This is a genomic window from Actinomadura sp. NPDC000600 (assembly GCF_040492135.1).
Taxonomy (GTDB): Bacteria; Actinomycetota; Actinomycetes; order Streptosporangiales; family Streptosporangiaceae; genus Spirillospora.
The window spans coordinates 57,672-115,202 of record NZ_JBEUPD010000014.1; the positions used below are offsets into that span (position 1 = coordinate 57,672).

Sequence of the window (57,531 nt, forward strand, 5' to 3'; positions counted from 1 at the left end):
CCTTCGGCCGCCCCTGCCCCGACCCGTACCAGTGGTAGAGCGCGCCGATCGTGGCGGGCTGCCCGGCCTTCACCTTCGAGGTGACGTCGACGGTCTTGTAGAAACCGTCGTCGGCGTACTCGAAGGCGGGGCCGTGGTCGACGGTCTCGCCGTTCAGGTGCAGCGCGTACTGCTGCCCGGCCGCGATGTGCACGCGGGCCCGCACGACCTTCGACGCGCCGACCGTGAAGTCCTTGCGGGCGAGGGTGTAGTCGTCGGCCTCCGCGGTGGTGCGCCGGATCCAGGCGGCCTGCCAGTCCGGGTCGGACAGCCCGGTGTCGAACGCGGCGGGCCGCGCCCACGGAGAGCGCTTTCCGGAGATGTCCCAGGTCCGGACCGTCCATGTGTAGGACGTCTCCGGCGCGAGCGCCGGCCCGGCGTACTTCACGTACTCCTGGCTCCCCGACCGGACGCGCCCGCTGTCCCAGACCGCCTTGCCGGAGGCGTCCCGCACGACGATCTCGTACGCGCTCTGCACCTCCCCGGGGTCGCGGTCGCGGGGCGTCCAGCCGAACAGCGGCGCCCCTTCCACGCTCAGGGGGCGGGGCTGGTCCCCCACGGTCAGCCCGGCCGGCGCCTGCGGCGCGTGCCCGGCCCTCAGCGCGGCCTGCGCGGTCCCGGGGAGTGCCACGACGGCGGCCGACAACCCGGCCGCGGCGGCGACGCGGAACGTCTTGGAACGGATCATGAGGCGTAGCCCTCCAGTTCGATGACGCGGCTGTAGTTGTGGTCGTTGGAGTCGTGGACCAGGAGCCGGAGGGCCGACGCCGGGACGGGGGCGAAGGTCTTCTCGACCGTGCCGGCGGCGCTGCCGGCGACGGTCGCGACGGTCGTCCATGCCCCGTCCACCCGCGCCTGGACGTCGAAGTCCCGGATCCCGGACTTGGCGGCCGGGTGCGCGGGGTCGTCGAGCGTGAAGACCTTCACGCGGCCGATGCGCTGCGGCTCGTCCCAGGTGGCGGTGAGGGTGTCGGGGAAGTCGCCTGCGGTGTCGTCGTTCCAGCCGCCGACGCCGTTCAGCCAGACGCCCGAGTCGGTGCCGCCGTCGTTGGTCCACGCGGGCGAGGAGCCGCTGTGGACGCTGGACGCCGACATCTCGGCGAGGCGCACGAGGTTGCCGGTGACGCGGACCGGGGCCTGAACGCTCTCATCGTCGACGGTGAGGGTGACGGTGCCGTCCGCCGCGCCGCCGGAATGCCCGATCTTGACCGGGACGTGGACGGAGCCGCCCGCGGGGATCGTGACCCGGCCCGCGGCCTCGGCGGTGAAGCCGTCCGACGCGGCGGCCTTCACCGGGACCGTGACGGTGTGCCGCTCAAGGTTGGTGACGCGGAACCGGGCGTCGGTGGTCTTCCCGTCGAGCACCGGGATGTCGACGCCGAACGGCGGTTCGACGGCGAGCTGGGTGCGGTCCTGTTGCACGGCCTCGGGGGTGCGGACGTTGAACGTCCAGGAGCCCGATCCGACCTCGTACACGGCCCGCCCGTCCTGGACGCCCAGGGACCGGGCGCCCGCCGGGGCGGTCGCGGCGGCCGCGCCGAGCAGCGGCACCTCGACGCGCGCGGGGGCGCCGGGCGGGACGGTCACGTCCAGGCGGAGGTCGTGCCCGGAGCGGCGCCACTCGCTGGACACCGCGCCGCGCGGCGTCCGGTAGGTGGAGGCGGCGCGGGTCAGGTCGCCGACCACGGCGGGCCGGACGACGAGATTGCCGAAGGCGACCGAGTCGCCGGCCTGGCCGATCCCGGCGAGCCCGGCGCCGAACCACTCGTCGATCGCGCCGAGCATGAAGTGGTTCTGCGAACCGTAGCCGGTGGGGCCGTCCCAGTACTCGGTGAGCGCGGTCGCGCCGTGCACGACCTGGTAGCCGTAGCTGGGGTCGGTGACCTGCTGCGCGACGGCGAGGATGACGTCGTCGCGCCCGGCCGCCGACAGCACGCGGAACAGGGCGGGCAGGGCGATCTCACCGGTGGTGACGTGGTAGCCCTTGCCCTTGACGGACGCGACGAGGTGGTCGAGGACCGCCTGCCGCTGCGCCTCCGGGACGATGCCGAGGTCGAGCGCGAACGCGTCCCCGGCCTGGCTGCCCGACCCGTAGGTGTGCCGCTCCTCGTCCAGGTACTTGGCGTTGAACGCGTCGGCGATGTCGCCGGCGAGCTTGCGGTAGCGCGCGGCGTCGTCGTCCTTGCCGAGCAGCCCCGCCACGGAGGCGAGCGCGGCGGCGCTGCGCTGGTAGCCGTAGGTCGCGGCGATCCCGCGCGGCGTGGTCTTGTCGACGGCGGCCCAGTCGCCGAGGCCGTAGTCGAGCAGGTTCCCCTTCGCCTTGGAGGTCAGGTAGTCCAGGTAGCGCTGCATGTTCGGGTAGAAGTCGCGCAGCGGGCGGGCGTCGCCGTAGGTGCGGTGGTGCTGCCAGGCGGCCATGATGATGGCGCTGCCCCAGTTGGGGTCGTCGCGGACACCGCCGGAGAACTGGACGTACTCGGGCGCGATGTCGGGGACGAGCCCGTCGGCGGTCTGCGCCTCGGCCATGTTGCGCAGCAGCGCCGGGTAGTAGGCCGCGACGTCGTAGTTGCGGGTGACCGACCCCTGGACGAGCTGGGTCTCCTCCAGCCAGCCGAGCTTCTCCCGGTCGGGGCAGTCGGTGAGGATGCTGAACATGTTGCCCTGGATCGACCGGTCGATGATCCGGTGGATGCCGTTCAGCAGCAGGTCGGAGCTCTCGAACGAGCCGGCGGAGGCGTTGCCCGCGCGCAGCACGACGGCGGAGACGGTGTCCGGGTCCGGCGCGGACGGCAGGCCCGTCACCTGGAGGTAGCGGAAGCCGTGGTAGACGAACCGGGGGTGCCAGGTCTCGGTGCCGCCGCCGGCGAGGGTGTAGTGGTCCTCGATCGGCGGGCGCTGCGCGCCGCCCGCGATCATCGTGCCCTGCTCGACGAGGCCGTCCGCGCCGAGCCGCTCCCCCGGCTTGAGCGCCAGTTCCGTGCCGCGCGGGCCGCCGACCCGGATCCGCGGCCAGCCCGCGACGTTCTCGCCGAGGTCGAAGACGTAGGTGCCCTTCTTCGGCTGCGTGACCTTCACGGTCCCGCGGCGGCCGACGGGCACGATCGCGGGCGACATGCGCGCGGTCAACGCGATGCCGGGGTCGGGGGCCTCGGCGGCGGGGCGCCAGGACGCCAGGTCCGCCGACGGCCCGTCCCAGCCCTCGCGCGCGAGCCGGGCGTCCTCGTCCTCGCCGCCGTACCAGTGCGTGAACGTGGTCGGGCCGAGGTCGGTGCGCCAGGACGAGTCGGTCGCGACCCGCGCGGTCGTCCCGTCCGCGAGCGTGACCTCCAGCTGGGCGAGCAGCTTCGGCGATCCCTGCGCCCCGACGTACTTGGTGTAGCGGTCGCTGGTGGAGGTGACGTTGTAGGTGCCGTTGCCGAGCCGCACGCCGATCGCGTTGCCGCCGCGCCGCAGCAGCTTCGTGACGTCGTAGGCTGCGTACTCGGCGCGCTTGCGGTAGTCGGTGTTCGGCGGCTCCAGGACGGCGTCGCTGACCGGGCGGCCGTTGACGGTGGCGTCGTAGATGCCGAGCGCGGTGATGTAGAGCCGCGCCGACCGGACCTCGTCCTTCAGGGAGAACTGCCGGGCGAGCAGGGGCAGCCGGGGCAGGTCCGTCTGGTAGGCGGGCGGCGGCTCCTGGCCGGTGACGGTCTTCACGGTCGCGAACGGGCCGTCCGCCGAGTCGGAGGTCTGCAGGGTGTAGTCGACGGGGAAGTTCGGCGTCTTGCCGGCGCTCGTCATCAGGTCCGTGCGCGGGTACAGCTTGACCGAGGCGAGGTCCTTGGCGGCGCCGAGGTCGAGCTGGAGCCAGATGTGGTGGCCGGGGTCCTGAGTGCCATAGGCGGGGCTCGTGTAGCCGAACGGTGCCTTCTGCGTGGTGAGCGACCCGTCGGTGACGAACTCCGGCATCCACTTGCCGGGGTACTCGCGCACCTCGGAGGCGGTGACCTTCGCGCCCTTCGCGACGTTCGCCCCGGACGGGTCGAGCGCCTCGATCTCGGCGAGCTGGAGCCGGGACAGCAGCGAGCCGCCCTCCTTGACCGGAAGGCCGAGCTTCGTCACGTCCAGCCGCAGGTAGCGGGCCTTGGTCCCGGCGGGCAGCGGGACGGTGGCGGGGGTCGGCGCCCGGTTCAGCCAGCGCTCGTCACTGATCCACTTGGCGGACCAGTCGTCCTTGCCGAGCAGGCCGGTCTCGAACAGGGCGGGCGTGCTCCAGTCCGACGCGCGCCCCGAGCCGTCCCAGACCCGGACCCGCCACCACACCTGGCGGCGGGAGGTGAGCGCCGTGCCCCGGTAGACGGCGCTCGCGGCGGCGGAGGACACCTTGCCGGTGTCCCACAGGTCGGCGCTGCCGAGCCGGTCGCGGGACGTCGCCGCGACGACCTGGTAGGCGGTCTGGAGGGAGCCGCGGCCGGGGGCCTCCAGGCGCCAGCTCAGGGTGGGCGCCGTGTCGTCGATTCCGAGGGGCTCGTCGAGCGCGTCGGTCCGCAGCCCGGTGGCGTGCAGGCCGGGGGCGTCCGCGCGGGCGGGCAGGGCGGTGGCGGTGGTGAGCGCCAGACACAGGGCGACGCCGCACGCGGCACCGCGGGGTGGGGGGATTTTGCGCATGACGAAACATCCTTCGGAGCTGCGCAGGGGGGTGGGGGTGGGGAGCGGCGTCGCGCCCGGGTGTCGTTCCGTCAGGGATTCACTTGGACGAGTTCGATCTCCATGAGGTCGGCGAGGGCCTTCAGGTCGGCGACGCGGTGGCCGGTGCCGAGGGCCCAGTGGTGGGAGATCCCGGTGGCCGACCACGCGTCGGTCCACTCGCCGGGGTCGCAGCCGAAGTCGACTCGGGAGGTGGTGTTGCCGATCTGGAGCAGCGGCCCGTCCACGGTCTCGCCCTCGGACGCGACGAACGCGAACCGGCCGTCGCGGCGCTGGATGACGCCGAACGCGGTGACCGGGCCGTGCTTGACGTCGAACTCGACGGACACGCCGTAGCCGCGCTTGCCGTGGTAGACGCCGAGGCCGCGCAGCAGCGGCCGGCAGGCGCTGATCGCCAGGTGCGCGGGCCCGTCGTGGCCCATCTCGACGTGGCCGCGGTGGAAGTCCAGCGCCTGCAGCTCGGTGAACGAGCCGCCGGCGCCGAGCCGGTCGGCGATCAGCATCGCCAGGGAGGTGCGCAGCTCGTACTCCCCGGCCGCCGGGATCCCCCGCGCGGTGAGCAGCGACGCGCCGAGGATCATCCCGGCGCCGAGCCGCTCGTGGATCTCGCCGTCCAGGCCCCGGTGGTAGTAGGCGAGGCTGTCCAGCTCGAAGTCCTCGACGAGGCGGTCCAGGCCGACCGAGACGCGGGCCGCCCAGGTCAGGTCGTCGTCGTTGACGGAGGCGTCCAGCTCGAAGATCTTCTCGGCCTCGGCCTTCTTGGCGGCCGTCTCGGCCTCGGTGACCTTCTCGACCCTGACCCGCAGGTCGTCGAACTCCAGCACCTCCACGTGCCCGCCGAAGTTGGCGCTGACGAGCGTGAGGTCGGTGGAGACGTCGAGCATGCCCGGGTACAGGTGGCCCATCAGCCCGTGCCTGCCCCGCCGCAGCGCCGCGCGGACCCCGGCGGCGCGCACCCAGCGGCCGATCCTCGCCCAGGCGCGCTCGTCCTCCAGGTACCCCGACACCGAGCGGAACGGGACGCCGCAGCGCGCGAACGCGTTCGCCATCTCCGGCAGCGGGCAGGCGCCGCAGTAGGCGAGCCACTGCCCGGTGTCGAAGGTCGCGTGGTCCATCGACTCGGTCGGCTGCAGGTTGATCAGCAGGACGGGCGCGTCCGCCCGCTGCGCGACCGGGACCAGCATCGTCGCGGTCATGTAGGTGGTGAGGAAGCCGACGATGATGTCGCAGCCCGCGGCGCGCAGGCGCTCGGCCGCGGCCGCGCCCTCCTGCGCGTCGGAGATGAACCCGACGTCGACGACCTCGGCGCCGAGCCCGCGCATCCGCTCCGAGACGCGCTCGGCGGACCGCTCGAGCTGCGGCAGCAGGTCGGGGAACTGCGGCCAGTAGGCGCCGAGGCCCCCGGCGACCAGGCCGACCTTCACCGGCGGCGGCGCTGTCGTGTCTGCCATTGCTTGTCCTCTCCTAGCAGGCGGTGAGGGTGCGGCGCCCGGCGGACGCCCCTTCCATGGGGACATGCCCACCGGCGCGGGACCCGCCGGATGCGGCGTCCCCCGCCGGGGACGTGACGACGGACACAAGGGAGCGTGTGAACTTCCTCGCCGCCGGCACCGTTGTCCCTTCGGGTTCACTTGGTCGAGCGGGCCCGGACAGGACGGCCGGCGGCCCGGGTGGGGACGGCGCGGCCGCGGCGGGGGTGAGCGCCGCGGCCGCGCGGTCCGGGCCGCCGGCCGGCCTTCCTTCCAAGGGGACGGTCCTCCTCAGCGCAGGAACGCGGCGGCGACGCCGGCGTCCACGGGGATGTGCAGTCCGGTGGTGTGGGTCAGGTCCCCGCCGGTGAGGGCGAAGACGGCGGCGGCGACGTGCTCGGGCAGCACCTCGCGCTTGAGCAGCGTCCGCTGGGCGTAGAACTCGCCGAGCCGCTCCTCCTCGACGCCGTACACGGCGGCGCGCTTCGCGCCCCACCCGCCGGCGAAAATCCCGGAGCCGCGGACGACGCCGTCCGGGTTGACCCCGTTGACGCGGATGCCGTGCTCGCCGAGCTCGGCGGCCAGCAGCCGCACCTGGTGCGCCTGGTCGGCCTTGGTCGCGCCGTAGGCGATGTTGTTCGGCCCGGCGAACACCCCGTTCTTGGACGAGATGTAGACGATGTCGCCGCCCATCCCCTGCTCCACCATGACGCGGGCGGTCTCGCGGGAGACCAGGAACGAGCCGCGCGCCATGACGTCGTGCTGGAGGTCCCAGTCGGCGGTGGTCGTGTCCAGGAGCGGCTTGGAGATGGACAGGCCCGCGTTGTTGACGACGAGGTCCACTCCGCCGAACGCCAGGACCGCGACCCGGACGGCCGCGATGATCTCGTCCTCGGACGTCACGTCCGCGCCGGCGGCGACGGCGGCGTCGGCTGCGCGCAGCGCGGTGGCGCCGATCTCGGCGGCGACCTTCTCTGCCGCCGCGAGGTCCCGGTCGGCGACGACGACGCAGGCGCCCTCGGCGGCGAGGCGGCGGGCGGTGGCCGCGCCGATGCCGGAGCCGCCGCCGGTGACGAGCGCGACCCGGGAGGCGAGCGGCTTCGGCGCCGGCATCCGCCGGAGCTTGGCCTCCTCCAGCTCCCAGTACTCGATGCGGAACTTCTCCGCCTCGTCGATCGGCGCGTACGACGACAGGGCCTCCGCGCCGCGCATCACGTTGATCGCGTTGACGTAGAACTCGCCGGCGACCCGCGCGGTCTGCTTGTTCGCCCCGAAGGAGAACATCCCGACGCCCGGGACCAGCACGATCGCCGGGTCCGCGCCGCGCATCGGCGGCGAGTCCGGGCCGGCGTGCCGGTCGTAGTAGGCGGCGTACTCCTCGCGGTAGGCGGCGTGCAGCTCCTTCAGGCGCGCCTTGGCCTCGTCGAGCGGGGCGTCCGGCGGCAGGTCCAGCACCATCGGCGCGACCTTGGTGCGCAGGAAGTGGTCCGGGCAGGACGTGCCGAGCGCGGCGAGCCGGGGGTGCTCGGCGCGCGACACGAAGTCCAGGACCGGCTCGCTGTCGGTGTAGTGCCCCACCTGCGGGCGGTCCGTCGACGCCAGGCCACGGATCAGCGGGAACAGCGCGGCGGCGCGCGCGTGCCGCTGGTCCTCGGGCAGCGCCGGGTGGACGACCTCGCCGAACGGGTCGGCCTTGCCGTGCTCGGCGATGTAGGCCTCCGCGGTGCGGATGATGTCGAGCGAGTTGGCCTTGCACTCCTCGCTCGTCTCGCCCCACGCGGTGATGCCGTGCCCGCCGAGGACCACCCCGATGGCGCCGGGGTTGGCGCGCTTGATCTCGGCGATGTCCAGGCCGAGCTGGAAGCCGGGGCGCCGCCACGGCACCCACGCGACCCGGTCGCCGAAGATTCGCCGCGTCAGCTCCTCGCCGTCGGCGGCCGTCGCGATCGCGATGCCGGAGTCGGGGTGGAGGTGGTCGACGTGCGCGGCCTCCACGAGGCCGTGCATGGCGGTGTCGATGGACGGCGCGGCGCCGCCCTTGCCGTGCAGGCAGTAGTCGAACGCGGCGACCATCTCGTCCTCGCGCTCGACGCCCGGGTAGACGTCCACGAGGGCGCGCATCCGGTCCAGCCGCAGCACGGCCAGGCCCTTCTCGGTGAGGGTGCCGAGGTCGCCGCCCGAGCCCTTCACCCACATCAGCTCGACGTCGCGGGCCGTCACGGGGTCGGTGACGGTGCCCTTCGCGGACGCGTTGCCGCCGGCGTAGTTGGTGTTGCGCGGGTCCGAGCCGAGGGTGTTGGCGCGTTCCAGCAGCTGCTCCACCTCGGGTGGAGTGGCGGTCATCGGATTCTCCTCATGTGGGTGTGCTGCGTCGGGTGCGTGCGGGGCTTCATGTGCGTGCGCGGCTTCATGTGCGTGCGTGGAAGGTGTAGGCGCCGGAGCCGGCCTCCACCCGGACGACGTCGCCGTTGGCGCCCCGCCCGGTGCCGAGGACGCGCACGCCCTCGGCGGCGGTCAGCGGCCTCCCGCTCTCGGTCACCCGGTCCGCGGCCGCGGCGGGCAGCTCGATCTCGGCGGTGGCGCCGACGGGGACGCGCACGCGCAGGTCGAACCCGGCGCCGGACCTCGTCCAGCGGACGGTGACCGGGCCGTGCGGGGTGGGCGTGGAGGCGTCCACCGAGCCCAGGTCGCCGAGCGGCTGCGGCGCGACCCTGATCCGGTCGAACCCGGGCGCGGCGGGCGTGATGCCGGCGAGGTCCTCGGTGAACCACTCGCCGATGGCGCCGCCGAGGAACACGTGGTCGCGGGACCGCGAGTCCAGGTCCCAGCGCTCCCACAGCGTGGTCGCGCCGTTGGCGGTCCAGTACCCCCAGCTCGGGTAGGTGCGCTGGTCGGCGACGCGGTAGGCGAGGTCGCCGTGGCCGCGCTTCGTCAGCTCGGTCAGCAGGTACTTGGTGCCGAGCGCCCCGGTGTCGAGGTGGTCGCCGCGCTCCTCCACGTCCCGGACGAGCCGGTCGGTGACGGCCTTCTGCGCCTCCTCCGGCGCGAGGCCGAGGGCCAGGGCGAGGAGCGCGTTGGTCTGCCGGTAGCCGGGGTCGGAACGGGTGACGTAGGCGTCGCCGCGCAGGAAGGCCTTGTTGAACGCGTCCTTGATGCGGGCGGCGGCGGCCCGGTAGCGGGCGGCGTCGTCGCCGCGGCCGAGGACCTCCGCCACGCCGGCGATGATCAGCGCGTTGGAGTAGGTGTAGGCGGTGCCGTGCAGGCGCCTGTCCTCGGGGGTGTTGCCGTTGTACCCGGGGGCGAGGTAGTCGTTCAGGCTGCTCGGGTAGAGCCCCTCGCCGTCCGCGCGCTTGAGCCACCCGTCCAGGTAGGCCTGCATCGCCGGGTAGTTCGCGGCGAGGACGTCGCGGTCGCCGTACCGCTGGTACATCTGCCAGGGGATCTCGGTGAAGGAGGCGTGCCATGGCGGCGCCTGGCCGTAGGAGCCGAGGCCCCAGCCGTTGTCGGGCACGATCCCCGGGATGACGCCGTCGGAGCCCTGGCTGTCGCGGTGGTCGGTCATCCACTTGGCGAACAGCCGGCGCAGGTCGAACCGGCCCATCTCCATCTCGGCCATGAGCTGGGCGTCGCCGGTCCACCCGTTCTTCTCGTACATCGGGGTGTCGGTCGGGATGCCGTGCCAGTTGTTGACGACGGTCTGCCGGGTGGCGGCCTCCACCGTGTTGAACAGGTCGTTGGAGCTGCGGAACGAGCCGTTGGAGCGCAGGGCGCTGTGCACCTCGCGGCCGTCGAGGTCGTCGACGGTGGGCGGCTCCCCCGGCCAGCCGGTCACCTGGACGTACTGGAAGCCCTTGTAGCTGTAGCGGGCCTCCCACGTCTCGGTCGTCCCGCGCCCGGCCAGGACGTACTCGTCGGTCTGGAAGCGCCCGGTGACCAGGCCGTTGCCGGCCTGGACGGTGCCGTCGGAGTTGAGCCGCTCGCCGTACTTCAGGCTCACGGTCGCGCCCTGCGGCCCGCTGACGCGGATGCGCGCCCACCCGGCGGTGTTGTGGGGCATCTTGAAGACGTGGACGCCGGGCTTGGGGTTGGTGACCGCGACGGGCCGCAGGGTGCGCGCGACCTTGATCGGCTCGTGCTCCTCGGGCACCACGGTGGCGGTCGGGGCCTGCACGGCCGCCGCCTGCCGCCAGGAGGAGGCGTCGAAGCCGGGGCGGTCCCAGCCGGGCTTCTCCTCGCGGGCGTCGTAGGTCTCGCCGCCGTAGAGGGAGTCGTAGCGGACGGGGCCCTCGGCGTAGCGCCACCGCCCGTCGGTCGCGACCGTCTGGGTGCTGCCGTCGTCGTAGGTCACGACGAGCTGGGCCAGCAGCCGCGGCTCGCCGGTCCACGGCGTGGCATGCCAGTTCCAGGTGTTCTTCTGGGTCATCCCGTAGAAGCCGCGGCCGAGGCGCGCCCCGATCACGTTGCCGCCGTGCCGCAGCATGCGGGTCACGTCGCGGGTGACGTACTCGACGCGCTTGTCGTAGCGGACGAACCCGGGCTGGAGCACCTCGTCGCCGACGCGCCTGCCGTTCAGGCTCAGCTCGACGTAGCCGCCGGCCGCCGCGTACAGCCGCGCCTTGGCGATCTTCTTGCCGGCGACGTCGAAGTCGCGGCGCAGGAGCGGCTCGGGGAGGGTGGGCTTCTCGGGGTTCACCTCGCCCCAGGGAGCACCGCCCCAGGGCGCCAGCACCTTCGCCTGCGGCCAGGCCGCGTCGTCGTAGCCGACCGCCTTCCAGTCCCCGGAGGGCTCCTCGTTCGCGGCCCGCCAGGCCGCGCCGGTGTCGAACTGCTTCGGGTCCTGGCCGGGCAGTTCGAGGCGCCCGAGGAGTCCGGCCGGGCTGGCCTTGCCGTTGGTCGCCTTGACGGCGACGACGTTGCGGCCCGTCCGCAGGTGGGCGGTGACGTCGACGACGATCGGGCGCCGCCAGTTCTCGGCCACCGGGTCGGGGTCGCGCCCGCCGACCTCGGCGCCGTTCACCCAGGCGGTGAAGCCGTCGTCGGCCGTCATGACCAGGCGGGCGCCCTCGGGCACCGCGGCCAGGTCGAACGCGCCGCGCAGGTAGCGCGAGCCCGCGGGCGCCTGCGTCTTGGGGTCGCCCTCGGGGTACCAGATCCAGCTGGTGCCCCGCAGGTCCGGGGTGGACGCGGCGTTCTCGGGGGCGCCGATCCAGGCGCCGCGCCAGCCGTCCGCGCCGAGCGCGGTCTCGAACCAGGTGGCCGCGCTCCAGCGCGTCCAGTGCCCGCGGGCGTCGGCGACCTTGACCCGCCAGGTGTAGCGGGTGGCGGGCGCGAGAGCCGGGCCGCCGTAGCGGACGTCGTAGCCGCGGGCCGAGTCGACCGCGCCCGAGTCCCAGACGGTGCGGCCCCCGTCGGCGGTGGCGAGGGAGACGCGGTAGGCGGTCTGGCGCTGGCCGCGCTCGCGGGCGTTCAGCAGCCATCCGAACCTCGGCTTGGCGGCCGAGACGGCGTTCGGGGTCGTGGCGTGCTCGGTCTCCAGGCCGCCGACGCTCAGGGCGGCCTCCTCCAGCGCGTGCGCCGGAACGGCCGCGGCCAGCACGAGGCCGGCGACGGCGGCGATGACGACGGGGCGGCGGGGCGCCGTGCGGGTTCTGCCGGACGGCGCGGCGGGCGCGGCGGCCATGCTCAGGCCCCCCAGCCGGCCGCCTGGCCGTCCTTGCGCTCCTCGGCGATCCGCTCGTAGTAGCCGGACGCCTTGTAGGCGGCGACCGGGTCCGGGTGCAGGCCCATCTCCTCGCGCAGTTCGGCGAGCAGCGGCCGGACGTCGGTGTTGTAGGCGTCCATGAACACGGCGTTCGCCTCCAGGACGTCACCGGACTCCTGCGCCGAGCGCAGGGCGTCGGCGTCCACCAGCAGGGCCTTCGCGGTGGCCTCCTGGACGTTCATCACCGAGCGGATCTGGCCCTGGATCTTCGGCTCGATGTTGTGGCACTGGTCGAGCATGAACGCCACGCCCGTCTCGGCGTCGTAGCCCCCGCCGCGCACCACCTCGTACATGATGCGGAACAGCTGGAACGGGTCGGCCGAGCCCACCATGAGGTCGTCGTCGGCGTAGAAGCGGGAGTTGAAGTCGAACCCGCCGAGCTTCCCCTCGCGCAGCAGGAACGCGACGATGAACTCGATGTTGGTGCCGGGCGCGTGGTGGCCGGTGTCGACCACGACCTGCGCCTTGGGGCCGAGCTTCAGGCAGTGCGCGTAGGAGGTGCCCCAGTCCGGCAGGTCGGTCATGTAGAACGCCGGCTCGAACAGCTTGTACTCCAGCAGGAACCGCTGGTCGTCGCCGAGCCGCTCGTAGACGGTGGCGAGGGCCTCGGCCATCCGGTCCTGCCGGGTGCGGATGTCGTCCTGCCCCGGGTAGTTCGTGCCGTCGGAGAACCACAGCTTCAGGTCGCGGGAGCCGGTCGCGTCCATGATGTCGACCGCCTCGAGCAGGTGGTCGAGGGCCTTGCGGCGGACGGCGGGGTCGGGGTTGGTGACGCTGCCGAGCATGTAGTCGTCGTCCTGGAAGACGTTGGTGTTCACCGCACCGATCCGCACGCCCCGCTCCTTGGCGTGGGCGGCCAGCGCGGCGTAGTCGTCCACCCGGTCCCAGGGGATGTGGACCGCCACGCTGGGCGCGACGCCGGTGAACCGGTGCACCTGCGCGGCGTCGTCGATCTTCTCCTGCGGGGTGCGCGGCACGCCCCGCTGGGCGAAGACCTTGAACCGGGTCCCCGAGTTCCCGTACGCCCACGAGGGAGTCTCGATCTGCTGGCGGCGCAGGGCGTCCTTCACCGCGCTGGTGTCGTTCACGGTTTGCCTCTCTCCTATCCGGTCACCGGCTAGTCCAGGTGGAAGACCTCGGTGAGCGGCCGCATCCCCTCGTCGGGGCGGCCGTCGAGGTCCTCGAAAAACTGCGCCATCTCCGCCTGCCACCGCGCGTTCACCTCGGTGCGGGCCATCGCCTCCTGGGCCGCCTCGAAGTCGTCGGTCTCCAGGTAGCCGACGAGGAGGCCGTCCTCGCGCAGGAACAGCGAGTAGTTGTGCCAGCCGGTGTCGCGCAGGGCGTTGAGCATGTCGGGCCAGACCGCCTGGTGGCGCAGCTTGTACTCCTCCAGGCGGTCCTGCCTGACCTTCAGCAGGAAGCAGACGCGCTTCGTGCGTCCGGACATAGGGGCGTCTCCTTGTGGGGGGCGAAGCCCCCCGCCCCCCGGTTCGCGTCGCTCAGGGTCAGAAGTGGTACTGGTCGATGTTCTTGGCGTCGAACACCGTCGGCGGGCCGAGGATCACCTCGCCGTTGGCGCCGATCGTGCGCTCGCCGAGCTTGCCCGCCTTGAACTTCTCGCCCTCCGCGCCGGTGATCTGGCCGGACGACAGGGCCGCCGCCGCGTACGCGGCGAGGTAGCCGAGGTTCTTCGGGTCCCAGAGCTCGAACCCCTTGACCGTGCCGTCCTTGACGAACTTGCGCATCTGGTCGGGGGTGCCGAGGCCGGTCAGCGCGACCTTGCCCTTGTACTTGGAGCCGGAGATGTAGCGGGCGGCGGCGGCGATGCCGACCGTGGTGGGCGAGATGATGCCCTTCAGGTTCGGGTACGCCTGCAGCAGGCCCTGGGTCTGCTGGAACGACTTCTGGTCGTCGTCGTCGCCGTAGGCCACCTTGACGAGCTTCATCTTCGAGTACTCGGGCTTCTTGAGCTCGTCCTGCATGAACTTGATCCAGGTGTTCTGGTTCGTGGCGTTCGCGGTCGCCGACAGGATCGCGATCTCGCCCTCGCTGCCGATCTGCTCGGCCAGCAGCTTGACCTCGCTGCGGCCGATCTCCTCGGAGCTGGCCTGGTTGATGAACACGTCCCGGCAGTCGGGGTTGGTGTCGGAGTCGTAGGCCACGATCTTGATCTTCTTGGCGCGCGCCTGCTTGAGCGGGCCGCACACCGCGTTCTCGTCGTTGGCGGCGATGAGGATGGCGTCGTGCCGCTGCTGGACCAGGGTGTTGATGTAGGAGACCTGCGAGGACGCGGACGCGTCGGACGGGCCGACCTCCTTGGCCTCGCCGCCGAACTCCTTGGCCGCCGCGATGCCGGCGTTGTCGACGATCGTCTCGTAGGGGTTGTTGACCTGCTTGGGGAGGAAGGCCAGCTTCAGGCCCTTCTTCAGCGGCGCGTTCGGGTTCGCGGACGCGTTGCCCCCGGCCTTGGCGTCCCCCGAGTCGGACGCGGAGTCCTTGGTGGTCCCGCCGCAGGCGGCCAGGCTGAGGGCCAGGGCGCTCGCCGTGGCGGCGGCCAGCAGCCGGCGCGGGGCGCGCAAACGAATGGTCATCAGGGTTGCCTTTCACAGTTCGGGGTCGTGCTTGAGGTGGGTGGGTGTGCGGCGGGGGGCCGGGGGGTGGGTGCGCGATGGTGGTCAGGGCGCGGTGGTGGTCAGGGCGCGGCGGCGGGGACCGCGGGTCTCGCGCCCCGCCGCCGTTCTCGGGCCTCGCGCACCACGGCGATCAGCCGCGGGGTGAGGACGCTGATGATGAGCAGCAGCCCGGTGACGATGGACTGGACCTCGGTGGACACGTCCCTGAGCATCAGCAGGTTGCGGAGCAGGCCGATGAGCAGCACGGCCGCGATGACGCCGCCGAGGGTGCCCTTGCCGCCGTCGAAGTCGATGCCGCCGAGCAGCACCGCCGCGATGACTGCGAGCTCCAGGCCGATGCCGTTGTCGGCGCGGGCGCTGCCGTAGCGGAGCGTGTAGACGATCCCGGCGAACCCGGCGACGAGGCCGGACACCGCGAACAGGATCAGCTTGATGCGCTTGACCCGGATGCCGGCGAAGTACGCCGCGTCCTCCTGGGAGCCGATCGCGAACAGCGACCGCCCGATTCCGGTGGCGTGTAGGACGACGCCGGTGACGGCGGCCAGCACGACGAACAGCGCGACCGGGTACGGGATCGGCGTGCCCGGGATGGAGGACGTCGCGAGATCGGTGTAGGCGGTGGGGAACTCCGAGATCGCCCCGGTGCCGAGCGTCACGTACGCCAGGCCCCGGTAGAGGGTCAGCGTGCCGATGGTGACGGCGAGGGACGGCAGCCCGAGCCTGGTCACGAGCAGGCCGTTCACCAGCCCGCAGACGACGCCGACGACCAGCACCACCGGGATGATCGTCTCGATGGCCATGCCGCCGTCCCACAGCTTGCCGGTGAGGGCGCTGCACAGCCCGAGGATGGAGGCGACCGACAGGTCGACCTGCCCGCACACGACCAGCAGCGTCATCGGCAGCGCGATCAGCGCGATCTCGCTCAGGTCGTCCAGCGCGAACGACAGGTTGTCGTTGTTCGCGAAGTCGGGCGAGAACCCGGCGCCGCCCGCGAAGACCAGGACCAGCAGCGCGGTGACGGCGGTCTCCCACCGCATCAGGCGGCTCATGACCGTCCCTCCTTGCTCTCCGGGGCGGCGGCGCGGTGCGCGGCGGAGGCCAGCGAACGCTGTTTCAGCGCCCGGGTGACGCGCAGGGCCAGCAGCCGGTCGACGCTGATGGCCAGCAGCAGCAGCACGCCGGTGATCGCGTCCTGCCAGAACGAGTTGACCTTGAGCACCACCAGCACGCTGCCGATGGTGGTGAGCAGCAGCGCGCCGAGCGCCGCCCCGTAGACGGTGCCGACGCCGCCGGTGATGGCGACGCCGCCGACGACGACGGCGCTGACGACCTTCAGCTCCCAGCCGTTCGCGGCGTCGGCGACGACGGTGCCGAACCGGGCGAGCCACAGCACCCCGGCGAGCCCGGCGAGGGCGCCGCTGACCAGGTAGGCGGTGAGGACGCGGCGGCGGATCGGCACGCCGGCGAGCATCGCGGCCTCCGGGCTGGACCCGATCGCGTAGTACTCGCGCCCGGAGGAGTAGGAGCGCAGGTAGTAGCCGACCGCCAGCATCACGAGCACGGTGATGATCGGCAGGTAGGGGACGCCGAGGATCCCGTCGTTGCCGAGGCTCAGCAGCGAGGCCGGCAGGTCGGCGGCGCCGATCTGCTGGCCGTGCGCGATGCGGTAGTCCAGCCCCTGGATCACGTACAGGGTGCCGAGGGTGACGACGAGGGCGGGGACGCGGCAGAAGCTGACCAGCAGCCCGTTCACCAGGCCGCACAGCAGGCCGATCCCGACGCCCACCAGCACGACCAGCACGACGTTGCGGTCCCCGCCGGAGGCGTACTTCCCGGCGGTGAAGGCGACGAGCCCGACGACGGACCCGACCGACAGGTCGATGTTGCGGGTGACGACGACCATGCTCTGCCCGACGGCGAGCAGGACGAGGATCGAGGCGTTGAGGAAGATGTCCTTGAGGCCCTGGCCGGACATGAACCGCGGGTTGGCGATCGTCGTGCCGAGGACGAGCAGGACCAGCGCACCGAGGATGCTCAGCTCGCGGGCGCGCAGCACCATCTCGACGAGGCGCCGCCCGCCGCCCGGCGGGCCGCCCGACTCCGGCCTGGCCGGTGACTGGGTGAGGACGGTCATGGGGTCAGGCCGCCTTTCCGGTGCCGGGGCGGCCGGTCGCGGCGGCCATCACGCTCTCTTCGGTCGCGTCGGCGCGGGCGATCTCGGCGGTCAGCCGGCCCTCGTGCATGACGAGGATGCGGTCGGCCATGCCGAGCACCTCCGGCAGGTCGGAGGAGATCATCAGCACCGCGAGGTCCTGCGCGGCGAGCTCCGACAGCAGCCGGTGCACCTCGGCCTTGGTACCGACGTCGATGCCGCGGGTCGGCTCGTCCACGATCAGCACGTCGGGCTCGGTGGCCAGCCACTTGGCGAGCACGACCTTCTGCTGGTTGCCGCCCGACAGGACGCCGACGACGTCGGTGAGCTTGGAGTACTTCAGCTGGAGGCGCAGGCCCCAGTCGGCTGCGCGGCTGCGCTCCACCTTCCGGGAGATCAGGCCTCCGCGCCCGGTCTCGCGGCGCAGCGTCCTCAACTGGGTGAGGCCCATGTTCCGCTCGATCGACATGTCCATGACCAGTCCCTGCTGGCGGCGGTCCTCGGGGACGAGCGCCAGCCCGGCCGACATCGCGGCGGTGGGGCTGCCCGGGGGGAGCTCGCGGCCGCCGACCTCGACGGACCCGGCGTCCCAGCGGTCCACGCCGAAGACGGCGCGGGCGACCTCGCTGCGGCCGGCGCCGACCAGCCCGGCCAGCGCGACGATCTCGCCGCGGCGGACCTCGAAGGAGACGTCGGTGAAGGCGCCCTCGCGGGTCAGCCGGTGCACCTTCAGCGCGACCTCGCCGGGCGCCACGTCCTGCTTGGGGTAGAGCGCGTCGAGGTCGCGGCCGACCATCCGGCGGACGAGGTCGTCGGGCGTGAGGTCGGCGACCATGTCGGTGCCGACGTAGGCGCCGTCGCGCAGCGTCGTCACCCGCCGGCAGATCTCGAAGATCTCCTCCAGCCGGTGCGAGATGAACAGCACCGCGCAGCCGTGCTCCTGCAGGCTGCGGGTGACCGCGAACAGGCGGGCGACCTCCTGGCCGGTGAGCGCCGCGGTCGGCTCGTCCATGATGAGCACCCGCGCGTCCCGGGAGATGGCCTTGGCGATCTCGACGACCTGCTGGTCGGCGATCGACAGGCCGCGGGCGGGCTGCTGCGGGTCCAGCGCGACGCCGAGCCGCTCGAACAGCCGCGCCGTCTCGGCGTGCATGGCGCGGCGGTCGATGCGGCCGAGCGCGCCGCGCGGCTGGCGGCCCATGAAGATGTTCTCGGCGACCGACAGGTCGGGGAACAGCGTGGGCTCCTGGTAGATGACCGCGACGCCGGCGGCCTGCGCGTCGGCGGGGCTGTTGAAGGCCACCGGCTCGCCGTCCACCCGCACCTCGCCCGCGTCGGGGCGGTGCACGCCTGCGAACGTTTTTACGACCGTGGACTTGCCGGCCCCGTTCTCTCCCGCCAGCGCGTGCACCTCGCCCGCGTGCAGCTCCAGGGTGACGCCCTGCAGGGCGCGTACCGCACCGAACGACTTACTCACGTTGACCAGTGCCAATGTCGGCGGCGCCGACCGGCCCGGTGCACCCATCGCGGCCCTCCTCGCGGGGGACGTCTGTGACGTACAGATGAAAAACGTTTTAACGAGATGTTGCGGAGGACGCTAGATGTGACCCGGAGCACCCGTCAAGGGGTGAAATCCCGGCCGCCTCCGCCCGACGTGCCGAGAAGCCCGTACTCGCAAGGGCAGGGCGAGTTTTCGAAGTCGCTCCGGCCGGGACCGGCCGACCGGGTTCGGCGGCCCCGGTTCCCGGTTTCGGGTTGACACGTTTTAATCAGATGATTCACAGTGAGCGGCGACACACCAGCGGACGACTCGGGGGCACACAGATTGGGCGCAGACCAGACCGGCCGCTCCGCGCCGCCGGGCCGGACGGTCGGGATCAAGCAGGTCGCGGCGCACGCCGGGGTGTCTCCGGGCACCGTGTCCAACGTGCTCAACCGGCCCGAGCGGGTCGCCGAGGCGACCCGGATCCGCGTCGAGGAGGCGATCCGCGCCCTCGGCTTCGTGCGCAACGGCTCGGCGTCCACGCTGCGCGCCGGGCACAGCAGCACGATCGGGCTGATGGTCCTCGACCTCGCCAACCCGTTCTTCACCGACGTGGCGCGCGGCGTGGAGGACATCGCCAGCGAGCGCGGCTACGCGGTGATCCTGTCCTCCTCCAGCGAGTCGGAGGAGCGGGAGCTGCGCAACCTGCGGGTGTTCGCCGAGCAGCGGGTCCGGGGCGTCCTGCTGACCCCGGTCGGCGACGACGGCGAGGCGGCCGACCAGCTGCGCGAGCGCGGCGTCCCCGTCGTGCTGCTCGACCATCCGACGCCGCGCGCCAACCAGTGCTCGGTCGCCGTGGACGACGTCGCGGGCGGCGAGCTCGCGGTCGCCGAACTGCTGGACGCGGGCGCCCGGACGCTGGCGTTCGTCACCGGCCCGACGGTGCTGCGCCAGTGCGCCGACCGGCGCACCGGCGCCCAGCGGGCGCTGCGCGCCGCCGGGCTCGGCCGCGACGCCATGCGCGAGGTCGCCGTCGGGGCGATGAACGCGCGGTCCGGGCAGGAGGCGGCCCGGCGGCTGCTGGAGGCCGGTCCCCCGCTGCCCGACGCGATCTTCTGCGCGAACGACCTGCTCGCGCTCGGCGTGCTGCGCGTCCTGCTGCAGGCCGGGGTCAAGGTGCCGGGTGACGTCGCGCTGATCGGGTACGACGACATCGAGTTCTCGGCCGCGGCCGCCGTCCCGCTCAGCTCGGTGCGGCAGCCCACCTACCAGCTCGGCCGGATCGCGACCGAGCTGCTGCTGGAGGAGTGCGACGGGTCGGCCGGGCACGCCCACCAGCAGGTCATGTTCCAGCCCGAACTCGTCGTCCGCGAGTCGAGCCGGTCGGTCCTGGGAGACCTCAAATGAGCGGAGCGAGCCGGGGGGCGTTGGGGGTCGCCCCCCGAAAAGGCGAACGTATGAAAGTCGCGCTGTTCCTCACCTGCGTCAACGACACGATGTTCCCGGGGACGGGCAAGGCGGTGGTGAAGCTGCTGCGGCGCCTCGGCCACGACGTCGAGTTCCCCGAATCGCAGACCTGCTGCGGGCAGATGCACCTCAACACCGGCTACCGCCGGCAGGCGCTGCCGATGGTGAAGGGGTTCGCGGAGACGTTCGAGCCCTACGACGCGGTGGTGACGCCGTCCGCGTCCTGCGCGGCGATGATCCGCGACTGGCACCCGAGGCTCGCGCCGCGCACCGCCGGGGTCGCCTCCCGCGTGTACGAGCTGTCGGAGTTCCTGGTGGACGTCCTCGGCGTCACCGACGTCGGCGCCTACTTCCCGCACCGCGTCACCTACCACCCGACGTGCCACTCGCTGCGGATGCTGCACGTCGGCGACCGCCCGCTGCGGCTGCTGCGCGAGGTCCGCGGCATCGACCTGGTCGAGCTCCCGGACGCGGCGGAGTGCTGCGGGTTCGGCGGGACGTTCGCGCTGAAGAACTCCGAGGTGTCGGCCGCGATGTGCGCCGACAAGGTCACCGCCGTCCGCGCGACCGGGGCCGAGGCGCTGTGCGCGGCGGACAACTCCTGCCTGATGCACATCGGCGGCGCGCTCACCCGCACCCGCGCCGGGGTGCGCACCGTCCACCTGGCCGAGATCCTCGCTTCCACAGAGGAGGACCCCGTATGACCTCCCCGGCGATGCCGACCTATCTAGGTATGCCGTCGTTCCCGGAGGCGGCGCGGCGCGCGGTGGGGGACGCGCGGCTGCGCGGCAACCTGGCGCACGCCACCACCACGATCCGGGGGCGGCGCGCCGCCGCGGTGGCGGAGCTGGACGACTGGGACGCGCTCCGCGAGGCCGGCAAGCAGATCAAGGACCACGTCCTGGCGAACCTCGGCCACTACCTGCCGCTGCTGGAGGAGAAGGTCACCGAGGCCGGTGGGACGGTGCACTGGGCGCGCGACGCGGCGGAGGCCAACCGGATCGTCGCCGACCTGGTGAAGGCCACCGGCGAGACCGAGGTCGTCAAGGTCAAGTCGATGGCGACGCAGGAGATCGGCCTCAACGAGTTCCTCGCCGAGGAGGGCATCACCGCCTACGAGACCGACCTGGCGGAGCTGATCGTCCAGCTCGGCGACGACCGGCCGTCGCACATCCTCGTCCCGGCCATCCACCGCAACCGGTCCGACATCCGCGACATCTTCCTGCGCACGATGGACGACGCGCCCGAGGGGCTGACGGACGCGCCCGCCGAGCTGGCCGAGGCGGCCCGGCGGCACCTGCGCGCCAAGTTCCTGTCGGCGAAGGTCGGGGTGTCGGGGGTGAACTTCGCGGTCGCCGACACCGGCACGCTCGTCGTGCTGGAGTCGGAGGGCAACGGCCGGATGTGCCTGACGCTCCCGGAGACGCTCATCTCGGTGATGGGCGTGGAGAAGATCGTGCCGAGCTGGCGGGACCTGGAGGTGTTCCTGCAGCTGCTGCCCCGCTCGTCCACCGCCGAGCGGATGAACCCCTACACCTCCACCTGGACGGGCGTCTCCCCCGGCGACGGCCCGCGCGACTTCCACCTCGTCCTCCTGGACAACGGCCGCACCGACACCCTGGCCGACGAGGTGGGCCGGCAGGCGCTGCGCTGCATCCGCTGCTCGGCGTGCCTGAACGTGTGCCCGGTCTACCAGCGCGCGGGCGGCCACGCCTACGGGTCGCCCTACCCCGGGCCGATCGGCGCGATCCTGTCCCCGCAGATCAGAGGGATCGGGTCGGAGGTGGACGCGTCGCTGCCGTACGCGTCGTCGCTGTGCGGGGCCTGCTTCGAGGCGTGCCCGGTCGCCATCGACATCCCGGAGGTGCTCGTGCACCTGCGGGCCCGCGCCGTCGAGAAGGGGCCGCGCCACCCGCTGGAGCGGGTGGCGATGACGGCGGCCGGGTGGACGCTGCGCTCCCCCACCCGGCTCGCGCTCGCGCAGCGCGCCGCGTCCGCGAGCCGCCGCGTCGTGGCGCGCGGCGGCCGGATCCGGCGGCTGCCCGGGCCGCTGGGCGCGTGGACCGAGACGCGGGACGCGCCCGCGCCGCCGCCCGAGTCGTTCCGCGCCTGGTGGGCCCGGACCGGCGGCGGACGCGAGGAGGGGGACCGGTGAACGCGCGCGAGGAGATCCTGCGCCGGATCGAGAAGGCGGCGCCGACCCGGTCCGCCGCCGAGGTCGCGGCCTCCTATAACCGGATCGACCGCGGTTATCTGCGCCGCCACCACGAGGACGGGATCCTCGACCTGTTCGCCGAGCGGGTCGCCGACTACCGCGCGAACGTCCTGCGCGTCGCCGCGTCCGAGGTCGCCGCGGCCGTCGCCGAACGGCTCGCGGCCCGTCCCGGCGCGTACGGGGTCCCGTCCGACCTGCCGCCGGAGTGGACGTCCACGACCGGCGCGGCGCTCGTGCACGACCCGTCGGTCGCTTCGCTCGACGGCCTCGCCGGAGCGGTCACCGGCTGCGCGGCCGCGGTCGCCGAGACGGGGACCATCGTGCTGGACCACGGCGCCGCCCAGGGGCCGCGCGCCCTGTCGCTCGTGCCCGACTACCACCTGATCGTCGTCCTCGCCGACCAGGTCGCCGCCGACGTGCCGGAGGCGCTCGAACGGCTCGACCCGGGCCGTCCGCTCACGTTCGTGTCGGGCCCGTCCGCGACGAGCGACATCGAGTTGTCCCGTGTGGAGGGCGTGCACGGGCCCCGGACTCTGGAGGTATTGGTCGTCCAATGAGTGAAGCGATGAGCGCCGCGACGTTCGCGGCCGTCGATCTCGGGGCGTCCAGCGGGCGGGTCATGGCCGGGCGCGTCGGCGCGGGCACCCTCGCCCTGGAGGAGATCCGCCGTTTCCCGAACCGCCCCGTCCGGGTCAGCGGGACCCTGTACTGGGACATCCTCGGCCTCTACGGCAACGTCCTGGACGGCCTGCGCGCCGCGCCGTGCGGGCTCGCGTCGATCGGCATCGACTCGTGGGCGGTCGACTACGGGCTCCTCGACGCGGAGGGCAGGCTGCTCGGCAACCCCGTCCACTACCGCGACGCACGCACCGACGGCGTGATGGAGCGGGTCCGCACCGAGCTGGGCGACGACCTCCTCTACCGGACGTCGGGGTTGCAGTTCCTGCCGTTCAACACGATCTACCAGCTCGCGGCGGACGACCTGTCCCGGGCCGCCACGCTGCTGCTCGTCCCGGACCTGCTGGCCTACTGGCTGACGGGCGAGGCCGGCGCCGAGCGCACCAACGCCTCCACGACCGGTCTGCTGGACGTCCGCGACGGCACCTGGTCGCGGGACCTCCTGGACAGGCTGGACCTCCCCGCGAAGATCCTCCCGCCGCTCCGCGAGCCGGGCTCGGCCATCGGGACCCTCCGCCCGGACGTGATGGCCGAGACCGGCCATGGCGCCCTCCAGGTCACGGCGGTCGGCTCGCACGACACCGCGTCCGCGGTCGCCGCCGTGCCCGCCGCCACCGAGCGGTTCGGCTACATCTCGTGCGGCACCTGGTCGCTGGTCGGCGTGGAACTGGACGCCCCCGTGCTGACCGAGGAAAGCCGCAAGGCCAACTTCACCAACGAGGGCGGCATCGACGGGACCGTCCGCTACCTGCGCAACGTGATGGGCCTGTGGCTGCTCCAGGAGTCCCTGCGGACCTGGGGGAACCCCGACCTGCCCGCGCTGCTCGCCGAGGCCGCGCGGCTCCCGGGGCTGCGCTCGCTCATCGACCCCGACGACCCGGAGTTCCTGCCGCCCGGCGACATGCCCGCCCGCATCGCCGCGCACTGCCGCCGCCGCGGGTTCCCCGAGCCGGCCACGCGCGCCGAGACCGTCCGCTGCGTCGTGGACAGCCTCGCCCTCGCGCACCGCGTCACGCTCCGCCAGGCGTCCCGGCTGTCCGGGCGCGAGATCGAGGTCGTCCACCTGGTGGGCGGCGGCAGCCGCAACGACCTGCTGTGCCGGCTGACCGCCGACGCCAGCGGCCTCCCGGTCGTGGCCGGTCCGGTCGAGGCGACGGCGCTCGGCAACGTCCTGACCCAGGCGCGTGCGCACGGGGTCGTCGCCGGCCTGGCCGAGGCCCGCGCCCTGGTCGCCGCCACCCAGGACCTCTGCCGGTACGAGCCGTCCGGCGACGAGGCCCGCTGGCGGGAGGCCGCCGTCCGCCTCGGCCTGGAGTCCTGACCCGGCGGGTCGTCCGGGCGGCGGGATGTCACGGTCGCGGGACGGTTTACCCTCCCGAGGTTGACATGGGGCGGGCGAGGGCCGTTCATGGCTATGTACATACGGTCAGGAGGACGCCGCCGCGAGTGGACCAGACGCAGGCAGGGTGTGTTGTCCTGCCTTATTGACGTTCCACCCGATAGGGTGAATCCCGCTCGTTCAGAGGAACCACAACAAGAAGCATGGTCACGGCGTCTCGGCCGCCTGTCGCTGTTGGGGTGTGGACATGGAGGGTCGTGCGGCCCGCGCCGCCGGAGGTTCCGGCAATGCTCCGCTGGTGGGGCGACGGGACGCGCTGCGGCGGATCGACCGGGCTCTCGACGCGGTCGAGGACGGCTACGGCTTCGTCGCGCTGGTCGGCGAGCCCGGCGCCGGCAAGACGCGGCTGCTGAACGAGCTCGCCGACGGCGCGAGCGCCCGCAAGCTGCCGTACGTCGCCGGGCGCGCGGCCGAGTTCGAGCAGGAGATGCCGTTCGGCGCCGTGGTCGACGCGCTCGACGACCGCCTCGAGGAGCACGCCCTCGACCTGCCGCCGGGCGCGCTGCGGCTGCTCGGCACCGTGTTCCCCGCGCTCGCCGACCTGTCCGGCGACCCGCCCGCCGCCTCGCCGGAGTCGCGGGTGGCGCGCTACCAGCTGCACCGCACCGTCCGGCACCTGCTGGAGGCGCTGGCCGAGCCGTCCGGGCTGGTGCTGATCCTCGACGACCTGCACTGGGCCGACGACGCGACGATCGAGCTGCTGGACCACCTGGTCCGGCATCCGCCCCGGGCCCGGGTGCTGCTGGCGGTCGCCTACCGGCCGGCGCAGGCGTCGCCGCGGCTGGCGGCGCTGGTGGACGCGGCGGGCCAGCAGGGCGTGCGGGTGACGGTCGACCCGCTCTCCCAGAGCGAGGTCCGCGAGTTCCTCGGCCCGGACGTCGGCCACGCGCGGTGCGAGGCGCTGTTCAAGGCCAGCGGCGGCAACCCCTTCTACCTCGAAGCGCTGGCCAAGATGGCGGGCGGGGCCGCGCCCCAGGCCGGCCCCGGCCTGGACCGGCAGTGGGAGAAGGGCGTCGCGAACCTGACCGAGGTGCCCCCCGCGGTGCGGGCGGCGCTGCAGGTCGAGCTGAGCGCGCTGCCCCCGCGGGCGCTGCTGATGGCGCAGGGCGCCGCGGTGGCCGCGGACGTGTTCGAGCCCGCGCTCGCGTCGGTCGCGGCGGAGATGGAGCGGGACGCCGCGCTCACCGCCCTGGACGTGCTGACCGGCCACGACGTGGTGCGTCCCGCGCCGGGCGGCCGGTTCCGGTTCCGGCATCCCCTGGTGCGGCACGTCGCCTACGCCTCGACGGCGGCGGGCTGGCGGATCGCCGCGCACTCGCGGGTGTCGGAGCGGCTGGCCGACCTCGGCGCCCCGGCGGCCGTGCGCGCCCACCACGTGGTGCGGTCGGCGCGGTTCGGCGACGCCGAGGCCATCCGGACGCTGGTGGAGGCCGCCCGCGCCGTCGCGCAGCAGGCGCCCGCCACCGCGGCGTACTGGCTGCAGGCCGCGCTGGAGCTGATGCCCGGCACCGCCGACGACGCCTACCCCGACCGGGTGGAGCTGCTGGTCGAGCTGGCCCAGGTGCAGGCGTTCAGCGGCCACGCCGAGGAGGGCCGCGAGACCGCCCGCACGCTGCTGCGGCTGCTGCCCGCCGACGACACCGTCCGCCGCGCCCGCACCGTGCACATGTGCGCGATCATGGAGCGGCAGCTCGGCCGGATCCACGAGGCCCGCGCCCTCGTCCTGGACGAGCTGCGCCGCATCACCGACCGGCAGACCCCCGAGGCGGTGCTGCTGCGGATCCGGCTCGTCGCCGACCGGATCCAGCGGATCGACACCCGCGGCTCGCACGCCATCCTGGAGACCATCCCCGACAGCGCCCCCGGGTGGACCCCGGGGCTGACGGCGGCGGTCGCGGCGATGCGCCCGATGGTCGCCTACGGGCGCGGCGAGGTCGCGGAGGCGATCGAGCGCGCCCAGACCGCCGACCGGCTGTTCTCCGCGGCGTCCGACAACGACTTCGCCGACTGCCTGGACTGCTTCGCCTGGCTGGTGTTCGCCGAGTCGTTCCTCGGCATGTACGACGAGGCGCTGCGGCACGCCGAGCGGCTGGTGTCGATCACCCGCACGACCGGGCAGACGTTCATCCTCGGCTACATGCTGTCCGGGCTGTCGCGCGTCCTGACGCAACTGGGGCGGCTGGAGGAGGCCGCCGCCGTCGCCGACGAGGCCACCGCGGTCGGCCGCGACCTGCGCTCGCAGGAGGTGCTGGCCTACGGGCTGATCCAGCAGTGCCTGACCGCCTCCCTGATGGGCGACCACGAGCGGGCGCTGCGCGCCGGGGACGAGGCCGTCGCCAACGACACCGGATCGGGCGAGTGGTGGACGCACATGGCGCACGTCGCCCGCGCCATCGCGGTGGTCAACGAGGGAAGGCTGGAGGAGGGCGCCGCCGCGCTGGTCGCCGCCTGCGGCGACGGCACCCTCGGCCTGGACTTCAGCACCCTGGTGGTCTGCGCGGAGGCGCTGGCGTCGGTCCGCGCCGCGCAGGAGGACGCCGCCGACGCCGCGAACTGGGCCGACATCGCCGACGCGATCGCCGACCCGCTGCTGACCGGCGACGCCGGCCTGGCCAGGCTGACCCGCGCGCACGCGCTCCGCGCCGCCGACCCCGCGAGGTCCGCGGCGCTGGCGGCGGAGGCCGCCGATCTGCTCGCCAAGGCGGGACGGCGGCCCGAGGCGGGGCGGGCCGAACTGGCCGCCGGGCTCGCGCACGCCGCCGCCGGCGACCGCGCCCGGGCCCGGGACCGGCTGCGCGCCGCCGCGGAGGTCTTCGAGGCGTGCGGGATGAGGGGGCTGCTGGCGCAGGTCGTCCGCGAGCAGCGCCGGCTCGGCGTCCGGGTCCCCACCGCCGGGTCGCCCGCCAGGGCCGCCAGGGGCGGGAAGGACCTGCCGTTCGGGCTGTCCCCGCGCGAGCACGAGATCGCGCTGCTGGTCGCGGAGGGCAACAGCAACCAGCAGATCGCCGAGCGGCTGTACCTCAGCGTCCGGACGGTCGAGACCCACCTGTCCCGCGTCTTCGCCAAGATCGGCGTGCCCTCCCGGGTCGGCGTCGCGACGGCGATGAACCGTTCCGAGTAGATCCGACTCTCAGTTCACGTACGTCCCGTACACCCGGCGGGTGACTCGCACCCGTAAGTACGGGTTCTCCACGATGCCGCGCCGATATCCGCGTTTGGCAGGGTTGGACCGTCAGGAAGCGGAGGAGATGGCCATGGATCAGCAGCGGATCGCGCGCTTCACGCACGCGGGCGTCGCCGACGCCGAGGTGTCCGTGCACCCCTTCGCGACCGACGACGGCCTCGGCCTGACCCTGACCCGGTTCCGCCGGGACGACTGCGACGACGTCGTCCTCCTGGTGCACGGGCTGACGACGTCCAGCGACATGTACATCATGCCGGAGCACACCAACATGGTGAACTACCTGCACGACGCCGGGTTCGGCGACGTGTGGGCGGTCGACCTGCGGATCAGCGGCCGGTTCCCCTACAACGCCGAGACCGCGCGCCACGACCTGGACACCATCGCGCTCCTCGACCACCCGGCGGCGCTCGCCGAGCTGCGGCGCCACATCGGCGACCGGCGGGTCCACGTGATCACCCACTGCGTGGGCGCGATCTCGTTCTCGATGGCGCTGTTCGCCGGCACGGTCAGCGACGTCGCCAGCCTGGTCTGCAACAGCGTCTCGGTCACCCCGCGCACCCCGACCTGGTCGAAGATCAAGCTGGGCTACGGCCCGGCCCTGATGGAGTACGTGCTCGGGCCCTGCCACCTCGACCCCCGGTACGGCCACGCCCCGGTGCTGACGCGCGGCTGGATGCTCGCCAAGGCGGTCGCCCCGTTCCACCGCGAGTGCGGCGAGCCCGCCTGCCACATGCTCAGCTTCATGTGGGGCGGCGGGAAACCGATCTTCACGCACGAGAAGATGTCGCCGGTCACGCACGGCCGGCTGCCCGACCTGTTCGGGGCCTGCAACGTCAACTACTACCGGCACCTGCACACGATGGTGAAGGCCGGCCGCGCGGTGAAGCACCGCCCGCGCGATCCGCGCCTCGCCGCGCTGCCGGACGACTACCTGTCGCGCGCCGCCACGGTCACCACGCCGATCCTGTTCCTCACCGGAGACCGCAACCACGTGTTCACCGACTCCAACATCGTCTGCCACCGCACCCTGGAGAAGATCACTCCCGGCCTGCACGAGCTGGCGGTCCTGCCCGGCTACGGCCATCAGGACCCGTTCATGGGCGCCGCCGCCGACGCCGAGGTCTTCCCGCAGGTCGTGGACTTCCTCAAGCGGAAGGCGGGCTGAGCGATGAGCGAAGGCAACGGCGCGGTCGAGCACGTCGGCGCGGTCGTGGTCGGGTCCGGGTTCGGCGGGTCCGTCGCGGCGTACCGGCTGGCGGAGGCCGGGCAGCGGGTCGTCCTGCTGGAGCGCGGGCAGCCGTACCCGCCGGGCAGCTTCCCCCGCTCCCCCGCCGAGATGGGCCGGGCCTTCTGGGACCCTGACGCCGGCCTGTACGGGATGTACGACGTGTGGGGGTTCAAGGGCTGCGACTCGGTCGTGTCGGCCGGTCTCGGCGGCGGTTCCCTGATCTACGCGAACGTCCTGCTGCGCAAGGACGAGCGCTGGTTCGTGCACGACCGGCCGGGCCCCGGCGGCGGGCACGAGCCGTGGCCGATCTCGCGCGCCGACCTCGACCCGCACTACGACGCCGTCGAGCGGATGATGGGCGCGACGCCGTACCCCCTCGACCGGGTCCCCTACGACGACACCCCGAAGACGCACGCGCTGCAGGACGCGGCGGCCGAGCTCGGCCTGCACAGCACGCTGCCGCCGCTCGCGGTGAGCTTCGCCGCCGAACCGGGCGGCACGCCCGGGGTGGGCCTGCCGATCGCCGAACCGGCGTACGGCAACCTGCACCGCACCCGCCGGCTGACGTGCAAGCTGTGCGGCGAGTGCGACATCGGCTGCAACGAGGGCTCCAAGAACAGCCTCGACCACAACTACCTGTCGGCCGCGGCGCACCACGGCGCCGACATCCGCACCTCCCACGAGGTGAAGGCGATCCGGCCGCGGCCGGGCGGCGGGTACGAGGTCGACTACGTCCACCACGCCGACCTCGGCGCCAAGAAGCGCCGTCTGCCGGTCCGGACGATCTCCTGCGACCGGCTGGTCCTGGGCGCCGGCACGTACGGGACCACGTACCTGCTGCTGAAGTCGCGGGACGCGTTCCCCGGCCTCAGCTCCGCGCTCGGCACCCGGTTCTGCGGCAACGGCGACCTGCTGACGTTCCTGCTGCGGGCCAAGGACCGCAACCGGGTCCGCCCGCTGAGCGCCAGCCGCGGGCCGGTGATCACCACGGCGATCCGGCTGCCGGACGAGCTGGACGGCGTGCCGGGCGCGGGCCCCGGCGCCTACATCCAGGACGGCGGCTACCCGGGGTTCACCGACTGGATCGTGAACGGCCTCGACGTCCGCTCGGAGTTCGAGCGCGCGGTGGCCTTCCTGTGGGACCGCTTCACCGAGTTCTTCAAGGACGCGCCGGACACCAACCTGTCCAAGGAGCTGTCGGACCTGATCGGCGACGGGGCGCTGACGGTCAGCTCGCTGCCGCTGCTCGGCATGGGCCGCGAGACCGCCGACGGGCGGCTGCGCCTGAAGGACGGCCGGCTCACCGCCGACTGGACGGCCGAGACCAGCGAGGAGCTGTTCCAGCGCGTCCGCAAGACGATGCGGGGGATCGCGGACGTGCTCGGCGCCGACTACGCCGACAACCCGATGTGGTTCCGCAAGCGCATCATCACCGTCCATCCGCTGGGCGGCGCCCCCATGGGCGGCCACCCGGGCGAAGGCGTCTGCGACGCCTTCGGCGAGGTGTTCGGGTTCCCGGGCCTCTACATCGCCGACGGGGCGGCGATGCCCGGCCCGGTGGGCCCGAACCCCTCGCTCACCATCGCCGCGCACGCCGATCGCCTGGCCACGCGGCTGCTGGAGACGTCCGTCCGCCGGGGGGCGGACGGGACGACCGCCCCGTCTGCCACGGGGGCCGAGCCGGCCGGGGGAGCCGGCTCGCCAGGCGGGGCGGGGAACGGCTCGGCGTACGGTCCGGTCTCGGGGAGCCGCGGTGGGACACGGGGACCTTCCACCGCGGCGGCGGGCCGTACGTCGCTGTCGTTCACCGAGGAGATGAAGGGGTTCGTCACCTACGGGGAGACCGACACGCGGATCGGCGAGCTGGCCGAGGGGCGGCTGCCCCTGTCGTTCCGCCTGACGATCACCGCGGCGGACACCGAGCGGTTCCTCGCCGAGGCGGCCCACGAGGCGACCGCCGCGGGGTGGGTCGACGCGGGCGGGCACGGCGGCCGCCGCCCGGTGGAGCGGGGCACGTTCAACCTGTTCGTCGCGGACGGCTCCGAGGACCGGCGGCTGATGAAGTACCGGCTCTTCTACACCGACGGCGAGGGCCGGCGGCGCACGCTGAGCGGGCACAAGAACGTCCTGCACGGGCCGCCGACGCGGATCTGGCCGGACACCTCCACCCTCTACGTGCGGCTGCTGGACGGCCACGTCGCCGAGGACGAGGAGGACGGCGCGGAGATCGTCGCGGCGGGCGTGCTGCACATCCAGCTGACCGACTTCGCGCGGCAGCTGACGACCTTCCGCACGACGGGACCGGACGGGGCGGGCAGGCTGCTCGACTTCGGCAGGTTCTTCGCCGGGGAGCTGTGGGAGGTCTACGGTCCCGACCCCGCCTGAGGGGGTCCATGGTCGTGCAGGCCGAGGGAACTGCGGGGTGCTCTCGGCCTGCACCTTTTACGCCGGAGGCCGTGCGGGGGGTCGCACGGTCTCCGGCTCGCGCGTCCGGCCGGGTCAGACGCCCTCGGCCCGCCGGGCCGGGCAGTCGGGCGGGCAGTGCTCGACGTGCGCGGGCAGCCACCGGGTGAAGGCCGTCAGCATCCGCCGGAGCGCGAAGCCGACGACCGGGCCGGTGCCGGGGATCAGCGGCTCGAACTCCGCCTCCCAGCGGATGAACGTGCCGGCGTCCCGGCGCTCCAGCCGGACGTCCGAGCGGTAGCTGCGCACGGGCAGGCCCGACACGGCGACGTAGCCGAAGTGCTCGTAGGGCTCGTAGGCGACGGTCCGCTCGCTGGCTGGCCAGATCTTCTTGACGGTGCCGACGCCGTAGGGGGTCGTGTCGCCCCGGCGCGTCTGCTTCGCCGGGATGGGGAACCTGCCCCAGGCGCCCCATGCCTCGGGGACGGCGAGATGCCGGAACAGGTCCTCGGGCGAGGCGGCGGTGGTGGCGGTGGCCTGGATCATCGCCACACGCTACAACGACCCGGAAATGTCGCACCAGCGGCCCGGGGCCCGGTCAGGACGACTGCGCGCGGGCGCGGAACGCGGCGGCCTTGACGCGGTTCTGGCAGGCGGTGGAGCAGAACCGGCGGGTGCCGTTGCGGGAGGTGTCGACGTAGACGCGGTCGCAGTGCGGCGCGGTGCAGACGCCGAGGCGGTCGTGCAGCTCGCTGCCGATGACGATGGCGAGGCCGGTGGCGCACGGTCCGGCCCAGTCGTTCTCGTCGGCGCCGTGGTAGTGGACGTGCCACGGCTGCCCGTCGTGGCGTTCCAGCCGGGGCCGGGCCTCGGTCTTCTCCAGGATCCGGTTGACCTGCTCGGCGGCGCCGTCGACGTCGCCGGCGGCCACGGCGTCGAACACGACGCGCAGCTCGCGCGCGACGGCGGCGAGCACGGGCAGCTCGTCCTCGGTGGCGCGCGATCCGTACCCGACGCCGTGGAGGACGTCGGTGACGGCGGCTGCGAGCGCGGGCGGCGGGGGCGGGGTGTAGGCGCGGCCGCGCCGCTCCCCCGGCGTCAGCTCGTTGACCAGGCCGGCTGCGGCCTGCACCACCGCATCGGTATGACTGTTGAAATCCACTTGACCAGTTACGCCCTTCCGGTTCACACTGTAACCGTCCAAAGGTTATACGACAGTCACAGGAGGGGCCATGACCCTGCTCAGCCACGAGGTCGCGAGCGCGTGGACCGCCCGCTGGGACGTCCAGCAGGAGGGCTACGTCCCGGACCGCGAGGAGCGGTTCACCGCCCTCATCGACGCGCTGGAGGCCGCGACCGGACGCCCCGACCCGCTCGTCCTCGACCTCGGCTGCGGGCCGGGCTCGCTCGCCGGCCGGATCCTGGACCGCCTCCCCCGCGCGACCGTCGTCGCGGTCGACGCCGACCCGCTGCTGCTGTCGCTCGGCCGCGCCGCGCACGCCGGCCGGCCGAACCTGGCCTTCGCCGAGCTGGACCTGCGCGAGCCCGGCTGGGCGGCCCGGCTGCGGCTGGACCGGCAGGCCGACGCCGCGGTCAGCACGACCGCCCTGCACTGGCTCTCGGGCGAGCAGCTCCGCGTCGCCTACGGCGAGCTGGCGCGCGTGCTGCGGCCCCGCGGCCTGTTCCTCAACGGCGACAACCTGGGGGTGGAGGACCGGACTCCGGGCCTCGCGGCCCTCGACGTCGCCCTGCGCGAGCGCGAGCAGGCGCGCCGGTTCGCCGGGGACCGCCCCGAGGGCTGGGACCAGTGGTGGGCCGCGATCGCCGCCGATCCGGACCTCGCCGAGCTGCGGGTGCGGGCCCGGGACGAGACGACCGGCCACCACGGGTCGGAGTCGGAGCTGCTGTCCACCCATGTCGAGGCGCTCCGCGACGCCGGCTTCGCCGAGGCCGGGACGCTCTGGCAGCGCGGCGACAACCGCCTCCTCGCCGCCCTGCTGGGTGACTAGCCCCGACGGTCACTGCCCCGTCACCCCATGGCCATGGCGGGGAAGTCGAGGACGCGGGCGGACCGGGAGTCCGGTCCGCCCCGCCCCTCGCCGTCGCCCTCGCGGGCGGCGCGGCCGGTCAGGATGTGGCCGCGGAACACCGCGCCCTTCGCGACGACCTTGACGGCGTGGAAGCCGCGCGGCGGCAGGGCGCAGAACCCGGTCCGCACGACGTCCTCGAACAGCGAGTCCGACACCACGTAGGCCAGGTCGCGGTCCGGGTCGTCGATCAGCAGGCGGCGCAGCGGCGTCGCGTCCAGCAGCCGCTGGACGACGATGGGCGCGTCGCCGGCGGGACCGAACGGCCCGGCCGTGAGCGTGCCGTGGTGCAGCGAGAGCCGCACGCGGAGCCGGAAGCGCCCGGCGTCCCGGTTGGCCTCGCGCAGCGCCTCGTCGAGGAGGATCACGAAGTCGCCGGCCACCGTCGCCGGGTCGACGCCCTCCGGCAGCGTGGCGAGCTCGCCGTCCCCGCCGACCTGCTTGTCCCAGCCGGCGCGGTCGAGGCCGACGCCGCGGGCGGCGCCGTCGAGCGCCTCCGACAGCAGCCGCTGCGCGTGCAGCTGCTCGCGCGTGTCGCGCTTGCTGTATCCCTGGATGTCCACCGCCAGCAGCAGGCGGTAGCTGAGCTGTACTTCCCCGTTCCCCTTCACCATGCCGATCCCGCCCTCGGTCTCTGTTTGGGCAAATGGGCCTGATGCCCGCATTCGCTCCACTATCCGGAGTGAGGTTGCCCGGCGAAGACCCGCTGCGCGGTTCGGATGCGTCGCCTCCCGTTCGCCCCTTGAGACGCACTCCGGCGGCGGTCGGCGCAGAAGGTAAGTAAAAGCTAGCGAACCAGTAAGTGCCATATCGGAAAATCACCCACGAAACGGTCCCGGTTGAACCGGGGGGCGCAGGGGTTCCGTACTGCCTCCCAACGTGACACCCACGGTCACCGCGTCGCCCCGCACCCCTCGCACCCCGCCGGAGACCCCGATGGCCCACAGATCGCCGGCCGCCGCGTCGGCCACCCGCGAACGCCCGCCCGGACCCTGGAGCTGGTTCCGCGGCCCGCGTCCCGCCGGCGGCGTGGACGACCAGGTGATCGTCACCGAGCTGTACCGCGTGTACGGCCGGCCGCTGCTGTCGTTCGTGCTGCGCCTCACCGGCGGCGACCGGCACTGGGCCGAGGACGTCGTCCAGGAGACGATGATCCGGGCCTGGCGCAGCGCGCACCAGCTCGACGAGAACGCGACCTCGCTGCTGCCCTGGCTGGCGACCGTCGCCCGCCGGATCGTCATCGACGACCAGCGCCGCAAGAACGCACGGCCGCAGGAGGCGGGCGAGGGCCCGCTGGAGAACATGCGCGTGCCCGACGGGTTGGAGGATCTGCTGCGCTCCGTCGTCGTGTCCGAAGCCCTCCTCGCCCTGTCCCCGGCCCACCGCGAGATCCTCAACGAGACCTTCTTCCGTGACCGCTCGGTGAACGAGGCCGCCAAGCATCTCGGGATCCCCGTGGGCACCGTGAAGTCCCGGGTCTACTACGCGCTCCGGGCACTGCGCGTCGCCCTGGAGGAGAGGGGCGTGACGCCATGAGAGCGCCGGACATGCCGCACGTCGACGTCGGCGCCTACGCCCTCGGCCTGCTGGAGGAGCCCGACCGCCGCGCGTTCGAGGCGCACCTGGCGACGTGCTTCTCCTGCCACGAGGAGCTCGGCGCGCTGAGCGGGATCGCCCAGACGCTGGACGGCATCGGCCCGATCGCCGACCCGGTGGACGCGATGCCCGCGCCGCCCGAGCCGGCGGCGGTCACCGACCTGATGCGGCACCGGATCCGCCGGCAGCGCCGACACAGGGCCGCGCGGGCGCTGGCCGCGGCCGCCGCCGGGGTCGTGCTGCTCGGCGGCGCGCTCGGCACCGGGTACACGCTGGGCGCCGACCGCGGCCCCACCGCCTCCGCTTCGGACGGCGGCACCGCCGAGCTGCTGCGGAACGGCCGGGCCATGTCGGCGACCGACGCGGGCACCGGCGTCACCGGGACGGTCGCGATGCAGGGGAAGGCGTGGGGCAGCCGCGTCGGGCTGCGCCTCAGCAAGGTCCGCGGGCCCCTGGCGTGCGAACTGGTCGCCGTGGACGCCAAGGGCGGCGCGCACACCGTCGTCGGCTGGTCCGTCCCCGCCAAGGGCTACGGCCTGCCGGACTCGCCGCAGCCGCAGCTCGCGGTGCAGGGCGGCACGGCGCTGCGGCCGGAGGAGATCAGCCGGTTCGAGGTCCGGACCATCGGCGATGGCCGAACCCTGCTGACCGTCCCCGCGTAGGACGCCGCCCGCCCGGACCGCGGGGGCGCGCCCCGGCGGCGCGGCCGGGCCGCTCCCCCGCGTCTCATAGGCTGAAGCGGTGAGTGCGACCCGATCCTCCGCCGGCCCCGAGCTGATGCTGCCGGGGCTGCGCGAGGTGTACGCGGCCTACGTCCGGGAGGCCGACGCGCTCCCCGCGCAGCCCGGCCCGCTGCAGGCCGAGATGTGGACGTCCGCGCAGCTCGGCGGCCTGGAGGCGGCGGCACCGCACGCCGCGGCGCGGCGCGCCGCGCTCGGCGACCTGATCGGCTGCCTGCACGCGGCGGCCACCCCGGGCGCCCGGGCCTTCCTGCGGGCGCTCGCCGCGATCGGCCCCGCCGAGGGGCGCGCCGCGGCGGCCCGCGCCGCCGACCGGCTCGCGGGCGTCCCGGCCGCGCCCTGGGAGGGGGCGCTCGGGCGGGTCGTCCCCGGGCAGGCGTGGCTGATCCAGGAGGGCCCGCTGGACGGCGACCGCCTGGTCTGCGAGTTCCGCTACGAGGACGCCGGCACCGCCGGGATGCACGCCCTCGCCGTCCGGCTCTCCTACGGCGACGCACCCGCCGAGATCGTGGTCGTCGGGGACGTCCCGGCGCTGATGGCGGCGGCGCGGCAGGCGATGCAGGCCGAGCTGTGCGTCGTCCAGCCCTACGACGCGGCCGCCGTGGGGGCGAGGCTCCGCGCCGCGCTCGGCGGGGAGCGCGGCGGGGCGTCCTCCGGCGCCGGGAACGGCGCGGAGCCTCTGCCCGAGGCGTGCTACCCGGCGCTGGCGCTGGCCCGGCACCGGGTGTCCCTCTTGCCCTAGCCGCCTACCGGCCGAGGGCGCGGTAGCGGCGGACCGACAGCGGGAAGAACACCGCCGCGATCACCAGCGGCCACACCACCGCCATCAGCACGCTGTGCTGGGCCGCCCACGACCCGCCCGCGACCGGCTCGCCGAACAGCTCCCGGCACGCCGTCACGGTCGCCGACATGGGGTTCCACTCGGCGATCGCGCCCAGCCAGCCCGGCATCGTGCTCGGCGCCACCAGAGCGCTGGACAGGAACCCGATCGGCCAGACCAGGATCTGCACGGCGGCCACCGACTCCGGCCCCTTGGCCATCAGGCCGAGGTAGACGCCGAGCCAGACCAGCGAGAACCGCAGCAGCAGCAGGAGCCCGAGCCCGGCGAGGGCCTTGGCCGCGCCGTCGTGGACGCGCCAGCCGATCAGCACGCCGCAGACCGCCATCACGGCGAGCGCGACGACCGAGTGCAGCATGTCGGCGGTGGCCCGGCCCACCACGACGGCGGACGAGGACATCGGCATGGACCGGAACCGGTCGGTCACGCCCTTGCTCGCGTCGGTCGCGATCGCGGCGAACGTCGTCTCGACCCCGAACGCCATCGTCAGCGCGAACATGCCGGGGACGATGAACTCCCGGTAGGTGCCGCCGCCCGGCACGTCCATCTGGCCGCCGAACAGGTAGCCCATCATCAGCACGACCATCACCGGGAACAGCAGCCCGACGGCGACCTCGCCCGGCCTGCGCGCCCAGTGGGCGAGGGCGCGGGAGGTCATGACCCACCCGTCGACAGCAGCCCACCGAACCGTCTGCACACTCACAGGGCCACCTCCTTCTTCTCCGTAAGGCTCAGGAACACCTCGTCCAGCGTGGGACGGCGGAGGCCGATGTCGGCGACGGCGACGCCCGCCTCGTCCAGGGCCCGGACGGCCTCGGTCAGCGCGGCCGCCCGGCCCGCCACCGGCGCCCCGACGCGCAGGGCCTCGGCGTCGACGTCCACCTCGCCGGTCGCGACCCGGCCGACGATCTCGGCGGCGGCGGCCAGCGCTCCGGGGTCGTCCACGACGACCTCGACGCGGTCGCCGCCGAGCCGGGCCTTGAGCGCGTCGGGGGTCCCCTCCGCGATGACGCGGCCCTGGTCGATCACCGAGACGCCGGAGGCGAGCCGGTCGGCCTCCTCCAGGTACTGGGTGGTGAGCAGGACGGTGGTGCCGCCGTCCACCAGGTCGCGGATCGCGTCCCACACCTCGCCCCGGCTGCGCGGGTCCAGGCCGGTGGTCGGCTCGTCCAGGAACAGCACGGGCGGCGCGAGGATCATGGACGCGGCCAGGTCGAGGCGCCGCCGCATGCCCCCGGAGTACTCGCCCGCGGGCTTGGCGGCGGCGTCGGTGAGCCGGAACCGCTCCAGCAGCTCGTCCGCCCGCAGCCGCGCCCGCCTGGCGCCGAGGTGGTGGAGGCGGCCGAACATGACGAGGTTCTGCCGGCCGCCGAGCACCTCGTCGACCGCGGCGTGCTGCCCGACGAGCCCGATGCGGCGCCGCACCTCGACCGCCTCGCGCACCACGTCGTGCCCGGCGACGCGGGCGGTGCCGGCGTCCGGCCGCGCGAGCGTGGTCAGGATGCGGACGGCGGTGGTCTTGCCCGCGCCGTTCGGGCCGAGCAGGCCGTGCACGGTCCCGGCGGGGACGCGCAGGTCCAGCCCGGCGAGGGCCTCGGTGCCGCCGTAGCGCTTGCGCAGCCCCTCGGCGACGACCGCGAACCGTGGTTCCGTCACCCGTCCTCCAAAACTATGTACGCAGTACGGATTTACCATCGCGGCCAATATAACGTACGCAGTACAGAGTTTCATCCCTGAGAGGATCGGCCGGTGACCGAGTACAGCGGGGCGGGCGACCCGAAGCGCACCCTGGAGCTGCTGTGGGGCGTGCGGGAGCGCCCGCGGCGCGGGCCCAAGCCGCGCCTGACCGCGGAGGAGATCGTCCGGACGGCGATCCGGCTGGCCGACGCCGAGGGCCTGGACGGTCCGTCCATCCGCCGCATCGCCGAGGAGCTGGGCGTCTCCCCCATGTCGATCTACACCTACGTCCCGGGCAAGGCGGAGCTGATCGACGTCATGGTCGACCGCGCGTTCGGCGAGCTGACGCCGCCGGACCAGGGCTCCTGGCGCGACCGCCTGGAGCACATCGCCCGCGACAACTGGGCGCTGTTCCACCGGCACCCGTGGCTGCTGGAGATCACCAAGGCGCGGCCGCCGCTCGGCCCGAACACGTGCGCCAAGTACGAGTACGAGCTGCGCGCCGTGGACGGCCTCGGTCTCAGCGACCTGGAGATGGACTCGGTCGTCGCGCTCGTGACCGGCTTCGCCGAGAGCGCCGCCCGCGTGTCGGTCGACGCCGCCGAGGCCGAGCGCCGCAGCGGGATCACCGACGAGCAGTGGTGGGAGGCGAGCGCCCCCCTGCTGGAGGCGCTCGTGAACGAGGACGACTACCCGCTCGGCACCCGGGTCGGCGCCGCCACCGGGCGCGAGTACAACGCCGCCATCGCGCCCGGCCGCGCCTTCGAGTTCGGCCTCGCCCGCGTCCTGGACGGCATCGAGGTGCTGGTCAGTTCCCGCTAGCCCGCTTGGTCCGCTTCGTCGGCACGGCCTCCGCCGGGTCCTCGGGCCACGGGTGCTTCGGGTACCGGCCGCGCAGCTCGGCCCGGACCGCCCGGTACCCCTCGCGCCAGAACGAGGCCAGGTCGGCGGTGACCGCCGCCGGGCGCCCCGCCGGCGACAGCAGGTGCACCACCAGGGGAACCCGCCCGCCGGCGAGCCGCGGCGCCGCGTCCCACCCGAACAGCTCCTGCAGCTTCACGGCGAGGACGGGCCGCTCTCCGGAGTAGTCGACCCGGATCCGCGACCCGGACGGCACCTCCACCCGCTCGGGCGCGTACTCGTCCAGCCGCTTCGCCAGGTCCCACGGCAGCAGCCCGCGCAGCACGCCCGCGACGTCGACCCTCGCCAGGTCGGCCCGCCGCCGCGCGCCGGCCAGCCACTCCGGCGCCCGTTCCAGCAGCGCCGCGTCGCCGACGTCCGGCCAGGGCTCCCCGAGGGCCCCGTGCAGGAAGGCCAGCCGCTCCCGCAGCGCGACGGCCGCCGGCGTCCAGCGCAGCAGCCCAAGGCCCTCTGCGCGCACCCCCTCCAGCAGGGCGGCGCGCACGAGCCCGGGGTCCGGGTCGCGCAGCGGGCGGGCCTCCAGCTCGATCGCGCCGAGGCGCTCGACACGGCGCGCGACCACGTCGCCCTCGCGCCACCCGACCTCCTCGGCGGTCCCGACCAGCGCCGCCGCCGCGGACCGCGCGACCTCCTCGTCGATCACCACGGCCTGCCGGACCCGCGCCGACGCCGACCCGGCGGGGCGGTCGGCCGCCGCGACCGCGAGCCAGCCGGGCCGCGCCCCGGCCAGCGCCGACCCGTCCGCGAGCTCGGCCCCCGTGCCGGACGCCATCAGGTAGCCGCTCCCCCGCCGCCGCGCCACCCGCTCCGGGAACGCCAGCGCCACCACGGTCCCCGCCGCGTGGTCGTCGCTCCGGGACGGCGGGGCCCCGGCCCGCGCGGGGAGCGACCGCTGGAGGCGGGCCGCCTCGTCGCGCCAGCGCGCGGCGTGCGGGTCGGCGGGGCGGCTCCGGCCGCGCAGGGCGCGCCAGACGGCGGTGAGGTCGTCGCCTGCCGAGCGGGGCGGCGGTTCGGAGAGCAGCGCGACGATCTGGGCCGCGTCGCGCGCGCCGACCAGGGGCGCGCCGTCGAGCAGGGCGCGGGCGAGCCGGGGGTGCAGGCCGACGCCCGCCAGGCGGCGGCCGCGGTCGGTGGCCCGGCCCTCGCGGAGGGCGCCGAGGGCGCCGAGGGTGCCGCGGGCGGCGTCCATCGCGGCGGGCGGGGGCGGGTCCAGGAGGGCGAGGCCGGTCGCGTCGGGATCGCCCCAGCAGGCCGCCTGGAGCGCGAAGCCGGTGAGGTCGGCCAGCTCGATCTCGGGGCGGGGACGGGCCGGGAGGCGGTCGTGCTCGGCCTGCGTCCAGCACCGGTAGACGGTGCCGGGGGCCTCGCGTCCGGCGCGTCCGGCGCGCTGGTCGGCGGTGGCGCGGGACGCGCGGACGGTGGTGAGCGAGCCGAGGCCGCGGGCGTGGTCGGTGCGGGGCTCGCGGGCGAGGCCGCAGTCCACGACCGCGCGGACGCCGGGGACGGTGAGGCTCGACTCGGCGACCGAGGTGGCGAGGACGATCCGGCGGCGCGGCGAGGGCGCGAGCACCTCGTCCTGCACCCGTCCCGGCGCCTGGCCGTGGATCTGCAGGACCTCGGCGGGCGCGCCGGCCAGCAGCCCGGCGACGCGGGCGATCTCCCCGACCCCCGGCAGGAAGCACAGGACGTCGCCGTCGCGTTCGGCGAGGGCCCGGCGGGCGGTCGCGGCGACGTGGGCGAGCAGCGCGGGGTCGACGCGCATGCCGTGCGGCGGCGGGACGGGGCGCGGCGGCGGCGCCCAGACCGTCTCGACCGGGTGCAGCGCCGCCGCGGTCTCCACGACGGGGGCGCCGCCGAGGAGCCGCGCCCACGGGCCGGTGTCGGCGGTGGCGGACGCGGCGACCAGCCGCAGGTCGGGGCGCAGGGCGGCGCGGACGTCGAGCATGAAGGCCAGCGCGGTGTCGGCGTCCAGGTGCCGTTCGTGGCACTCGTCCAGGATCACCGTGCCGACGCCGTCGAGTTCGGGGTCGGACTGGAGGCGCTGGAGCACGACGCCCGTGGTGACGACGTCCACGCGGGTGCCGGGGCGGGACTCGCCGCGGACGGTGACGCCGATCCGGCCGCCGACGCGCTCGCCGAGGAGCCACGCCATGCGGCGGGCGGCGGCGCGGGCGGCGAGGCGGCGGGGCTCCAGGACCAGGACCTTGCCGGGGGCGGGCGGCGCGCCGAGGGCGAGCCCCGCGAGGGCGAGGGGGACGAGCGTGGTCTTCCCGGTGCCGGGAGGCGCCGCCAGCACCGCCGCGCCGCCCTCGTCCAGGGCCGCGCGCAGGGCGGGGACGGCGTGGCGGACGGGGAGGCCTTCGGCGGCGCTGAGGTGCATCGTCCCAGTCTGCCGCCCCGCCCCGCACTCCCGGAAATCAATTGCAGCGAAAAGGGCCTTGAATGTTGCGGTGATAGTTGCACCGCGCCTTTCAATCAATCTCAGGGGGCACTTTACCAGCCTTCCCACGAATCGGTGCGGCCAATCACATGCGAACGAGCAGGTGAGCAATGCCCCAGGCCCAAGAAGTGGCGTGGCAGTTTGATTTAAGTCACCTCGCAAAGTGTGGCGGGAATGCCGGGCCGTCCCCATACTGGTGGCGTCGTGGCAGGTGCTGGAAGGACGGACATGTTCGGCAGCTCCATCTACCTCAGGGACCGTCCCGCTTTCACCGGCGGTTCGCCGCAGGCGGTGTACGAGGAACTCTGGCAGCGAGGCCGAAAAGGCCGGTTGCGGACGCGCGCCTTTCTGGCGGCGGCGACGCTTGTGTTGTGCGGGATGCTCATCAACGCCGTTTTCGGAATCGTGATGGCCGTCCTGGTTGCGGCCGCGGACACGCTCGTCCATTGGCGCATTTACAACTCGTCGCGGGTGTGGCGGCTCGGACTGCGCGGCGTGGAGCGCATGGACCGCTTTCTCCGCTACACATTGGAACGGCGCGGCCACCGCGTGCTGCATTCCCGCACCGTCCCCGGGCACGGGGTCGCCGACGAGCTGGTGGTCGGACCCGGCGGGGTGTGGCTCGTGCACAACGAGGCCTGGTCGCCCGGGGCCGAGGTGTCGCAGCACGGCGGCCGGCTGTTCATCGACGGCCGGACGCAGTCCAAGCTCGTCGGCGCGCTGACCGCGCGGGCCGAGGCCGCCGCCGCGGCGATCACCCGCGTCGCCGGGACGCCGGTGACGGTCACGCCGGTGCTGGCCGTGCACGGCGGCAAGCTCGCCCGGACCCCGTTCACCGCCGACGGCATCGTGTTCGCGCCGCCCCTGAAGCTGATCCGCTGGATGCGCCGCAACCCGACCGCAGACCGCTCCTCCGAGGAGATCGAGGCGCTCGCCCAGGCCGTCGTGCGCGCCCTGCCGATCGGTTCCCGCAGTTCGATCCAGGCCGCCGCGTGACCGGTCCCCGCACGGGAGGACGGCATGACCACCAGACACCTGTGGCCGGAGGGCTCACACGCCGCCGTCCACAGGGCGCCCACCGCCCGCGGGGGTTCCGCCACCTCTGCGGGCGGTGTGGCGCAGCCACAGCAGGCCCACGACCGGCAGCACCAGGGGCACGAAGCCGTAGCCGCGCCCGTACATGGACCAGACGGTCTCGTCGGGGAACGCGGCGGGGTCGGCGACGCTGAGCGTGCCCACGGCGAGCACGCCCGCCAGTTCCGTGGAGCAGGCGGCGACGGCGATCCGGAACGACGTCCGGCCGCCACGGGCCAGGGCCACCGTCGCCAGGACGTAGACGGCCGCGGCGAACGCCGACAGCAGGTAGGCGACCGGCGCGTCGGAGAACGCGGTGGCGATCTGCACGCCCGCCCGCGCGCCGGCCGCGAGCGCGAAGATCGCGTAGACGGCGACCAGCAGCCGTCCCGGCCCGCCGGCGGCGCCGCCGGGACGGGCACCGCCGCCCGTGCGGGCCTCGGCGCCGGCGCGGGCGCCGTCGTCCGCGCGGGCCGGCGACCCCTGGTCCGCCCCCGCCCCGGGGACGGTCTCGCGGACGGCCTCGGTCTCGCGGACGGCTTCGGTCTCCCTGACGGGCTGGGTCTCCCTGACGGGCTGGGTCTCCCTGACGGGCTCGCGTTCGGGTTCAGGCACCGGTGCCGCTCCACAGCTGGTTCATCCGCACGATCATGACGGCGACGGCCACCCCGGCCACGACGAGCACGCCGGGCCCCCACCGGGAGCGCTCCAGCAGCCCCCACCCGGCGCCGGCGGCGGGGATCAGCAGCGATCCCAGCAGGTAGCCGACGAAGGTGGCGGGGCCGTCCGGCCCCTCGCCGCCGGAGAGCTTGACGAAGGCGACCACGGCCTGGACGACCAGCAGCACTTCCAGGACGCCGAACGCGGCGAGGTCGCCGGCGCCCATCGCCCGGCCGCGCAGCGCCGTCACGAGGGCGTACCCGGCGGCCAGGAGCGCCACCACGACGACCACGGTGGACAGCACGTTCGTCACGGCACCAAAGAGTACTACCGGCTGTAGAGCACCGCGACGGCGCGGGCGCCCGCGGCGGTCGAAGGGCGGCGCCGCGGGCCCTGGGCCGGGGGCCGCTGAGGCGTGGGAGCATGGCCTGCGTGAACGCGCTGCAATGGCTGACCCTGACCCGGCACGGAGAGAGCACCGGCAACGTCGCCCACCAGGCGGTTCTCGGCACCGACGCCGAGGAGGTCGGCATCCCCGAGCGGGACGCCGACATCCCGCTGTCGGACACGGGGCGGGCCCAGGCGGCGGCGCTCGGCCGCTGGCTGGAGGCGCTGCCGGACGACGAGCGCCCGACGGCGGTGATCTCCTCCCCGTACGTGCGGTCCCTCGACACCGCCAGGATCGCGCTGGCCGAGACGTCCTTCGCCGCCCGGATCCAGATCGACGAGCGGGTCCGCGACCGCGAGCTGGGCGTCCTGCAGGGGCTCACCGCCCGCGGCGTCCGGAACCGGTTCCCCGAGGAGGCCGAGCGGCTGCGGCACCTCGGCAAGTTCTACCACCGGCCGCCCGGCGGCGAGTCGTGGGCCGACCTGGCGCTGCGGCTGCGCAGCTTCTACCGCGACCTGCAGAGCGCCGCCCCCGGCGGACGGGCCCTGGTCGTCGCCCATGACGCGATCGTCGTGCTGACCCGCTACCTGGTGGAGGAGCTGACCGAGCAGGAGATCATGGAGATCGAGAAGGAGCCGATCGCCAACGCGTCGGTCACCCGGTGGCGCCACGACGGGTCCGGGCTCGCGCCCGTCTGCTACAACGACCGCACCCACCTGGCCGCCGCCCCGGTGCCGCCCCCTACGGCTCCCCGCTGAGCAGCCGGGCGCTGCGCGACGCCACGGCCGCCTGCCGCGGATCCGCCGGCGGCAGGACGCCCCGCAGCCGCTCCAGCGCCTCCAGGTCGGCGCGGCCCGGCTCGGTCTGCGCGTACGCCCACAGCACGTCGGGGTCGCCCTGGTCGAGGACCTGCCGGCGGACCCGCACCGCCAGCTCGTCGCGCTCGGCGCGGACGGCCGGCGCGTCCGAGCGCGGCAGCAGCTCGCCCGCGTACAGCCGCACGGCGCCGGCGACGTCCCCCTCGTCCAGCAGCCGCCGGACGGCGAGGAAGTCGGCGTCCACCGCGCAGCCGAGCCGGTAGGGGCGGGCGCGGACGACGCCGCCGAACTGATGGCGCAGCCGGTGGATCTCGGGGCGGACGGTCGCGGCGCTGCCGTCCTCGCCGTACAGGTGCAGCGAGAGCCGGTCGCCGCTCAGCCCCCGCGGGTGCAGCGCCAGCAGCGCGATGATCTCGGCGTGCCGCAGCGTCAGGTCGAACCGCCGCCCGTCCAGCAGCGCGTACGGCGGCCCGTCGCCGAGCAGCACCAGCGAAAGCAGCGGCGCCGCCCCCGCCGCGGGCCCGGCCGCGAGGCCCCGCCCGGACGGGGCGTCCGCGTCGACCATGCCGCGGGCCCCCGGCACCCGCAGCAGGAACGCCTCCCCCAGCGGCTCGGCGACGGCGGTGCGGCCGTCCGGCAGCACGACCGTCCCGCCGGGCTCGGGGACGGCCACGCGCCGGCCGACCAGCGCGCCCTCGGGCGCGGCGAGGATGCGGCCGGTGGCGGTGGCGAGGACGCCGGTGCCGCGCAGCCCCCGCAGGTGCGGCAGGAGCCGCTCGCGCAGCCGCTCGTCGCGCCGCAGCATGTCGTTCTCCATCCGCGCCTCGGCCAGCCGCGCCGCGGCGGCGACGAGCGCGACGGTCGCGGGGTGCAGCGCCCGCGCCGTCGCGCTGACGTCGATGCAGCCGACCACGCGCCCCGAGTCGGGGTCGCTGATCGGCGCGCCGGCGCACGACCAGCTGTGCAGGACGTGCGCGACATGCTCGGCGGCGTACACGTACTCGGGCCGCCCGGAGGCGAGCGCGGTGCCGATGCCGTTGGTCCCGACCGTGTCCTCCGACCAGCGGAAGCCGGCGGTCAGCCCGATCGCGTCGGCGGCGCGGCGGGCGGAGGCCGGGCCCTGCGTCCACAGCACGTGGCCCTCGGCGTCGGTGATGACCATCAGGTGCTCGGTCTCGTCGGCGACCCGCCGCAGCAGCGCCTGGAGCATCGGCAGGTGCGGTTCGAGGGCATGGGCCGCGCGGGCCCCGGCGAGGGCGTCCCGGTCGAACACCAGGGGTGCCGACGCCATGCCCGCGTCGACCCCCGCGTCCGCGGAGCGCCGCCACGACTCGGCGATCGGCGGCCGGACGGTCACCGGCTCGCGCACCACCACCAGCCCTTTCTCCCGCAGAGGAACCCGACTCGCTTCGAGCATCGGTCCACGGTCGGGGCGGCGCAACCGGTTCACCGGATCCCGCATGACCGGATCTCCGCACGTTCCGTGACCGGATGATCGCAACGTGCGTGCAACGTAGGAGCGCCTACCGTGAGCGGCGCCGGGGAGTCGAAGGACCATCCGGTGGGTTCGCCGTCCCGCACGCGTCCGGGGGGAATGCGTGCGGGACGGCCCGCTCCGCCGGCGCTACGGGGAGGCCGCACGACCATGCTCTGCCTGACATGCCACCGCGTCCGCCCGGCCCTGAGCCGGTCGGACTACACCGCCGAACGCGCCTGGCTCATCGTGCGCCAGGGGCTGTGCGCCTGCGGCGTGACGCCTGGCCGGACGTGGCCGCCGCCGGTCGTCCGGGAGCCGGCGACATCCCCGAAATAAACCGCCGGCTTCACAAAATGTTCATGGTCGTTTCGCCTAAAGTTTAAGGAGATTCCACCGCCCCGGCCCCGGAAGGGAGCGCCATGACCGTGATCCCGGGTCTCGTCCGCCGCGCCGCCGCCGAGGCGGAGCGCCATCTGCGCGCGGGCGCCGGGGTGCTCGTCAGAGCCGGGCGGGATCTGGAGCGGTCGGCCGAGCTGGTCCGGCTGCTGCCCGCCTTCATGGAGCGCGTCCTGATCCTAGAGCAGGCGGTCCGCGACCAGGACGCCGAGCTGCGCGCGGTCCGCACCGAGCTCGACTCGCTGGTCCGGCAGCTCAACGACCGGCTGCTGCCGCGCCTCGACGAGCGCATGGACGACACCGAGCGCGACCTGGCCGCCGTCGCCACCAGCCTGATCCGGACCGGCCGCGAGACCGCGGGCAACCGCACCCGGCTGGAGGCCGCCGAGCGGCGCGTCGCCGACCTGCGCACCAAGCTCGCCGCTCTGGAGCAGCGGACCGGGCTGTGGCGCGACCTGCAGTCCACCGTCAGCAGGTTCGGCGACGACCTCGACGCGATGCGCGCCCGGATGGCGCTGCGCACCGCCGAGCCGCCGGCCGAGGCCGCGCCCGCCCCGGTGCAGAACCTCACCGACCGCCCGGCATAGCGCCCGCCGGCCTGGGCCTCCGATCGGCGCAGGCGGGAACGGGCGCGGAAAGGCGCATCACCGGACGTCCGGGAGAATGGGCGCATGACTCAGCCGTCCGAACCCCGTCCGTCCGCCGCGCGCGGTTTCGCCAGCGACAACCAGGCGAGCGTCCACCCGGAGGTCCTCGCGGCCCTGGCCGAGGTCAACGCCGGGCACCAGCCCGCGTACGGCGACGACGCCGTCACCGGCCGCCTCCGCGAGGTCGTCCGCCGCCACTTCGGCGAGCAGGCCGAGGTGTTCCCCGTGTTCAACGGGACGGGCGCGAACGTGGTGTCGCTGCAGGCGATGTCGGAGCGGTGGAGCGCGGTGGTGTGCCCCGAGTCGGCGCACATCAACACCGACGAGTGCGGCGCGTCCGAGAAGATCGCTGGGCTGAAGCTGGTCACGGTGCCGGCTCCGGACGGCAAGCTCACCCCCGGCCTGGTCGACCGGTACGCGACGGGCTTCGGGAACGTCCAGCGGCGGGAGCCGGCCGTCGTGTCGATCACCCAGAGCACGGAGCTCGGCACCGTCTACACCGCGGACGAGACGGCGGCCGTCGCGGCGGCGGCGCACGAGCGCGGCCTGTCGGTCCACATGGACGGCGCCCGCATCGCCAACGCCGCCGCGTCCCTCGGCCTGCCGCTGCGCGCCCTCACCACCGACGCCGGCGTGGACGTGCTGTCGTTCGGCGGCACCAAGAACGGGCTGCTGCTCGGCGAGGCGATCGTCGTCCTGAACCCGGGCGCCGTGCGCGGGCTGGCGTACCTGCGCAAGTCGAGCATGCAGCTGGCGTCCAAGATGCGGTACGTGTCGGCGCAGCTCATCGCGCTGCTGGACGGCGACCTGTGGCTGCGCAACGCCTCCCACGCCAACGCGATGGCCCGCCGCCTGGAGAGCGCCGCCCGCGCGGTCCCCGGCGTCGAGATCACCCAGGCGGTGCAGGCCAACACGGTGTTCGCGCTGATGCCGAAGGACGCGGCCGAGCGGCTGCGCAAGCGGTTCCCCTTCTACACCTGGGACGAGGCGACCGGCGAGGTCCGCTGGGTCTGCTCCTTCGACACCACCGAGGACGACGTCGACGCGTTCGCCGCCGCGCTCGCCGAGGAGATGGCGGCCTGACCGGCCGGGCGTCCCGAACATCGGGAGCGCCCCCGCCCGCCGGGCGGCCCGCGGGTTATGGTGTGACCGAACAGGATTCGGTTACAGGAGGCGACCCGATGGCCAACCGCACCTTCGTCGTCGGCGTGGGCATGACCAAGTTCGAGAAGCCCGGCTCCCGCGACTGGGAGTACCCCGACATGGCCAAGGAGGCCGTCGGCAAGGCCCTGGAGGACGCGGGCGTCGGCTACGGCGCCGTCGAGATGGCCTACGCCGGCTCGATGTACGGATCGATGGGCCAGCGCGCCCTCTACGAGACCGGCATGACCGGCATCCCGGTCATGACCGTGATGAACGCGTGCGCGACGGGGTCCAGCGCGCTGTTCCTCGCCCGCCAGGCCGTCCGCGGCGGTCTGGCCGACTGCGCGCTCGCGCTCGGCATGGAGAAGATGAAGAAGGGCTCGCTCGGCGCCGGCATGGGCGAGTCCAAGGTCACCATCATCGACCACCACCTGCGGTCCATGACCGCGGGCCGCGAGTGGGAGCTGGACAAGGCGCCCATGCCGCAGATGTTCGGCAACGCCGGCCGCGAGCACATGGAGAAGTACGGCTCCACCCCCGACCACTACGCCTGGATCGGCTGGAAGAACCACAAGCACTCGGTCAACAACCCCTACGCGCAGTTCCAGACCGAGTACTCCCTCGACGACGTCAAGAACGCCACGATGATCTTCGACCCGCTGACCAAGCTCCAGTGCTCGCCCACCTCCGACGGCGCCGCCGCCGCGCTCGTCGTCAGCGAGCGGTTCCTGGACCAGCACGACCTGTGGGACCAGGCCGTCGAGATCGCGGGCCACCACATCGCGAGCGACACCCAGGAGAGCTTCGCCGACCACTCCTCCATCCAGGTCGTCGGGTTCGGCGTCTCCCGGCGCGCCGCCGAGAAGGCGATGGACGAGGCGCAGGTGTCCATCGACGACGTCGACGTCATCGAGCTGCACGACTGCTTCAGCGCCAACGAGCTCATCACCTACGAGGCGCTCGGCATGGCCGAGGTCGGCGAGGGCCACAAGCTCGTCGACGACGAGGCCACCACCTACGGCGGCAAGTGGGTCGTCAACCCCTCCGGCGGCCTCATCTCCAAGGGCCACCCCCTCGGCGCCACCGGCCTCGCCCAGTGCGCCGAGCTGACCTGGCAGCTGCGCGGCAAGGCCGGAGCCCGCCAGGTGGACGGCGCCCGCGTCGCCCTCCAGCACAACATCGGCCTCGGCAGCGCCTGCGCCGTCGCCGTCTACAAGCCGGCGACCGCCTGACCGCGGGCCGCGGGCCGGCACGGCCCGCGGCGGTCGACGTCGTGGACCGGCGGAGCGCGCCCCCAGGCGCGTTCCGCCGACCGGTCGTGCGACAAAGATTGACTTCTGTCTCACGGCGGCTACGGTGGAAGTAAGTAGTTGCTGGCAGGAGGTGCGATGCCCGTCCCGTCCTCGCCCCCGACGGTCGCCACCGCCGCCGCCCGCAGGCCCGCCCGCACGGCCGCCCGCGCCCCGCTCGGCCCCGGCACGCTCCTCTGGCGCCACGCCGCCGACCTGCGCTCCCTGCTCCCCGGCGCCGCCGCCGGCCTGATGCAGCTCATGCACCCCGGCATCGGCGCCGGCGTCACCGAGCACTCCGCGTTCTTCGACGCGCCGTTCGACCGGATCCACCGGTCCGTCCCGCAGATATGGGCGACGATCCTCGCCCCGGACGGGACCGCCCGCGCCCGCACCATCCGCGACCTGCACCGCGCCATCGGCGGCGTCGACGAGCGCGCCCGCCGCTACCACGCCCTCGAACCCGAGACGTTCTGGTGGGCGCACGCCACGTTCACCTGGGAGATCTTCAAGGCCGCCGAGACCTTCCACCCCGGCACCCTCACCGCCGAGGACCACGAGCAGATGTACGCCGAGACCGTCACCTGGTACTCCCGCTACGGCGTCAGCATGCGGCCCGTCCCCGCCGACTACGCCGCCTTCCAGTCCAAGTTCTGGCACGTCTGCACGCGGACCCTCGAACTCACCCCGGCCGCCGCCCGCGCCCTGGAGATCGCCAAGCACGGCTCCGACACCGTGACGCTGCTGCCCGTCGGCGGCGCCCGGCTCGACCGCGCCGGACGCCTCGTGATCGAGCGCCCGCTCCGCCTGATCACCTTCGGCTGCCTGCCGCAGGTCGTCCGGGACCGCTTCGACATCCCCTGGTCCCCCCTCGACCAGGCCCGGTTCGCCGCGCTCGCCCTGGCCAACCGGCAGGGCTACCGCATGATGCCCACCGGGCTCAACCACTGGGCCCTGCGCAGCATGCTGCGCTACATCGGCGCCCAGACCCGCCAGAACCGCTACCAGCCGGCCGCCTGAGCCGCCCCGCGGACCGCCCGGCGCACTCCCCGCCCAGCGGATCACCGCACTCAGCCTCCGCCCAGCGCACCGAGGTCGACTCTCGACGCCCGGCGCCCCAGCGCTCGGGCGCACGCGCCCCCCGCAAGATCAGTCAGTCTGGGGCGTCGTCGGGCCAGCGACCCGCGTCCTGCAAGATCGCCTTGTACACGTTCCACCGGGGGGAGGTACGCCCGTAACTCCAGTGTGCACTGTCAGCGCCGGGAATAGTGACGTGGATGTGCTTCGTACCAGCGTCGTACCAGACCCCGTGTTCGACGTAGACGGTGTGCTTGCCCCTACTGGGAAGGCGCGTCTTCGGCGGCATATCGGCAGTGTGGGGCCGATGCCGTTGCCGGTCCAGACCCGCGACTACAACAGGCCCTGGAAACGCGCGCTGCTGAATAGGGGCGTCCTCCGCTACCTCGGCCGCGACCCGGGCTGGACCGCCTGAACGAACCCGCGTGACCTGCGGGCCCGCGGCCCGCAGGTCACGCAACGTTCTTGTCGAGGGGGCCGGGAGGTCGCATACGCTTCAGGCGAGTAGCCGAACACTGAGGTGTGGAGACGATCGCCGCCGGCGCCGACCCCGCGGCGTCCGCCAAGCTTCCCGACCTTGGCGCCGACGCCCTGACGCTGTCCATCACCCAGCGGATCCACCGGGCCCGCTGGGCGGTCGCCGGGCTCCTTGCGGCCCTGCTCGCCGCGGTCGTGCTGGCGACCGCCGGCCCGCTGCGGCCGGCCCTCGCGGCGCTCGGCCACATGCGCTGGGGGTTCCTGCCGGCCCTGGTCCTGCTGTCCCTGCTGCACTACGTCTGCTCCGCGGTCGCGCTGCGCGGCGCGGCGGGCCGCCCGCTGCCGCTGGTCAGCACGACGATGACGCAGTTCACCGCGTCGGCCGCCAACCGCGTGACGCCGGGCGGCCTCGGCGCCGCCGCCGTCAACACCCGCTACCTCGTCTGCCGCGGCCTGACGCTGCCCCGCGCGGCCGTCGCCGTGGCGGTCCTGCAGGTGGCCGGCGTCCCCGCCGACCTGCTGCTGATGGCCGCCGTCCTCGGGCTCGGCGCCGTCCTCGCCCCGGGCGGCGGCAACGACCGGATGCTGGACGCCCTCGGCCACCACGCCTCCCGGGCCGCCGACCTCGTGCCGCCCGTCCCGCTGCTCATCGCCGGCGGGGTGCTGCTGCCGGCGGCCGCGCTGTGGGGGCGCCGCGCGGTCCGCTCCACCGCGGCCCGCCGCGCCGCGGCGGGGCTCGCCGACCTGTGCCGCCGCCCGCGCGACCTGGCGGTCACGCTCGGCGCGTCCGCGGGGACCACGTTCGTGCTCGGCGTCGCGTTCGCCCTCAGCGTCCTCGCCATCCCCGGCACGGCCGTCGGGCCGGCCGACGCGCCGGCCCTCCTCGCCGCGTACCTGGTGGGGGCCGCTGCGGGCTCGGCCATCCCGACGCCGGGCGGCGTCGGCTCCACCGAGGCCGCCCTCGTCGCCGCGCTCGCCGCCCTCGGCGTCGCCGCCGGCCCGGCCCTGCACGCCGTCCTGCTGTTCCGGGCGGTCACGTTCTGGGCGCCGGTCCCCCTCGGGCTCCTCGCCTGCCGGACGCTCCGGCGGTGACCTTTACGTTGTAGATCATTAAAGGCGGAAGACCTTGCGGGCGTTGCCCGCGAGGAACGCCTCGCGGGCAACGTCGCCGAGGCCGAGCTCGTCCAGGCCCTTGAGCGCCCGCTCGGCGGTCAGCATCGGGTAGTTGGTGCCGAACATGACCTTGTGGTGCCGGTCCTGGGCCATGTAGCGGACGAGTTCCGGCGGGTACCTGCGCACCGTGTAGGCGGACGTGTCGATGTAGACGTTCGGGTGCTTGCGGCACACCGCGACCATCTCCTCCGTCCAGGGGTAGCCGATGTGCCCGCCCACGATGACGAGTTCGGGGAAGTCGAGCGCCACCTGGTCGACGTACGGGATCGGCCGGCCCGTCTCGCTCGGACGCAGGGGGCCCGTGTGACCGACCTGCGTGCAGAAGGGGACGCCCAGCTCCACGCATTCGGCGAACAGGGGGTAGAAGCGCCGGTCGGTGGGCGGAACCTCCCACAGCCACGGCACCACGCGCAGCCCCTTGAAGCCCAGGTCCCGGACGCACCGCCTCAGCTCCCGCACGGCCTCCATGGGTTTGCGCAGGTCGACCGAGGCGATTCCGGCGAGCCGGCCGGGAGCCTGCCGGACGAACGACGCGACCTCGTCGTTGCTCACGAGGTCGCCCTCCGGCCCGTACCAGGCGCTGATCAGGCCGACGTCCACTCCCCCGGCGTCCATCGCGGCGACCGTCGCACCGACCGGGATCTCCTCCGTCGGCGGCTTCTGGCCCGTCCACCTCCAGAGCGAGTCGAGCATCTCGTGCCGCAGGAACCGCACCGTTCCGTGCTGCATCCAGGCGTCAACCACCATCGGGACCTCCCACCGACCGCCATGCGGCCTCACTCAGCGACTCGACCTGCCGGCCGTCCGGTTCGGGGCTCTGGCCGTTCAGCCAGAGCCGGCACAGTTCCTGCGCGGGGCCGAGCCAGAGGACGAACGCGGTCACCGCGTCCACGTCCAGCAGCGCGCCGTGCCGCGCCTGCACCCGCCACCAGCTGCGCACCTCGCGGAAGAACGCGCCGTTGCGCTCGGCCAGCGCCTCGCTCCCGGCGGGGCGTTCCGTGAACATGAACCGGGCCCGGCCAGGGTGCTCCCTGCACCACCGCACGTGGAAGGCCACGACCGAGGCCACCGCCTCCCGCGCGCCGTCATGGGCCTTCAGCTCGGCGAGGAAGGCGTCCTGGTACATCGCGATGCTCTCGACGAACAGCGCCTCCGCCACCTGCTCCTTGCCCGCGAAGTGGTGGTAGAAGCTGCCCACGCTCACCCCGCTCGCCGCCCTGAGCCCGCTCAGCGTCGTCCCAGCGACCCCGTCGCGCCCGAACAGCTCCAGCGCCGCCCGCAGGATCCGCTCCCGTCCGGCCTCCTTCATAGAACATTATTCTGGCACACTAGAAGAATGTTCTGTACGGCGGCGTCGGGGCCCCTGCTAGCCTCATGACCATGTCCAGCCCCGAGTCCGACAGACGCTGACTCCCGGGCGGCTCCCCTGCGTGCGGGCCGCCTGAGGCGGGCTGCCTTCGCCCTCTGATTTGAGGGATCTCCTTTCTCCGCCGCGCCGTCCGCGCCCGATGCCGGACGGCCGTCCCGGCGCAGCCCCCCGACCAGCCGACCTGTTCGCTCGTCTCGGGAGTCTCCCCTTGCCTTTCGCCGTCTACGTCCTCGGGCTGGCCGTGTTCGCCCAGGGCACCTCCGAATTCATGCTGTCCGGCCTCGTGCCGGGGATCGCCGCGGACCTGGGCGTGTCCATCCCCGCCGCGGGCCTGCTCACCTCCGCCTTCGCCATCGGCATGGTGATCGGCGCGCCGTCCATGACGCTGCTCGCCCGCCGGTGGCCGCGCCGCCGCGCGCTGCTGGCGTTCCTGACGGCCTTCGTCGCCGTCCACGTCGCCGGCGCCCTCACCACCAGCTACGCGGTGCTGCTGGCGACCCGCGTCGCCGCCGCCCTCGCGAACGCCGGGTTCTGGGCCGTCGCGCTCGCCGCCGCGACCGCGCTCGTGCCCCCCGCCGCCCGCGCCCGCGCGACCTCCGTCGTGGTCGGCGGTGTGACCGTCGCCTGCGTCGCCGGGGTCCCGGCGGGCGCGGTGCTCGGCGGGGCGTGGGGCTGGCGGGCGGCCTTCTGGGCGGTCGCGCTGGTCTCGCTGCCCGCCCTCGTCGCGATCGCCAGGGCCGTCCCGGAGGAGCGCCCGTCGGTGGGAAGCGCCCGCAGCGAACTGCGCGCCCTCGCCGACGGCCGCCTCCTGCTCACCCTCTCCGTCAACGCGCTGTTCCAGGGCGCGACGTTCTGCACGTTCACCTACCTGGCGCCGCTCGCCACGCACGTCACCGGCCTCGGATCCGCATGGGTGCCGGCGCTGCTGGCGCTCTTCGGCGCGGGGTCCTTCGCGGGCGTCGCCGTCGGCGGGCGGCTCGCCGACGCGCATCCGGCCGCGCTCATCGCGGCGGGCATGACGTCGCTGGCCGCCGGGTGGGCCGTCCTCGCGCTGACGGCCGGGAACCCGGCGGCGGTGGTCGTGCTGGTGTTCGTGCAGGGGATGCTGGCGTTCGGGACGGGCCCGGCGCTGATCTCACGCGTCCTCGACCAGGGCTCCGCGGCCCCGACGCTGGCGGGCGGGGTCGCCACGGCGGCGTTCAACGTGGGCGGGACGCTCGGCCCGTGGCTGGGCGGCACCGCGATCGGCGCCGGCCTCGGCTACCGCTCGCCCGTGTGGGTGAGCGCGCTGCTGATGGCCGGCGCGATCGCGGTGCTCGCCGGTCAGGTCTGCTTCTGGAGGGTCAGGCTGGCCGAGCCCGTGAACGCGGGCAGGTAGCCGGAGCGGTGGCCGAGCGCGGTCGGGTGGTAGGACGAGCCGATCGGGATCGTGACGGCGTTGAGCCAGTCGTCGCCGGAGCACAGCTCGTGCCCGGCGAACTCGTCCCGGACGTCCGACCAGGTGAACCCGGCGCGCCCGGCGGCCGCGGAGAGCACGCCGTCGAGGGTGTCGGCGGCGTGGTTGAGCGCGGTGCGCTTGGTGTTGCCGATCCCCGCGCACCAGTCGACGATGATGTACAGGCGCGGGTACCCGAGCACCACCACCCGCGCCGACGGGGACTTCGCGCGGATCTTGCCGTACAGGGAGTCCAGCTGGCCGGGCAGCGTGGTCTTCATGTAGTTCTCGGCCTGCGTCACCCTGTTCTGGCAGGTGGTCGTCGAGTACAGCACGCACGTCTGCATGACGTCGGCGAACCCGGCGTCGTTGCCGCCGGCGGTGATGCTCACGAGCGTCGTCGAGGAGTCGAGCGCGCCGAGCTGGCCGCTGGCGACGCTCGTGGTCGTCGCGCCGGAGCAGGCGACGAACTTGTAGGACGACGTGGAGTGCGACGCCGCCCACAGGTTCGGGTAGGCGTTGGCGCTGCGCTGGCAGCTGCCGCTGTTCGGGTCGTAGTTCCCGGCCCCCGTGCCGGACGAGTAGGAGTCGCCGAGGGCGACGTAGTTGGCGCCGGCCGCCGAGGCGGATCCGGGCCACATCAGCGAGGCGGCGGCGAAGGTCGCCGCACCGAAGGCGACCAGGCTGGGGCGGGTCAGACGCATCTGCACACTCCGGAGCGACGTATCGAATTGTGTCGCGCGTCTTATACCCGCGGGACCATTCTCCGAAGCTCCAGACTGATCAACTTTGCTTGGCAGGATTCGCCGTTGAAATCCGAAATAGCCGAAATTTCGCGGAAGTCAACCACAAAACCTAACAACAATTCCGCCGCCGACCCCGCGGCCCCCAGAGACCCCCCAAGCCCCACGGGCATCACCGCCCCGCGCCACCCTCGTTCATCACCGCAGCAGCACCCAGGGGGCCTCGTCCCGCAGCCCCTACCCGGGAAGAGTCGCCGAAACCACCTCATCCTCCCCGCGGGGGCGCAGTCAGGAGCGGAGGCGCGACCACCGTTCCCACCGCGAACGAGGCACCGTCAGACCGACCGCTCCTCCCCCATGCGGAAGATCACTTTTCTCCTTTCACTCAGGGGAGGCCACCGCAGCGACCGCAGAAGCCGATCGGCGATCCGACGGTCGGTTCCGCCTTTCTGAGACGGTCTTTATCGGGAGATCCACGGCCGGGCGGGTTCGGGAATCGCAGCACCGGGAACCCGTTGCGGAGGGCCGGCGTCCAAATGGAAACACGCGTGACGGCGTGGCCGCGGTCGGCCACCGCAGGGGTCCCGGAGCGCCCAAGGCGCGTTCGCCTTAAGGTGATAGGCCGCAATGGTCGGGCGGTTCGGCGGCGAGGGGGCACGGATGTCGGTCACGCATACCGGTGACGTCAGCTTCACCCGTTTGATCTCCGCGGATCTGCGGCAGACGATCACGGCGGTCCCCCAGTCGCTCGACAACCAGTGGTTCGACCGCGATCTGCTGGCGCGCGTGCTCCAGGAAGGCCGGGTCAGCGATGGGGCGTTGCAGGAGCAGGCGCGCAAGTCCAGGCGCGAATACCTGCGGGCGCTGCTGAACGCCGAGAAAGTGCTCGTCAACCGCGCGTTCCTCTACAACGCTCCGCAGGTCTACCGGGATTACGCGAAGAAGGGGCCCGACCGCGACGCCTTCCGCGAGATGCTGGGAAGCGGCGTGATCATCCCGATGCTCCTGCTGGAGGACCATCCGGTTCCCGCGGCCGATCCGGATTTCCAGGTGGCCGAGGGGATCGACGCGTGGCGCAGGATGGCGGAGAGCACCATGATGTCGTGCCTTCGCCTGTCGTGGGACGACACTGAGAACACCGCGCTCGCCGAGGAGATGAACCGGGCCTACGGCGAGTTCCTGACGAGCTTCGTCCATTTCAGGGCGCCGGCCGTCCAGCGCGACTTCGGCCTCGGCGAAGAGGAGGCCCAGGCCGCCTTGGACCGGCTCAGGGAAGTCGGGCGGTGGGCCTACGACGAGTTGGCCGCCGGGCGGCCCGTGGTGCGCCAGCGGCTCTACGAGAAGTTCGTCGTCGGAGAGGGCGGGGACGTGGCACGGCGCCAGTACGACGCCGGCCTGCCGCACATGCCCGTCGTGAAGCAGCTGATCGACCTGAAGTACGCGACCAATCTCGCCGACGCGGTCGACGTCTTCGCGCTGACGCCGAGCAATTCGCTCCGGCGCACCGCGCTGCAGGAAGGCCTCTCCCAGGTCCGCCGCCGCCGCGACGGCGCGGGCCCCGAGTCGACCGATGCCGAAGAGCTGATCCGGCTCCTGCGGAACCTGGCGTTCGAGGACGTCCAGGCGCTGCTGGAAGCGGTCCCGACGCTCGACCGGCTCTCGCTGGCCGACATCTGGCGGGTCCGCAACCAGCCGGAATGGCATGCCTACAAGACGGCGCTCGCCCGCCTCATCAACACTCCCTCCATCGACGCGCTCGCCGATCCGGCCACGGGCGTCGTCGAGATCAGCCGGACCTACCTCACGATGCTCAACAAGGCGGAGGAGGTCCGCAACGACCGTTCCGGAGGACGTTTCGGCGGCCTCACCGAGATCGCCATCGACATCGGCGCGCTGACCGTGAACGTCCTCTACCTCCCGGACGGGGGAATCGGCTACGACGTCATCGGGGAGGTCGCCGGCCTCGCCGGAACCCGGCTGGCGCGGGTTACGCTCCGCCTCGGGCTGGGCAGGTTCCTGGCGAACAAGTCGCGGCACCGGATCGAGACCACGGCGCAACTGATGGACCTGCGGATGGAAGACCCGTACCGGGAGGCGAGGAAACTGCTCGAATTCCTGTCCAGGCAGGCCGTGGCGCGCAGGCCCGGCGATGACGGCGCGGACCTGTCGAACGAGGGCGAATGACCGCTTCCTTCGATGACTACGAACGGCTCCGGGAGAGCCGGCCCGCCCTTTTCGTCAACCCGCCCGGCGCGTGGAGCGTGATCCT

The 57,531-nt window shown here is 73.7% G+C and carries 46 protein-coding genes (2 of these 46 running past the window's edge); 23 read left to right on the forward strand and 23 right to left on the reverse strand.

Annotated features, from left to right (window positions below; genetic code table 11):
• The 11 genes from ABWI07_RS21160 to ABWI07_RS21210 form a co-directional block, all read right to left on the reverse strand.
• Positions 1–727: the 5' end (the start) of a family 78 glycoside hydrolase catalytic domain gene (locus ABWI07_RS21160; protein WP_353819572.1), read on the reverse strand. Its footprint begins 1,988 nt before the window's first position; 727 of the gene's 2,715 nt are visible here — the first part of the coding sequence; its start codon is at positions 725–727; its stop codon lies off the left edge, out of view.
• Positions 724–4,686, reverse strand: coding sequence for a family 78 glycoside hydrolase catalytic domain (locus tag ABWI07_RS21165; protein WP_353819573.1), 3,963 nt, complete (start codon positions 4,684–4,686; stop codon positions 724–726). Before ABWI07_RS21165 ends, ABWI07_RS21160 begins: the two co-directional genes overlap by 4 nt.
• Positions 4,687–4,757: 71 nt before the next feature.
• Complete coding sequence (locus tag ABWI07_RS21170) at positions 4,758–6,176, reverse strand: L-fucose/L-arabinose isomerase family protein (RefSeq protein ID WP_353819574.1); 1,419 nt, start codon at positions 6,174–6,176, stop codon at positions 4,758–4,760.
• Between the two features lie 309 nt (positions 6,177–6,485).
• Positions 6,486–8,537 carry a bifunctional aldolase/short-chain dehydrogenase gene (locus ABWI07_RS21175; RefSeq protein WP_149263822.1) on the reverse strand — a complete coding sequence of 684 codons (2,052 nt, stop codon included), beginning with the start codon at positions 8,535–8,537 and terminating at the stop codon, positions 6,486–6,488.
• A gap of 64 nt (positions 8,538–8,601) precedes the next feature.
• Positions 8,602–11,874, reverse strand: a complete 3,273-nt coding sequence (locus ABWI07_RS21180) for a family 78 glycoside hydrolase catalytic domain (protein ID WP_353819575.1) — start codon at positions 11,872–11,874, stop codon at positions 8,602–8,604.
• A gap of 2 nt (positions 11,875–11,876) precedes the next feature.
• Positions 11,877–13,043, reverse strand: a complete 1,167-nt coding sequence (rhaI, locus tag ABWI07_RS21185; protein WP_353819576.1) for an L-rhamnose isomerase — start codon at positions 13,041–13,043, stop codon at positions 11,877–11,879.
• A gap of 29 nt (positions 13,044–13,072) precedes the next feature.
• Positions 13,073–13,402, reverse strand: a complete 330-nt coding sequence (locus tag ABWI07_RS21190) for an L-rhamnose mutarotase (RefSeq protein WP_141584541.1) — start codon at positions 13,400–13,402, stop codon at positions 13,073–13,075.
• 58 nt (positions 13,403–13,460) lie between these two features.
• The gene (gene rhaS / locus ABWI07_RS21195; RefSeq protein WP_149263819.1) at positions 13,461–14,546 is read right to left on the reverse strand and encodes a rhamnose ABC transporter substrate-binding protein; all 1,086 of its coding nucleotides are present in this window, start codon (positions 14,544–14,546) and stop codon (positions 13,461–13,463) included.
• 101 nt (positions 14,547–14,647) lie between these two features.
• Positions 14,648–15,637: an ABC transporter permease gene (locus tag ABWI07_RS21200; RefSeq protein ID WP_353819577.1), complete on the reverse strand. Its 990-nt coding sequence runs from the start codon at positions 15,635–15,637 to the stop codon at positions 14,648–14,650.
• On the reverse strand, positions 15,634–16,722 hold the full coding sequence (locus ABWI07_RS21205; protein ID WP_353819578.1) for an ABC transporter permease: 1,089 nt from the start codon (positions 16,720–16,722) through the stop codon (positions 15,634–15,636). Before ABWI07_RS21205 ends, ABWI07_RS21200 begins: the two co-directional genes overlap by 4 nt.
• A gap of 4 nt (positions 16,723–16,726) precedes the next feature.
• A complete protein-coding gene (locus ABWI07_RS21210; RefSeq protein ID WP_353819579.1) occupies positions 16,727–18,265 on the reverse strand; it encodes a sugar ABC transporter ATP-binding protein in 1,539 nt (512 codons plus the stop codon).
• Positions 18,266–18,565: 300 nt separating this feature from the next.
• On the opposite strand from ABWI07_RS21210, the gene ABWI07_RS21215 reads away from it, so the two are divergent.
• The 8 genes from ABWI07_RS21215 to ABWI07_RS21250 all read left to right on the forward strand — a co-directional run bounded on the left by ABWI07_RS21215 (position 18,566) and on the right by ABWI07_RS21250 (position 30,779).
• Positions 18,566–19,630 (forward strand): LacI family DNA-binding transcriptional regulator, encoded by a 1,065-nt coding sequence (locus ABWI07_RS21215; protein ID WP_149263815.1) that lies wholly within the window; start codon positions 18,566–18,568, stop codon positions 19,628–19,630.
• Between the two features lie 50 nt (positions 19,631–19,680).
• On the forward strand, positions 19,681–20,394 hold the full coding sequence (locus tag ABWI07_RS21220; RefSeq protein ID WP_149263814.1) for a (Fe-S)-binding protein: 714 nt from the start codon (positions 19,681–19,683) through the stop codon (positions 20,392–20,394).
• Positions 20,391–21,845, forward strand: coding sequence for a LutB/LldF family L-lactate oxidation iron-sulfur protein (locus ABWI07_RS21225; RefSeq protein WP_353819580.1), 1,455 nt, complete (start codon positions 20,391–20,393; stop codon positions 21,843–21,845). Before ABWI07_RS21220 ends, ABWI07_RS21225 begins: the two co-directional genes overlap by 4 nt.
• Positions 21,842–22,462 (forward strand): LutC/YkgG family protein, encoded by a 621-nt coding sequence (locus ABWI07_RS21230; protein WP_353819581.1) that lies wholly within the window; start codon positions 21,842–21,844, stop codon positions 22,460–22,462. The genes ABWI07_RS21225 and ABWI07_RS21230 overlap by 4 nt, the downstream gene beginning before the upstream one ends.
• An 8-nt stretch (positions 22,463–22,470) precedes the next feature.
• The gene (locus tag ABWI07_RS21235; protein WP_353819582.1) at positions 22,471–23,904 is read left to right on the forward strand and encodes a rhamnulokinase; all 1,434 of its coding nucleotides are present in this window, start codon (positions 22,471–22,473) and stop codon (positions 23,902–23,904) included.
• A gap of 316 nt (positions 23,905–24,220) precedes the next feature.
• Positions 24,221–27,103, forward strand: a complete 2,883-nt coding sequence (locus tag ABWI07_RS21240; RefSeq protein WP_235037325.1) for a helix-turn-helix transcriptional regulator — start codon at positions 24,221–24,223, stop codon at positions 27,101–27,103.
• A 133-nt stretch (positions 27,104–27,236) separates the two neighbouring features.
• Entirely contained in the window at positions 27,237–28,331 is a 1,095-nt protein-coding gene (locus ABWI07_RS21245; protein WP_353819583.1) for an alpha/beta hydrolase, read from the forward strand.
• Between the two features lie 3 nt (positions 28,332–28,334).
• Positions 28,335–30,779, forward strand: a complete 2,445-nt coding sequence (locus ABWI07_RS21250) for a GMC oxidoreductase (RefSeq protein ID WP_353819584.1) — start codon at positions 28,335–28,337, stop codon at positions 30,777–30,779.
• A 114-nt stretch (positions 30,780–30,893) separates the two neighbouring features.
• On the opposite strand, the gene ABWI07_RS21255 is transcribed toward ABWI07_RS21250, so the two are convergent.
• Both ABWI07_RS21255 and ABWI07_RS21260 read right to left on the reverse strand, forming a co-directional pair.
• Positions 30,894–31,343, reverse strand: a complete 450-nt coding sequence (locus ABWI07_RS21255; protein ID WP_149263808.1) for an SRPBCC family protein — start codon at positions 31,341–31,343, stop codon at positions 30,894–30,896.
• 52 nt (positions 31,344–31,395) lie between these two features.
• Positions 31,396–31,929 (reverse strand): CGNR zinc finger domain-containing protein, encoded by a 534-nt coding sequence (locus ABWI07_RS21260; protein WP_353819585.1) that lies wholly within the window; start codon positions 31,927–31,929, stop codon positions 31,396–31,398.
• Between the two features lie 100 nt (positions 31,930–32,029).
• Between ABWI07_RS21260 and ABWI07_RS21265 the strand changes: the two genes are divergently transcribed.
• Positions 32,030–32,806: a class I SAM-dependent methyltransferase gene (locus tag ABWI07_RS21265; RefSeq protein ID WP_235037324.1), complete on the forward strand. Its 777-nt coding sequence runs from the start codon at positions 32,030–32,032 to the stop codon at positions 32,804–32,806.
• A 20-nt stretch (positions 32,807–32,826) separates the two neighbouring features.
• Here the strand turns inward: ABWI07_RS21265 and ABWI07_RS21270 are convergent, their stop codons facing one another.
• On the reverse strand, positions 32,827–33,498 hold the full coding sequence (locus tag ABWI07_RS21270; protein ID WP_235037323.1) for a hypothetical protein: 672 nt from the start codon (positions 33,496–33,498) through the stop codon (positions 32,827–32,829).
• A 322-nt stretch (positions 33,499–33,820) separates the two neighbouring features.
• Here ABWI07_RS21270 and ABWI07_RS21275 point away from each other — a divergent pair, with 322 nt between their 5' ends.
• The 3 genes from ABWI07_RS21275 to ABWI07_RS21285 all read left to right on the forward strand — a co-directional run bounded on the left by ABWI07_RS21275 (position 33,821) and on the right by ABWI07_RS21285 (position 35,962).
• On the forward strand, positions 33,821–34,420 hold the full coding sequence (locus ABWI07_RS21275) for a sigma-70 family RNA polymerase sigma factor (protein ID WP_149263806.1): 600 nt from the start codon (positions 33,821–33,823) through the stop codon (positions 34,418–34,420).
• Entirely contained in the window at positions 34,417–35,142 is a 726-nt protein-coding gene (locus ABWI07_RS21280) for a zf-HC2 domain-containing protein (RefSeq protein WP_353819586.1), read from the forward strand. The genes ABWI07_RS21275 and ABWI07_RS21280 overlap by 4 nt, the downstream gene beginning before the upstream one ends.
• Positions 35,143–35,221: 79 nt before the next feature.
• A complete protein-coding gene (locus ABWI07_RS21285; protein WP_353819587.1) occupies positions 35,222–35,962 on the forward strand; it encodes a hypothetical protein in 741 nt (246 codons plus the stop codon).
• 4 nt (positions 35,963–35,966) lie between these two features.
• On the opposite strand, the gene ABWI07_RS21290 is transcribed toward ABWI07_RS21285, so the two are convergent.
• Positions 35,967–36,755 (reverse strand): ABC transporter permease, encoded by a 789-nt coding sequence (locus ABWI07_RS21290; protein ID WP_502912844.1) that lies wholly within the window; start codon positions 36,753–36,755, stop codon positions 35,967–35,969.
• A gap of 2 nt (positions 36,756–36,757) precedes the next feature.
• On the reverse strand, positions 36,758–37,714 hold the full coding sequence (locus tag ABWI07_RS21295) for an ATP-binding cassette domain-containing protein (protein ID WP_235037322.1): 957 nt from the start codon (positions 37,712–37,714) through the stop codon (positions 36,758–36,760).
• A 93-nt stretch (positions 37,715–37,807) separates the two neighbouring features.
• On the opposite strand from ABWI07_RS21295, the gene ABWI07_RS21300 reads away from it, so the two are divergent.
• A complete protein-coding gene (locus ABWI07_RS21300; protein WP_353819589.1) occupies positions 37,808–38,557 on the forward strand; it encodes a TetR/AcrR family transcriptional regulator in 750 nt (249 codons plus the stop codon).
• Here the strand turns inward: ABWI07_RS21300 and hrpB are convergent.
• Positions 38,544–41,036, reverse strand: coding sequence for an ATP-dependent helicase HrpB (gene hrpB, locus ABWI07_RS21305; protein WP_353819590.1), 2,493 nt, complete (start codon positions 41,034–41,036; stop codon positions 38,544–38,546). The genes ABWI07_RS21300 and hrpB overlap by 14 nt on opposite strands.
• 288 nt (positions 41,037–41,324) lie before the next feature.
• Here hrpB and ABWI07_RS21310 point away from each other — a divergent pair, with 288 nt between their 5' ends.
• Positions 41,325–42,092 (forward strand): NERD domain-containing protein, encoded by a 768-nt coding sequence (locus ABWI07_RS21310; RefSeq protein WP_353819591.1) that lies wholly within the window; start codon positions 41,325–41,327, stop codon positions 42,090–42,092.
• Positions 42,093–42,146: 54 nt separating this feature from the next.
• Here ABWI07_RS21310 and ABWI07_RS21315 read toward each other — a convergent pair whose 3' ends face one another.
• Both ABWI07_RS21315 and ABWI07_RS21320 read right to left on the reverse strand, forming a co-directional pair.
• The gene (locus ABWI07_RS21315) at positions 42,147–42,554 is read right to left on the reverse strand and encodes a hypothetical protein (protein WP_149263876.1); all 408 of its coding nucleotides are present in this window, start codon (positions 42,552–42,554) and stop codon (positions 42,147–42,149) included.
• Between the two features lie 223 nt (positions 42,555–42,777).
• Entirely contained in the window at positions 42,778–43,143 is a 366-nt protein-coding gene (locus tag ABWI07_RS21320) for a hypothetical protein (RefSeq protein WP_353819592.1), read from the reverse strand.
• A gap of 110 nt (positions 43,144–43,253) precedes the next feature.
• Here ABWI07_RS21320 and ABWI07_RS21325 point away from each other — a divergent pair, with 110 nt between their 5' ends.
• Entirely contained in the window at positions 43,254–43,976 is a 723-nt protein-coding gene (locus tag ABWI07_RS21325; protein WP_353819593.1) for a histidine phosphatase family protein, read from the forward strand.
• On the opposite strand, the gene ABWI07_RS21330 is transcribed toward ABWI07_RS21325, so the two are convergent.
• On the reverse strand, positions 43,960–45,453 hold the full coding sequence (locus tag ABWI07_RS21330; RefSeq protein ID WP_149263797.1) for a GAF domain-containing protein: 1,494 nt from the start codon (positions 45,451–45,453) through the stop codon (positions 43,960–43,962). The genes ABWI07_RS21325 and ABWI07_RS21330 overlap by 17 nt on opposite strands.
• A 479-nt stretch (positions 45,454–45,932) precedes the next feature.
• Here ABWI07_RS21330 and ABWI07_RS21335 point away from each other — a divergent pair, with 479 nt between their 5' ends.
• The 5 genes from ABWI07_RS21335 to ABWI07_RS21355 all read left to right on the forward strand — a co-directional run bounded on the left by ABWI07_RS21335 (position 45,933) and on the right by ABWI07_RS21355 (position 51,634).
• Positions 45,933–46,496, forward strand: a complete 564-nt coding sequence (locus ABWI07_RS21335; RefSeq protein WP_149263796.1) for a hypothetical protein — start codon at positions 45,933–45,935, stop codon at positions 46,494–46,496.
• 84 nt (positions 46,497–46,580) lie between these two features.
• Positions 46,581–47,639: a threonine aldolase family protein gene (locus ABWI07_RS21340; protein ID WP_149263795.1), complete on the forward strand. Its 1,059-nt coding sequence runs from the start codon at positions 46,581–46,583 to the stop codon at positions 47,637–47,639.
• 98 nt (positions 47,640–47,737) lie between these two features.
• Positions 47,738–48,931, forward strand: a complete 1,194-nt coding sequence (locus ABWI07_RS21345; RefSeq protein WP_353819594.1) for a thiolase C-terminal domain-containing protein — start codon at positions 47,738–47,740, stop codon at positions 48,929–48,931.
• Positions 48,932–49,087: 156 nt separating this feature from the next.
• Positions 49,088–50,008, forward strand: coding sequence for an oxygenase MpaB family protein (locus ABWI07_RS21350; RefSeq protein ID WP_353819595.1), 921 nt, complete (start codon positions 49,088–49,090; stop codon positions 50,006–50,008).
• 579 nt (positions 50,009–50,587) lie between these two features.
• Complete coding sequence (locus ABWI07_RS21355; RefSeq protein ID WP_353819596.1) at positions 50,588–51,634, forward strand: lysylphosphatidylglycerol synthase transmembrane domain-containing protein; 1,047 nt, start codon at positions 50,588–50,590, stop codon at positions 51,632–51,634.
• An 18-nt stretch (positions 51,635–51,652) separates the two neighbouring features.
• Here ABWI07_RS21355 and ABWI07_RS21360 read toward each other — a convergent pair whose 3' ends face one another.
• Positions 51,653–52,462, reverse strand: coding sequence for an amidohydrolase family protein (locus ABWI07_RS21360; RefSeq protein WP_149263791.1), 810 nt, complete (start codon positions 52,460–52,462; stop codon positions 51,653–51,655).
• Positions 52,452–53,024: a TetR/AcrR family transcriptional regulator gene (locus tag ABWI07_RS21365; protein WP_149263790.1), complete on the reverse strand. Its 573-nt coding sequence runs from the start codon at positions 53,022–53,024 to the stop codon at positions 52,452–52,454. The genes ABWI07_RS21360 and ABWI07_RS21365 overlap by 11 nt, the downstream gene beginning before the upstream one ends.
• Positions 53,025–53,292: 268 nt before the next feature.
• Between ABWI07_RS21365 and ABWI07_RS21370 the strand changes: the two genes are divergently transcribed.
• The gene (locus tag ABWI07_RS21370; protein WP_353819597.1) at positions 53,293–54,462 is read left to right on the forward strand and encodes a Cmx/CmrA family chloramphenicol efflux MFS transporter; all 1,170 of its coding nucleotides are present in this window, start codon (positions 53,293–53,295) and stop codon (positions 54,460–54,462) included.
• Here ABWI07_RS21370 and ABWI07_RS21375 read toward each other — a convergent pair.
• Positions 54,408–55,223 carry an SGNH/GDSL hydrolase family protein gene (locus ABWI07_RS21375; protein WP_149263788.1) on the reverse strand — a complete coding sequence of 272 codons (816 nt, stop codon included), beginning with the start codon at positions 55,221–55,223 and terminating at the stop codon, positions 54,408–54,410. The genes ABWI07_RS21370 and ABWI07_RS21375 overlap by 55 nt on opposite strands.
• 699 nt (positions 55,224–55,922) lie before the next feature.
• Here ABWI07_RS21375 and ABWI07_RS21380 point away from each other — a divergent pair.
• A complete protein-coding gene (locus ABWI07_RS21380) occupies positions 55,923–57,446 on the forward strand; it encodes a hypothetical protein (protein WP_353819598.1) in 1,524 nt (507 codons plus the stop codon).
• Positions 57,443–57,531, forward strand: the 5' portion of a protein-coding gene (locus ABWI07_RS21385) for an NUDIX hydrolase (RefSeq protein WP_149263786.1). 550 nt of this gene lie beyond the right edge of the window; the window shows 89 of its 639 coding nt (coding positions 1–89); the start codon lies at positions 57,443–57,445; its stop codon lies off the right edge, out of view. Before ABWI07_RS21380 ends, ABWI07_RS21385 begins: the two co-directional genes overlap by 4 nt.

Bases quoted from the DNA above. Each gene is read 5' to 3' on its own strand.
- ABWI07_RS21165 (WP_353819573.1), bottom strand. From the start codon at position 4,686: ATGCGCAAAATCCCCCCACCCCGCGGTGCCGCGTGCGGCGTCGCCCTG.
- ABWI07_RS21170 (WP_353819574.1), bottom strand. From the start codon at position 6,176: ATGGCAGACACGACAGCGCCGCCGCCGGTGAAGGTCGGCCTGGTCGCC.
- ABWI07_RS21175 (WP_149263822.1), bottom strand. From the start codon at position 8,537: ATGACCGCCACTCCACCCGAGGTGGAGCAGCTGCTGGAACGCGCCAAC.
- ABWI07_RS21180 (WP_353819575.1), bottom strand. From the start codon at position 11,874: ATGGCCGCCGCGCCCGCCGCGCCGTCCGGCAGAACCCGCACGGCGCCC.
- ABWI07_RS21190 (WP_141584541.1), bottom strand. From the start codon at position 13,402: ATGTCCGGACGCACGAAGCGCGTCTGCTTCCTGCTGAAGGTCAGGCAG.
- rhaS (WP_149263819.1), bottom strand. From the start codon at position 14,546: ATGACCATTCGTTTGCGCGCCCCGCGCCGGCTGCTGGCCGCCGCCACG.
- ABWI07_RS21200 (WP_353819577.1), bottom strand. From the start codon at position 15,637: ATGAGCCGCCTGATGCGGTGGGAGACCGCCGTCACCGCGCTGCTGGTC.
- ABWI07_RS21205 (WP_353819578.1), bottom strand. From the start codon at position 16,722: ATGACCGTCCTCACCCAGTCACCGGCCAGGCCGGAGTCGGGCGGCCCG.
- ABWI07_RS21210 (WP_353819579.1), bottom strand. From the start codon at position 18,265: ATGGGTGCACCGGGCCGGTCGGCGCCGCCGACATTGGCACTGGTCAAC.
- ABWI07_RS21220 (WP_149263814.1), top strand. From the start codon at position 19,681: ATGAAAGTCGCGCTGTTCCTCACCTGCGTCAACGACACGATGTTCCCG.
- ABWI07_RS21225 (WP_353819580.1), top strand. From the start codon at position 20,391: ATGACCTCCCCGGCGATGCCGACCTATCTAGGTATGCCGTCGTTCCCG.
- ABWI07_RS21235 (WP_353819582.1), top strand. From the start codon at position 22,471: ATGAGCGCCGCGACGTTCGCGGCCGTCGATCTCGGGGCGTCCAGCGGG.
- ABWI07_RS21245 (WP_353819583.1), top strand. From the start codon at position 27,237: ATGGATCAGCAGCGGATCGCGCGCTTCACGCACGCGGGCGTCGCCGAC.
- ABWI07_RS21250 (WP_353819584.1), top strand. From the start codon at position 28,335: ATGAGCGAAGGCAACGGCGCGGTCGAGCACGTCGGCGCGGTCGTGGTC.
- ABWI07_RS21255 (WP_149263808.1), bottom strand. From the start codon at position 31,343: ATGATCCAGGCCACCGCCACCACCGCCGCCTCGCCCGAGGACCTGTTC.
- ABWI07_RS21265 (WP_235037324.1), top strand. From the start codon at position 32,030: ATGACCCTGCTCAGCCACGAGGTCGCGAGCGCGTGGACCGCCCGCTGG.
- ABWI07_RS21270 (WP_235037323.1), bottom strand. From the start codon at position 33,498: ATGGTGAAGGGGAACGGGGAAGTACAGCTCAGCTACCGCCTGCTGCTG.
- ABWI07_RS21275 (WP_149263806.1), top strand. From the start codon at position 33,821: ATGGCCCACAGATCGCCGGCCGCCGCGTCGGCCACCCGCGAACGCCCG.
- ABWI07_RS21280 (WP_353819586.1), top strand. From the start codon at position 34,417: ATGAGAGCGCCGGACATGCCGCACGTCGACGTCGGCGCCTACGCCCTC.
- hrpB (WP_353819590.1), bottom strand. From the start codon at position 41,036: ATGCACCTCAGCGCCGCCGAAGGCCTCCCCGTCCGCCACGCCGTCCCC.
- ABWI07_RS21310 (WP_353819591.1), top strand. From the start codon at position 41,325: ATGTTCGGCAGCTCCATCTACCTCAGGGACCGTCCCGCTTTCACCGGC.
- ABWI07_RS21325 (WP_353819593.1), top strand. From the start codon at position 43,254: ATGGCCTGCGTGAACGCGCTGCAATGGCTGACCCTGACCCGGCACGGA.
- ABWI07_RS21330 (WP_149263797.1), bottom strand. From the start codon at position 45,453: ATGCTCGAAGCGAGTCGGGTTCCTCTGCGGGAGAAAGGGCTGGTGGTG.
- ABWI07_RS21335 (WP_149263796.1), top strand. From the start codon at position 45,933: ATGACCGTGATCCCGGGTCTCGTCCGCCGCGCCGCCGCCGAGGCGGAG.
- ABWI07_RS21340 (WP_149263795.1), top strand. From the start codon at position 46,581: ATGACTCAGCCGTCCGAACCCCGTCCGTCCGCCGCGCGCGGTTTCGCC.
- ABWI07_RS21345 (WP_353819594.1), top strand. From the start codon at position 47,738: ATGGCCAACCGCACCTTCGTCGTCGGCGTGGGCATGACCAAGTTCGAG.
- ABWI07_RS21350 (WP_353819595.1), top strand. From the start codon at position 49,088: ATGCCCGTCCCGTCCTCGCCCCCGACGGTCGCCACCGCCGCCGCCCGC.
- ABWI07_RS21360 (WP_149263791.1), bottom strand. From the start codon at position 52,462: ATGGTGGTTGACGCCTGGATGCAGCACGGAACGGTGCGGTTCCTGCGG.
- ABWI07_RS21365 (WP_149263790.1), bottom strand. From the start codon at position 53,024: ATGAAGGAGGCCGGACGGGAGCGGATCCTGCGGGCGGCGCTGGAGCTG.
- ABWI07_RS21375 (WP_149263788.1), bottom strand. From the start codon at position 55,223: ATGCGTCTGACCCGCCCCAGCCTGGTCGCCTTCGGTGCGGCGACCTTC.
- ABWI07_RS21380 (WP_353819598.1), top strand. From the start codon at position 55,923: ATGTCGGTCACGCATACCGGTGACGTCAGCTTCACCCGTTTGATCTCC.